The sequence below is a fragment of the Proteus sp. G4415 genome, assembly GCF_963896075.1.
Classification (GTDB): domain Bacteria; phylum Pseudomonadota; class Gammaproteobacteria; order Enterobacterales; family Enterobacteriaceae; genus Proteus; species Proteus mirabilis.
The window spans coordinates 1-57,671 of sequence record NZ_CAWQOK010000056.1; the positions used below are offsets into that span (position 1 = coordinate 1).

Here is a 57,671-nt window from a genome sequence, read left to right on the forward strand (position 1 = left end):
AATAAAATAAAGGCTTGGAACGTAAAATAACACCAAGCCTTTTATTTTTTATATTAATAAATAAGTGGGGTACTAACCATCAATCCCTTTCTTAGCCAAGAACTCATCATAAGTGCCTTGGAAATTAGTCACTTTTTCAGGCGTAATTTCAATAATGCGGTTAGCCAATGAGCTGACAAACTCACGATCGTGAGAAACAAAAATTAACGTCCCTTGATAGAGTTCTAACGCCATATTCAGTGACTCAATAGATTCCATATCTAAGTGGTTGGTAGGTTCATCCATAATCAGAACGTTTGGTTTTTGCATCATTAATTTACCAAACAGCATTCTGCCTTTTTCACCACCAGATAATACTTTGACTGATTTTTTAATATCATCTTGTGAGAAAAGAAGGCGACCCAATACACTACGCACCGACTGTTCATCATCTTCTGGCTTCATCCATAAACTCATCCAATCGAAAACGGTCATATCAACTTCAAAATCAGTGGCATGATCTTGTGCATAATAACCTATAGTGGCATTTTCAGACCATTTAACGCGTCCATTATCAGGCGTTAATTCACCCACTAATGTTTTGATCATGGTTGATTTACCCACACCATTGGTGCCTAAAATCGCCACTTTTTCGCCCACTTCCAGCATCATATTTACGTCTTTAAATAAAGGCGCATTTGCTTCATAACCTTTAGCAATATTCTCTACTTCTAAGGCATTACGGAATAATTTCTTCTCTTGCTCAAAACGAATAAAGGGATTTTGTCGGCTAGAAGCTTTGACTTCGGTTAATTGAATTTTTTCAATTTGTTTTGCACGCGAAGTAGCTTGACGAGATTTTGATGCATTAGCACTAAAGCGGCTAACAAAGGATTGTAATTCACTAATTTGTGCTTTTTTCTTTGCATTATCAGCGAGTAAACGTTCACGCGCTTGTGTTGCCGCTAACATATACTCATCATAATTACCTGGGTGAACTGTTAGTCCACCATAATCAAGATCGGCCATATGAGTACACACCATATTTAAAAAATGGCGGTCATGGGAAATGATGATCATAGTGCTATTACGTTCATTTAATGTTTGTTCTAGCCAGCGGATCGTATCAATATCTAAGTTATTCGTCGGTTCATCAAGTAATAAGATGTCAGGATCAGCGAATAGGGCTTGTGCAAGGAGCACACGTAGTTTCCATCCTGGCGCCACTTCACTCATTGGGCCATTATGTTGCTCAAGTGGAATACCAACGTTTAATAATAATTCACCGGCACGTGATTCAACGGTGTAACCGTCCATTTCACCGAATTTCACTTCAAGATCGGCAACACGTAAACCATCTTCTTCGCTCATTTCCGGTAAGCTATAAATACGTTCACGCTCTTGTTTAATTTCCCATAACTCAGCGTGCCCCATAATTACCGTATCAAGCACGGTAAACTCTTCATAAGCAAACTGATCTTGTTTTAGCTTACCCAAACGCTCATTAGGATCAAGGAATACGTTACCGCTAGTAGGCGCGAGATCACCACCGAGAATTTTCATAAAGGTGGATTTACCGCTGCCGTTAGCACCGATTAAACCATAGCGATTACCGCCACCAAACTTAACAGAAATGTTTTCAAACAGTGGCTTCGAACCAAACTGCATAGTGATATTATTACTTATTAACAAGACGAATACTCATGATTAGTGAATGATAAAGATAATGGGGCGGCATTATGCCATAAACTTACCCCATTAAGACAGTAGAGTAAGGTTAGCCGATGACTTATTTTACGATATCATGCACTTTTACGCGTTAATCACTTAACACTTAACTCAAAAAGACTATGTGATTTATCTGCTTTAAATAACGATATGAGTGGGAATGTGTTATTTTAATAGGATTAATTTTCAAAAAGAAACAATCAAAGAGAGTTACTATGCCGATATGGGTTGATGCTGATGCCTGTCCTAAAGTTATTAAAGAGATACTTTATCGGGCAGCAGATAGAGAAAAAGTGATGATCACTTTTGTGGCAAATCAGCGATTAAGTATACCCGCATCGCCTTATTTGCGCACATTGCAGGTTTCTGCAGGTTTTGATGTGGCTGATAATGAAATTGTACAACGTGCAAACCAAGATGATTTGGTGATCACTGCCGATATTCCTTTAGCGGCTGAAGTGATCGAAAAAGGGGCTATTGCACTAAATCCTCGAGGTGAACGTTATACAGAGTCAACAATCCGCGAACGATTAAATATTCGTGATTTTATGGATACGATGAGAGCAAGTGGCATTCAAACAGGAGGACCAGCAAGTTTATCACAGCGCGACCGGCAACTTTTTGCTAATGAGTTGGATAAATGGTTACTACAGCAAAAACGTAAAAAATAATAAATTATCAATAAAATAATAAACTTTTGAATATTCTTACCATCCGAGAGGTAGTTATGTCATTTACTAAATCAATGCTTGCACTCGCTGTTATGGCGGTTTCTTTTACTAGTCACGCAGCCAAACAGGCTGATTTAATGATTGTCGATGGCACAGTGTTAACAATGGACGCACAAAATCAGGTTATCGAACAAGGAACGGTTGTTGTAAAAGAAAATAAAATTATCGCCGTTGGGGGGCCTGAGTTAACACAAGAATACCAAGCCAACAAAGTGTTAGATGTGGATGGTGATATCGTGATGCCAGGATTAATTAATACCCACACACATGCATCAATGACGGTTTTTCGCTCTTTAGCCGATGACGTGCCAGACCGATTACATCGTTATATTTTCCCTTTAGAAAATAAAATGGTGTCTCGCGATATGGTTCGCGTGGGAGCAAACCTCGCCAATGTTGAAATGGTAAAAGGGGGAGTAACTACCTATGTTGATATGTATTATTTTGAAGATGAAGTCGCTAAAACGGTTGATAAGATGGGAAATAGAGCCATCTTAGGTGAATCAGTGATTAATTTTCCGGTGGCTGATGCACAAACCCCTGAAGAAGGCATTCAATATGCTGTCAATTTTATTAATGAATATAAAGATCACCCGCGCATTATTCCTGCCTTTGCACCTCATGCACCTTATACCAATACCACAGAGAACCTGCAAAAAATTGCTAAACTCTCGGTAGAGCTTGATGCCCCTGTGATGATCCATTTAGCAGAAACCGATAGAGAGAAAGAAGAAATTGCAAAACGAACCGATGGTAAAAGCCCAGTTCAATATATGGCAGATATTGGCGCTTTAAATAATAAAGTCATTGCCGCTCATGCGATTATGGTTGATGAGCAAGATATTGATTTATTAAAAAAATATGATGTAGGTGTGGCTCATAATATTAGTGCTAATACCAAATCAGCCAAAGGTGTTTCGCCCGTTGTTGCCATGCTAGAGAAAGGTGTTCGTGTTGGTTTAGGGACTGATGGGCCAATGTCGAGCAATACACTCACAACGATGAATGAGTTAAATTTAGTAGGCAAAATTCATAAATTAGAGAATAAAGATCGCGCCGCAATGCCACCATTAACCGTTGTTGAAATGGCAACAATAGGCTCAGCCAAGGCATTACATATGGAAGATAAATTAGGCTCTTTAGAATCGGGAAAACTTGCTGATATTATTGTTGTTGATACTAAAGCACCTAATATGGTGCCTATGTATAGCCCATATGCAGCATTAGTTTATGGTGCGAATGGAAGTAATGTTCGTCATACCATTGTAGATGGTAAAATTTTGATGGAAGATCGCCAACTGTTAACTGTAGATGAACAAGCGATTATCAGTGAAACTCAAAATTTCGCGAATAAAGTACGTCAAACCGTTGTTGATAGTGGTGAAGTCGTTAAATAGATTATACTAATATAGCGTTAATAAGTTTATAAAAGGTGATTTGATATCAAATCACCTTTTTTTATTATTTTAAACTATCAGATATCGGAAGTTTGTTGGTTAATACTTTTTCTTATTGTATTTCTTAGCCATATAATTTTTGTATTATGGCTATTACGCTTATGCCATAACAAAACAAAAGGTAGATGAAGCTGTTCTAAAAACACAGGGGGAAGAGGTATAGGTAATGTTACAATATCAGGAAAATGTGTTTTCACATAATAACGACAATATCCTGGTGCACAAGTAATTAATTGATGATCAGGTTGAGATACCATAAAAAGAGATTGCTCAAAAGAAGTATAAGTAATTGCTATCTGACGACTTTTGTTTATTTCTTTTAAGATATTATCTAAAGCCCAATGACTTTGTTTGTCATATTCTGTACTCACCTGAGAAAAAGATAAAAAATTATTAAGATCCCACTTCATTTTCATTAACGGATGATTTTTGTGTAGATAAACAAGTGGGATATCATCAAATAATATTTCATAATCAATCACATCAGGAAGTAGCTCTAATAACTCTTTTGAGCGTGAATAGTATTCACGTCCAACAAGCCCAATATCAACTTCTCCATCAATAATATTAGAAAGAGAATTATATTCCCAATTTTTTATCTGAAGTGTGGATTTTGGGTAATGAGATAATATTTGTTGTGGTAAAGAAGGTAACATAACCTGATGTAACGGCGTTTCTAAAACTAAATTAAATTTAAGTCCGACAGGAACTTCTGTATTACGTTTATTAGCTATATGGTGGCTAATATTAATAAAATCAGATAAAGAATCTTCAATACTTAACGATAATGGTGTTGGGATCAACCCTTGTGGACTACGGATAAAAAGAGGATCATCAAACCATATCCTTAATTTGGCTAATGCTTTACTCACAGCAGAAGGAGAAATGGATAACCACTTAGCGGCCAAGGTGACACTGCGCTCCTGTAAAAGAATTTGAAATATGACTAACAAATTCAAATCAATTCTATGTAATGGTTTGTTAGACATTATATTTAACCTTTTTTTGTTCTGTGAACCGAGGAAAGCATAGAAAAAGAGTACCTACAATACAACTGATAAATAAAATAACCACCAACATATTTATTGAGGATACTTCAATCCACCCCATTACCCAAATATAAAGTGAAGAAAAACTTAATTGTGAAATACCCAGCACAGAGCTCGCAACGCCGGCTCGTTGGCTAAATGGAGAAAGTGCTTGGCTCATAATAATCCCAAATAATAACGCAAATCCTGAGCCGCATAATGCAAAGGTAATAAAAAACCAACGCATTTCACTCTTTTTCCCTATAAAAAGGAAAATAATACCTATTCCAAAACATATAAACCCTACTGATAAAATATGCTTATAGCGGTATTTCATTAATATTTTTGGCATTAAAAAAGAAATGGTCATACTTATCATTGCTAATGATGTCATTAATATTGAATACTCTCCTGTTGAATAATTCATTTGTTGCATCACTACAATAGGGGAAATATTGACATAAGTAAGAATAACGGCCATTCCTAAGCAGGAAATAAGTAAACGACTTAAAAAATAGCGAGTGAAAAAAGAGTCTGTTGTTGGTTTTATTACAGATAGATTTACTTTTTTATTTTTAATTTCTTTTTTATGGTAAGTCTCTTTTATCCCCAAAAAACAAAAGATAAAAACCAATAGGGAATAAGCCCCCATAAGATAGAACATCATTGACCATTCGCAATATAATAAAATAATAAAGCCTAGAACGGGAGCTAATACCGGAATAATACAAGTAATACCATTTATCATAGAAAGTACTTTAGCACGTTGTTGTTCTGTTAATGTATCTCTTAATATCGCAAAAGTAACAACGTAACAAAAACCTGACCCACTACCTTGAAAAAATCGTGAAATCAAGAACTGTTTTTCCGTTATCGAAAGCCCAGCACTTAATGACGCTAAGAAAAAAATCAGAGTACCAAATAAAATAACAGGCTTACGACCTAAATTGTCACTGCACCATCCAGCAATTAACATGGATGACACCATTCCCATCAAATAAATTGAAAATGCATGGTGCAATGTCACTTCAGAAGCATTTAAATCGCTAGCAATTGCTGTTAATCCAGTTAAGTATAGATCAACACCAAGAGGATAAATCAATACTAAAAAAAAACTAAAAATAACATATTTAGTCATAAACCACCTCGTTTTAGAAAGTGGCATTCTAGTAACTAAAAAAAATAAAACCTAATGATAAAAGAGCAATCGCTTATTTCCATAATGGAAATAAGCATGCTTTTAGTTTTTATATCCTTTATTTTCTACTTATCTTTAGGGATATATACTAAAATTCGATTTATTTTTTATCCTATTTTCTTGCGTGGGAGTTAATGGTTAGCAAACCATTGTTCAACTTCTTCATAGCTACCCGTATAGATAATTTTATCTTGTTTTTTACTTAACTGGTAACGATACATAGGATCGTAATATTCTTTTAGTAAAGGCGATAACCATGAAAAATGCACTTCTGTATTCGCACTTATTTTTTGTGCGGCTAAAGCATTATCAAGTAATTGAGTTAACTCCGCGGCTCTTTGAGCACCTAATCGACGTCGAATAGCATACAATCCATGATGCAAATAATCACTGTATTCTTGCCAACCTTTTTCTTCACCATACGCTTCAATAAAGTCATGAGTCATACGATCAAAATATTCTTCTTTGAGTCTTGCCATACGCCGCTCAAATGGATCATCCACCACAACCAAATGGGCTGTTGCCATTTGTATACGCAAACTTTCCGGTAAACCATTAGCACCTATAGCACGGCCTTCGTCTTCGAGTACCCAACGCGAATGATAAGGGGATTTTTTTAACATATCGACAGCAAGGTAGTTTTCGAAAGTCGCTTGAGCAAACTGAGCCTCAACAGTGCGACCAAATGAGGAGCCTCGATGATGAGCGAATCCTTCTAAATCAATTCCCTCTGGTAAAGAGCGTACTAAGGTTGTTTTACCATTACCTGTACAACCACCAATTAAGATAATAGGGCGTTGTACTAGCTCATTGGTCATTTCGATCGTCGCTTGTCTTAACGCTTTATATCCACCTTCAATTAAAGGATAATCGATGCCTATTTCAGCTAACCATTTTTGAACAATGTGTGAACGCATACCGCCACGAGCACAGCAAATAAATCCGGAAGGAAAACGCTCGCAAGCCTCGCGCCAAGCAGCAACACGATGTGCTTTTATCTCGCCTTTAACTAATTGATGCCCCAACTCTACCGCTTTTTGAGAGCCATGTTGTTTGTAGCAAGTCCCTACAGCCGCACGCTCTTCATTATTCATTAAAGGTAGATTTATTGCGTTGGGCATCGCTCCTTGATTGAATTCTATTGGCGCACGAACATCAATAATCGGTGTTTCATTGGCAAGGAGTCGGCGTATATTTTGAGCAGAAAGCGTTGATTCCATAATAAAAACTATAATATCTAAACAGGCAGAAAGATTGTCTACTATACTCTTAAAATTACCTAATAGCACACACAGAGCACGTTTTTGTGAGTAATAAAATCAAACTCTATTTAACCAGCACTGCGGCATTATTTTGAAAAGCGTATTTAAAATAAAGAAAATTGAATTGATCATAAATAATTCAACTACAATAACCTTATGCTATTTTTAGCAAAATAATATAAGTCACTTTATTACAACTAAAAATATTATAGTATTGATAGCTATGAATGGATTTAATCATAAAATGATAGGTGCATTACCTTGAACTTAATAAAAAAACATCATCGAATTATCAGCTTAACTGTGATGACTGTATTGTTGACGGGCTGTTCACAAGGGCATTCTCCTTTTATTCCTATGCTAGGTGCTTATTTTCCCTATTGGATGTTATGTACATTTATTGGCCTATTAGGTGCTTTTTGTCTACGGGTTTTACTTATCTACTGGGGAATTGATGATAAATTGCCAGTACCTTTGTTATTTTATTTTGCGATTATGCTATCAATTTCTTTAACTATCTCCTTACTTTATTTTACTTATTAAACTATGGATAAAAAAATTAAAAAAAGCCTAGCACGCGTGATCACCATTATTGTTTTTTTGATAACGCTCATTTTATTATGGCAAAGTATTCATATATCGGCATTAAATCCTCTTAGTGAAGATGCCATCATTGATGCAAATAAAATTAATATCTCAGCCTCGGTGCCTGGACGCATTGCTGCTGTTTATGTCAAAGAAAATAGTAAAGTCAAAAAAGGCGATTTACTGTTTACACTTGATCCCACAATGTACGCACTCAGGGTAGAGCAAGCAAAAGAGCAACTACAGATTGCACAAGCGACATTAAGCAATAAGCAACGTATTATTATTGCGGAAACATCCAATTCAGAAGTGGCACAAGAGCAAATAAAACGTGCGCAGGTCAATTTATCATTAGCCACACAATCATTAAATCGATTAGAACCTTTATTAGCAAAAGGCTTTGTCACAGCACAACAAGTCGATGATGCTCGGACGTTAAAACATGATGCTGAAGTGACATTAAAACAAGCACAGAAACAGAATGTGGCATCTGAAGCACTTATTAATAATACCGATTCAGAAGAAGCATTAGTCAAATCATTAAAAACATCGCTTGCCATGGCAGAGTGGGAGTTAAGTAATACTGAGGTAAGGGCGCCAAGTAATGGATATATTGCCGGGGTCGTTTTATCTCCCGGTGAATTTATTTTATCAGGGCAATCTGTTTTTACCTTAATTGACTCTGATACTTGGTTTGCTTCGGCCTATTTTAAAGAGACGGATTTAAATAATATAAAAATTGGTAGCTGTGTGGTGATTTACTCCATGATTGATAATCAACACCCCATTAAAGGTAAAGTTGAAGGGATTAGTCGGGGAGTCATGTCGACCGACCTGATTAATATTCCAAGAGACTTACCTTATGTACCTAAATCATTAAATTGGGTACGGGTTGAGCAGCGTTTTCCTGTCAAAGTCATTATTACTGAACCACCAGAAGCACTCATGCGCATCGGTGCCACTGCTACTGTAAATATTGTACCTAACGATGATGACTGTTAAATCTTCGCTGATAGCAAAACAAGTCAAACAAGATTTATTACCTTTTGACTATCGGTTCGCCACTACGTGGCGCATAGCGTTACTGTGTGCCTTAATGGCCGTGATCGCTATGGTTTATGAAATCCCTGAATCAGCAATCAGCTGTTATTTAATTATCTATTTGATTAAAGCGGATGCAGTACAAAATATATTACTCTCCCTTGGGGTCATTATTTTATGCTCCATTGTGGTTGGTGTGGCGTTAGTACTGTTTAATCTCACTATTCAAAATATTATTTTACGCTTCTTTTTTATGGCTTTTTTCTCAGCCATTTTTATGTATTTAGCTTCAGCAAGTAGTCTTGGTGATATAGGCAATTTAGTTGCTTTGGTGATCGCCTTTTTAATGACGCTAATTGAAGATATCCCATTTGGTGATGCTGCAACCAGAGGATTGCTTTATGCGTTATTAATGGCCGTTTCGCCGATGCTATTGGTGATTATATTCAATTATTTTTTTGGTATTAGCCCACGGAAATTACTGCTTAATAAAATTTCAACGCGCTTTATGGCAGCCCATGATTTTTTCTTAGGGAAAAAAACTAACCAGATAACGCTGAGTGAAATACTAGGAACACAAGCAGAATGCCAACGTTATTTGATGGTTATGAAAATCCTTTATCTATTAGGTAAAGAAGATATCCAATGGTTAGAAAACATGGTTGATAACTCCTATGCAATATTAGTTATGTCAATAACAATGGATGACAATACCTCAACATCGTTACGTTTTATGTTAGCGAAAAGATGTAAATATATTGCGGACTGTTTTGCCAATCACTCGTTAGATAACATTAAAGATAGTGTGCAACGTCTTCAGCCAATAAATAGAATCGCTTTATTGGATAAATTTAATACTATTTTGCTAACAAAACGAACCACTAAACCCATTAAAAAAGCCACACCCTTTTTTGTAAGCGATGCATTTAGTAATCCTAATCATAAATACTTCGCTATTAAAACAACTCTTGCCGCTATTTTATGTTATTTGTTTTATGATTATTTTAAATGGCAAGGTATCCATACAGCGATGATCACTTGCTATGTGGTTGCACTTACTTCAGTGGGCGAAACGGTTCATAAACTTACACTAAGAATAATAGGGTGTCTGATTGGCGCATTAATTGGCATGATCTCACTGCTTTATATTATTCCTAATATTTCTGATATTTTTCAGTTGATGGTATTGATCTTCTTCTGTCTTTTACCTGCAGCCTGGGTTGCCGCCGGTAATGAACGTATCTCTTATGCTGGCGTACAAGTAGGGTTAGCCTTTTTGCTAACGACACTACATGGCTTTAAACCGAGTTTTGATATGGATGTGGTTTCCGACCGTATTTTGGGTATTTTATTAGGCAATATTGTTATGTATGTCATTTTTACTCGAGTCTGGCCCGCGAGTATCGTCAATACAATATACAAACAGCTCGCCACGATTTTAGATGACTATACAAAGTTAAGATGCTCTGCCAATAAAAGTGAGTGTTTAGATTTAGTCGCCTCTATTAATGAGACTATTGCACAATCTAAAGATAATATTGATTTACTGCTGTTTGAGAGAAAAGATAAAGAAAGAAACAAAGTATTCACCTTGTTTTTTAAACAGTCATTAAGCAAGATTTCTTACATTAGTCGCCATAGTTATGCTGATAGGTTTATTTTTGATGATAATGGTGAGTATTCCGATACACTGCCTTTATCTCCAGATGATTTTAAGAAAAATGTCTTAACTGAAGAAATAAAAATGTTGCCCATCAATGAAAGAGAACAAGTATTTAAACAGTTAATAAGAGAAAATAGATGATGATAAAATCGGCCATTAATCATAAAAAATATATTCTATCATCGTGGTTAAGTTTATTACTTGTTGGATGTATTGATACTAGCGATTATGGGAAATACTCAGCACAACAACCGATGCCTTATAATAATACAAACTATATGGCAGCTTCTGAGCAATACCTCGCCACACCTCAGCAAGAGCAAACCACTAAAACGAGCTATGGATTGGCCGAGCTTATCGATCTTGGTCAGCAAAATAATCCTGAAACACGGATTGCTTGGTTATTAGCGAAAAAATCAGCCACCGATATTGGTATGGTAGAAAGTACTTATTTGCCGATTATTACCGCAACGGCATTGGCAGGTTATCAAAGAGGAAAAGTAGATTTACCCGCCAATCCAATTGTTGATGATATTAAAACATCAAACAGTGCTTTTATTCCAGCGTTAACCTTTAGATGGCTTATTTTTGACTTCGGCAAACGAGGAGCTTTAGCCGATGCCGCTAAACATGCTTCTTTGGCAACAAACCTTAATTTTAATCTGATGCATCAAAAAATAATTCATGATGTTTCTGTTGCCTATTTTAGTTATGGTGCGGCCCTTAAAAAAGTCACTCTTACCCAAGAGGCACTGCAAAGAAGCAAAGATATTTTATATGCCATAGAGCAAAAACGTGCGCGGGGATTAGCAACCGTATTAGATGTTGCTTTAGCCAAACAACAAGTTGCCCAAGTAGAATTACAACATGTGTTAGCTAAAGGTCATGAAAAAGATCAATATCAGTTATTACTGTCTGCAATAGGTGTCTCTCCCTTTGAAAAGATAAAAGTGAATTATGATAATGACGCGCGCTTACCTGATGATATTTCCCCATTGACTCACGATGTGATAAAAAAAGCGTTATCACAACGCCCTGATATTTTAGCTCACTATGAATTAGAGCAAGCGGCATTAAAAACGGCACGCTCTGTTGAATCTGACTATTTTCCTAAAGTGTATCTCGCCGGTGCTCTTGCTGGTGGTTCGGGGCATTTTGATGTTCAGGGGTTACCTGAAATTAGCCAACGAACTTCATCGTCGAATATTTTAATTGGCGTGAGTATTCCCTTATATGAAGGGGGCATGCGTCAGTCGCGAATGAGCAATGCTCAATCAGATATCCAATTAGCACAAGAAAATTTGCGCAAAAGCCAAGATACGGCAATCAAAGAGATCTCTCTCAGTGAGAATGCGTTAAGATCGGCCCTTGAAGCAAACAAAGCGGCTAAAAATCTCGTTGATACCGCACAATTAAGTTATACCGCCAGTGTCGATTTTTTTAACAATGGACTAGGTACAGTAACGGAGATTAATACCGCAGAAATTGCACTATTAAATGCACAACTCTCACATATAGATGCTTATACAGGCTCATTAATTGCCGCAGTAGATTTAGCCTTTGCTTTAGGGGATATTGATCAGGGCTTACCTAATATACACCTTGATAAATAGAGATAATCACCTTATAAAAAGGGCTGCCTATCAAATAATAAAGCAATAGAGACTTTTGTGATCTTTGAAATCGCCAGAACAATAATACATTATGGTTTACATTTTTTAGCGCCAATAGCACTCGCTTATCTATTTTGGGGTAAAAACTGGCGGCTTGCTGCGCTTCTTATGATGAGTACGATGGCAATAGACATTGACCATTTGTTTGCAACGCCAATCTTTGATCCCAATCGTTGCAGTGTTGGTTTTCATCCATTGCATACTCTATGGGTTGCCATTGTCTATATCGTTTTATGGTTTATTCCTTCTTGGAAATGGAAAGCCATTGCCGTTGGGTGCTTATTTCATCTATTAACCGATTCTGTTGATTGTTATTTAGGTGGTTTAAAACCTGATATGGCTATAACAATAAGCTGTAATAAACTTTATTCGCCAGAAACGCCATTCGAATATTAAAAGACAAAACACCACAATCTGGTAGTAATTACAATAAGCTTGATGTAGAGTGCTCAGTCTTTTTTTTAACGAAGTCTAGCTGGGAGGCGATATGTTTATTGGCTTTGACTATGGAACATCAAATTGTTCTGTGGCAATAATGAAAGAGGGGAAACCAACGCTATTACCTTTAGAAGGTGAGAATGTTTATATTCCATCTACTCTTTGTGCGCCAACCCGTGAATCTGTTTCCGAACATTTATTTCGCCACTTAAATATTAAACCTACCAACTCTATTGGCGAACAACTATTAAGAAAATCAATCGCGTTTAATCGTGATGAAGATATTGAATTAGTGCCTGAGGATATTGTTTTCGGTCAGGCGGCATTAAGTTTGTATCTAAAAGATCCCCGTGATGTTTATTACGTCAAATCGCCTAAATCTTTTCTTGGTGCCTCAGGCTTACATGAGATACAAATCAGCTTTTTTGAAGATTTAGTGTGCGCCATGATGGCCAATATAAAACAACAAGCGGAACAAAGCACCCAAGAAACCATTACTGATGCCATGATTGGTAAACCTATTAACTTTAATGGGTTAGGGGGAGAGGCTGCCAATAAGCAAGCCGAGCGTATTTTAATTAATGCAGCTAAACGAGCCGGCTTTAAACAGGTTTTATTTGAATTTGAACCGGTAGCCGCTGGTTTAGAATATGAATCCACATTAACCAAAGACCAAACAGTCTTGGTAGTTGATATTGGTGGTGGTACAACGGACTGCTCATTGATTCAAATGGGCCCTAGCTATCGGGGTAAAACCGATCGTGCCAGTACACTATTAGCGCATAGTGGACAACGTGTTGGTGGTAATGATCTTGATATTTATCTAGCTTTTAAACAGCTAATGCCTTTATTTGGCATGACAGGGCTAACTTCATCGGGCATAAAATTACCGTTAAAACAATTTTGGGATCCTATTGCCATCAATAATGTTGAAGCACAAAAAGATTTTTATTCTCAACAAAACTTAGCGGCATTAAATCAACTACGTCGTGATGCTCAAGAGCCAGAAAAGATAAAACGCTTAATTGAAGTCTATAATGAAACACTAGGATATGGCATTGTCCGCAAAGCGGAAGAGGCGAAAATGGCATTATCAGATTGCCATACCTATTTAGCCAGCATCGCGTTATTAAGTGAAACATTAGAAACCAATATCACTCGCCAGCAAATGGTTGAAGCCATTGGATCCCCTAAAGATAAAATGATTGATTTGGTCAATGATGCCGTACAACAAGGGGGCGTGGTACCTGATGTGGTGTTTATGACGGGAGGCTCTGCGCGTTCACCGATTTTATGTCAAGCTATCGAGCAACAGTTACCTAATGTGCCTATTGTAAAAGGTAATGATTTCGGCTCAGTAACCGCAGGATTAGCCCGTTGGGGTGAAGTTTGTTTTAAATAGGCGGTTTTAAATCGCTCTATTTTTAAATATATTAGACTCAGCATGTGGTGTTTATTTGATAATTTGTCAATTAAAGGCCATATGCTTTTCTTTTATCTATAATAGACAGACCAAACACAACATAAATAGGAGTACACGTGTACCGCTTCCAAAATGATTATAATGAAATTGCACATCCTGCGGTCATGAAGGCAATTACAGATACAGTAGGTCAACGTTATGATGGTTATGGTATGGATACCCTTTGTCATCAAGCTAAAGAATTAATCAAACAGCGAATTAAACAACCCGAAGCGCAGATCCATTTTTTTAATGGTGGCACCATCACTAATTTAACCGCTATTTCTCACTTTTTACGCCCACATCAAGCAGTAATTTCTGTCAGTACCGGGCATATTGCGACTCATGAGACGGGAGCAATTGAGGCAACAGGCCATAAAGTGATCACCACTTTTTCTGCTGATGGTAAATTGACCCCAGATTTATTGAAGCCGATCCTCGCTGAACATAACGATGAACATTGGGTGCAACCTAAACTTGTTTATATAACCAATGCCACTGAAATTGGTACGGTATATCGTAAAGCCGAATTACAAGCGTTACGCGAATTTTGTGATGCACATAATTTATGGTTATATCTTGATGGTGCACGTTTAGCGACAGGGTTGATGTCTGATAATAGCGATCTGACGATTGAAGATATCGCACACTTAACAGATGCTTTCTATATTGGCGGCACGAAAATTGGTGCTATGTCAGCAGAAGCATTAGTGATTTGTCATCCTGCATTAAATTCTGATTTTCGCTTTAGCTTAAAACAAAAGGGCGGATTACAGGCAAAAGGTTGGTTATTAGGGGCACAATTTGCGGCGTTATTTAGCGACGACCTCTACTTTAAATTAGGTAAACATCTCAATGAGATGGCCTCACAATTAGCCGCATTCTTTATTGAGCATGGTTTTGATTTTTTAGCACCACCAGAATCTAACCAAGTGTTTGTCATTTTACCTAATGATATTGCAGAAAAGCTAACGCAGCAGTTTGTTTTTCATCGCATATTACTTGACGATCCACAGCTAAGCTGTTTGCGCCTTTGTACTTCTTGGGCAACAACACAACAAGATATTGATGATTTTAAAGTTAAATTTCTTAAACTTATTTAATCGGTCTATCTGTTAGTTTAATCCTTCACTCACTTTATGATATTACGCGTGTAATAAGCGCGTAATATCTATCTCGATCGCGTTTTACTATCAAAAAAGGCAATTGATTGATTGTGAGTCGTTGAAATGATGTTATATTAAAGACTCCTTTCTCAATACAGGGTGTGATTGTATGAAAAAGCTGACTCTTCAAGAGATGACAGATGCCCAACAGATGCGCGTTAGAACCAGAATCGGTCAAGAGAGAAAGAAATTGGGGCGTGAATTAACTAACGCCGAAATGAATAAAGTGAAAGATGCTATTATTACCGAAATCTCCCTCGAAGTAGAAAAAGCCAGCAAAAAAGCCCTTTCCCAGAAGAAAAAACAGAAATTAGTCTCTAGTGATGAAACCTATAGCTGGTCTGCCCAAAACCATCGTCGCGGGTATCGTTAGCAATAACTATTATATTAGCCCTAATATATCAATATATTTATTAGGGCTAATAGTTATATTTTCTTGAAAGGTATCAGAATAATATATTTGTAGGGCAGGTTATATCTTCTAGTAATAAGTCACCTTCAATTACCTTATTATATAATATCGTTATTTTAACTTATCATACCGTAGAAAATTCCATATAATAGAATAAAAGCTGAAACTTATCCATATGGATAGACAAATTCCTAAAATAATGAATTTCTCTAGCGCTAAGTATTACCATTCCTATAAAATTAAGCACTAGTTGGTAAATAAAAAAAGAAAAGGCAATTTAATATCTCCTTATTCATTATTTATTGATTAGAATTTTATATATGACTTTCGACATTTTTTTATCATTAGCCATATTTTCATTTGTTACATCAATTACACCAGGCCCGAATAATATTATGCTTCTAGCATCAGGCATTAACTTTGGATTAAAACGTACAATGCCTCATGCTATCGGTGTGTCTCTCGGTTTTTTTGTGATGTTATTGGCTGTGGGGATAGGCATAGGAGCACTTATTAAATCATCGCCCATTATTTACAATATATTAAAATATCTCGGAGCACTGTATTTATTGTGGTTAGCTTGGAAAACGGCAATTAGTCATTCTGTTGAGCAAAATAGTAATAGACAAGGCTCACCGTTAACCTTGTTAGAGGCTGCATTATTTCAATGGATTAATCCTAAATCATGGATGATGGCGATTTCAGGGATAACATTATATACCTCACCACAATATCCTTATATTTCAATGTTGTTAGTTGCTATTATTTTCACATTAATTAATTTTCCTTGTGTTGCTATATGGGCCACTTTTGGTCATAGCTTACGAGAGCGATTAAAAAATCCCAAAATATTAAAACTATTTAATTTTATTATGGGTGGTTTATTAGCATTAAGTGCTATTTCTGTATTATTCCAATAAATAGAAAAGGGCAAGTATCATCTCGCCCTTTGTATAATCCTGATGTTAACGCAATATTGTTTTATATTTTCATTGTTTCAATAAGTGTGTAGAGCTTTTTAAAGGCATTATATTTATCTTGATATGCCTTATGTTTTTCTAAGTTGGGAACATGACGTGTTTCAAGTTTTGGCTGAGAAAGAATAATTTGTGATAAATGAGCCGGATTTATCGCTAATTGCGCCAGTCTAGCAGCTCCCAGCGCGGGACCAACATCACCACCTTGACGATAATCCAAGGTTTTTCCTGTAATATCAGCTAGTAATTGTCGCCAATATTCACTTCTTGCCCCTCCACCAATTAACGTTATATTGTCTGCATGTTGTCCAGCCTTATCCGCTACTTCAATTCCTTGCCTCAACGCAAAACTAACACCTTCTAACACCGCTCGACATAAATCCGCACGCTGATGTTGGTGAGTTAACCCCCAAAATACGCCTTTGGCATCCGCATTGTTATAAGGTGTCCGTTCACCAGAAAGATAAGGCAAAAAGAGTAGGGAACTATCAGAATGTGCATGCTGTTCTATTTCTTTAAACATTGCACCAACATCACTGATCCCCGTTAATTGGCATACCCAATCTAGACAAGAAGCCGCACTTAATATTACCGACATTAAGTGCCAAGTTTGTGGCAATGCATGGCAAAAACTATGTACCGCATTGTCACTGTTTTGGAGAAACTTTTCACTGACAACAAAATAGACACCGGATGTGCCCAAAGAGAGCATTCCTTGACCCGGTTGATATACTCCTACACCAATTGCACCCGCTGCATTATCACCACCACCCGCTATAATCGGCACTTGTTTCATTTGCCATTTTTTAGCAATTTCTGGCAGTAAGTAACCCGTTATCTGGTTACCTTCAAATAAGGTCGGCATTTGACATCGAGAAAGCCCCGTTGCCGCTAATAATTCATCACTCCAATCGCGTTTTTGCATATCCAACCACAGTGTACCCGCCGCATCCGACATATCACTGGCAAAATTACCACTCATTTTCCAACGTAGAAAATCTTTTGGTAATAGCACATGAGCAATCTGACAAAAGATCTCCGCTTCGTTTTCTGCGACCCATTGCAATTTAGGCGCTGTAAACCCAGGCATAACTAAATTGCCCGTAATTTCTTTAAATTGAGGGTACTGCTTTGCCAGTCGTAAACACTGTTTAACACTGCGGCCGTCGTTCCATAAAATAGCAGGGCGTAATATATTTTGCTGCGCATCAAGTAATACCGCGCCATGCATTTGACCACTGAGACCAATGGCTTGGATCTGTTCCATAGGTTGAGTACGACTCAGTTGTTTTATCGCTTCATCAGTTGCCTGCCACCATGCTTGTGGATCTTGCTCTGACCATTGAGGATGAGGGCGTGAGAGGGTTAAAGGTATAGAATGACTGGCAACGACATCACCTTGCTCATTCATGATGATCGCTTTAACACTTGATGTGCCTAAGTCTAGCCCTAAATACATGACGTTTTACCCCATGATCTTATGTTAATTAAATCAATAAACACAGCGCTACTCTGCTGTGTTTATCTTTTTATACCCTTAACCAAAAATATAACGATTCACTAAACTCTCTAGCATCTCTTGACGTCCGCTTTGTAAGCGGGGCGCTAAGGTATTGCTTTGTGCATATTTTGCCACTTCTTCAAGACTTAATTTGCCTTGTAGGATATTTTGGCCAAGTTCAGCACTCCATCCCGCATAACGTTGAGCAATAAATTTATCAAGTCCACCGTCTTGGATCATTCTTGCTGCAATACGTAATGCCATTGCCATGGTGTCCATTCCGGATATATGCCCATAGAAAAGATCGTATTTATCATTACTTTGACGACGTACTTTGGCATCAAAGTTTAATCCACCAGTCGTAAAACCACCGGATTTGAGAATTTCATACATAACTAATGCATTTTCTTCTACACTATTGGGGAATTGGTCTGTGTCCCAACCTAATTGTGGATCACCTCGGTTAGCATCGACTGAGCCTAAAATACCTAATGCAATAGCTGTGGCGATTTCATGATGGAAACTGTGACCCGCTAAAGTTGCATGGTTAGCTTCTATGTTCACTTTAACTTCTTTTTCTAAGCCAAATTGTTTTAAGAAACCATAAACTGTCGCAGTATCATAATCATATTGATGCTTAGTTGGCTCTTGTGGCTTCGGCTCGATGAGCAGTGTACCTTGGAATCCAATTTTATGTTTATGCTCAACAACCATCTGCATAAAACGACCAATTTGTTCCCGCTCTTGGCGTAAATCTGTATTTAATAATGTTTCGTAACCTTCGCGGCCTCCCCATAACACATAGTTTTCGCCTCCCAGCGTTTTTGTTGCTTTCATCGCTTCACAAACTTGAGTTGCCGCCCAAGCAAATACTTCTGGATCAGGATTTGTTGCAGCACCAGCTCCGTAACGAGGATGAGTAAAACAATTTGCAGTTCCCCATAATAATTTAACGCCCGTTTCTTGCTGTTTTTGCGCTAATACCTCAGTTATTGCTGCCATATTGGTGATATATTCATTAATGCTATTTCCTTCAGAGATAACATCAACATCATGAAAACAGTAAAAAGGTACATTGAGTTTATGGAAAAATTCAAAAGCAACATCCGCTTTACGCTTTGCTTGTTCTAGTGCTTCTCCCGGTGTCTGCCAAGGTCTATCAAACGTACCAATACCAAACATATCCGAACCATTCCAGCAGAAGTTATGCCAATAGCAGGCAGCAAATCGCAGATGATCTTCCATTCTTTTCCCTAAAATAATTTCATCTGGATTATAGTAGCGAAAAGCGAGAGGGTTATCGCTGGTGGTACCTTCATATTGAATTTGTTCAATTTTATCAAAGTAAGACATGGAACCGTCCTTATTTAGTATCAAGTTGTAATTCTGAATGTGATCCAAGCTCAGCAGTCATTTCTTCCTGCTCTTCTGGTGTTAATTTAGCAATGCCAAAACCGGTGAAACCCCATAACATGGCAAAGAAGATGCCACTCCAGCACAATACAGCCCAAGGCAAATAACTTAGGGTTGCAACACCTAATGTACCCGCCATATAAGCGCCGGCAGCAGTCCAAGGTAAGATAGGCTCAAAAATAGTGGCGGAATCTTCAACAGTACGAGCAAGGTTTTTAGGGTGTAAACCGCGTTCAATATACGCACCACGTAACATTTCGATAGGAATAAGAATAGAGATTTGTCCATTGCAAGTAACACCAATCATGGTCAGTCCACAGGCAATAGTCGCTAAGATCATCGATCCCGTTGAATGCACCATTTTTAGCAGTGCATGAACTATCACTTCTAATGCACCGCTTAAAGATAGAGTCCCCGCAAAGGAGAGTGCGCAGAAACAGATAAGTAGGGTGCTCATCATGGAGTTCATACCACCACGATTTAACAAATTACCTAATAATTCAGGTACTTCTTTACCTTGGATCATGGAGACATTAAAGCCATCAACGGCACTTTTTACGATATCATGTAAGCCAAATCCTTGAATAAGATAAGCATTCAACATCGCAATAGCGGCAGAGGCCAGCATAACTGGAATAGTCGGTTTTTTCGTGACCGAACCATATAAAATGACTAATACAGGAATAAGCAGGATCAAGTTAAAGTGATAAATATTCTCCAACCCATTGGTAATTAAGGTGACTTTTTCAGGCACTCCTTGTCCTGCTAAATCGCCATTCATACCATAGACAGTCATGATAATCGCTGTGAGGATCAAGGAAGGTAATGTGGTATAAAGCAGGTGACAGATATGTTGATAAAGATCTATTCTGGCCGCCATTGCAGCGAGGTTAGTATCCCCTGATAGCGGTGAGAGTTTGTCACCAAAGTAAGCACCAGCAACAACGGCACCCGCAGTTGCTGCAAGATTAGCCTCCATACCGACAGCAACGCCCATAAAAGCGACGCCAATAGTGCCCGCCGAGCCCCATGAAGTACCAGTACAAACTGATACTAATGATGTCACTAGCAGTGCTGTAACATATAGCATTTCAGGACTGATCATCTTTAATCCATAGTAGATCATCAGTGGAATGGTTCCTCCCACCATCCATGTCCCGATTAATAAACCAACGCTAATTAAGATCAGCAAAGCCGGCATCGTTTTGGCGATTTTTTGTGAGATAGCCGTTAAGATTTCGTCGTAACGATAGCCTAATCGTTTAACTAATAATGCCGCGACGACGGTTGATAACACCATTAGTGGTTCGGGAGGTAAATCAAAAGCGGCGTAACCTCCGCCTAATAGCACCACCATTGTAAATATAGGAAACAGTGACTCGAGAAGTGTAGGGGTTCTCGGATTATTTATCGTTTGCGTTTTCATTGTAATTTATTCCAAACTGGCGTGAGGTGAGGTACGAATAAGCCGAGTAAAAACGGTTTCTAATATTGAACGAGGTGTAGCAATATTAATGCGGAAAAAACCATCCCCAGCCGCACCAAAACTGCTTCCCCAACTCATTTCTACTTCGGCTAATGAAACAAACCAATGCTTTAATTGTTGTTCGGTTAACTGCATTTTTTGATAATTGATCCATAGCATGTAGGTGCCATGGCTTTGAGTGATAACCCAATCAGGAAAATAACGTGCACATTGCTCTTTTACCCACTGCCTGTTTTCAGCAAGGTAATGTTTAAGCTCTTTGATCCATTGTTGACCTTGTAAGGTATAAGCTTGTAAGAAAGCAGGGACAGAGAAGTAACCAGGATTATGAATACCTGCGGCAATTAAGCATTGTTTAAATTTCTCACGATATTCTGGATTAGCAATCACAATATTGGCTATTTCAAGCCCCGCTAAATTGAAGGTTTTAGCCGGTGATGTGCAAATAAAAGAGTGTTGCTCTACATAGCTACTTAAAGTTGATATAGGACGATAAATGGCATTATCAAAAACAAAATCAGCATGAACGTCATCAGAAATAATAAAAACTTTATATTTTTCAGCAAGTTTAGCAATTTTTAATAAATCAGCTTGTTGCCATACTGTTCCGGTTGGATTATGGGGAGAGAGCAATATAAAACAGACAGATTGTTTAAATTTATCTTCTAAATCGTCAAAATCTATTTCATAGTATCCATTATGATAAATTAATGGGCTTTCTAGTAGATGGCGATGATTTACACAAACTGTATTGCTAATAGGATGATAAGCAGGTGACAAGGTTGTCACTTTATCGCCAATTTGAGTAAAATTTTGAATATAGAGAGAGACGGCTTGGATAATACGAGGGCAAAACACCACAGATTCAGGTGTAACATGCCAAGCATATTGAGATTTAAACCAATTTACCGCAACATTATTCCAATCAGAGCTAAGATCGGTATAGCCATAAATACCGGTTAAATTAAACTGACTGAGTTTGTTAATAATAAAATCTGGTGCAGAAATATCCATATCGGCAACCGATAATGGAATAACATTGGCGTTACTGTTGCACCATTTAGCACTGTAGGTATTTTGCCTAGAAATTAATTTATTAAAGTTATTCTGATTCATGAAAATCCCCTCGGCAATGTGGTTTAACAACAAAATACTCGTTGTACTTACTCTTGGTTATTCCTATTTTTTACTTTGCTATTACGAAATCTGACTTGTGTGATAGTAATCACATAGCCACGAAGGAGAATGCTGGCAAATACAAAGCTGTGGTTTAATGGCCAACATGGAAGAGTGGGTGATCTAATATGAAAAAAGATAAATATTTTCGTATCGTGCTGTTATTCAACGCTAATAAAGTCTATGACCGACAAGTTGTTGAAGGGGTAGGTGAATACTTGCAGGCGTCACAGTGCCATTGGGATGTATTTATTGAAGAAGATTTCCGCACTCGCCTTGATAATATTAATCATTGGGTTTGTGACGGCATTATTGCAGACTTTGACGATCCCATTATTACTCAACATTTAAGCCAATCACCCTTATCTGTTATTGGTGTCGGTGGCTCTTATCATCAAGCAAAAGATTATCCTTCTGTGCCGTATATTGCTACTGATAATTACCAATTGATTCATCAAGCTTTTTTACATTTAAAGCAAAAAGGGCTTAAACATTTTGCTTTTTATGGATTACCGGCAAAAAACTACCCGCATTGGTCTAATGAGAGAGAATATGCATTCCGGCAATTAGTTACTCGCGAAAAATACCCTGGCATCATTTATAACGGTATGGATATCACACAAGAGAATTGGCAACATGCACAGAATCGTTTATCTGACTGGATACAAACGTTGCCACCACAAACTGGTATTATTGCCGTCACCGATGCCAGAGCGCGTCATTTACTGCAAGTCTGTGATAACTTAAATATTAATGTGCCTGAAGAAATCAGTATTATAGGCATTGATGATGAAGATATGACACGTTATTTATCACGTATAGCGCTATCTTCTGTAGTACAAGGTTCACGACAAATGGGATATTTAGCCGCGAAGCTTCTGCATCAAATATTAGAAGGGCATCTAACTGAACAACTACCAAGAATATTAGTTCCTCCAGTAAAAATCATTGAACGTCGCTCAACAGACTTTCATTCATTTAGTGATCCTACCGTTGTACAAGCAATGCACTATATTTATTACAATGCTTGTAAAGGAATAAAAACTGAGCAAGTGTTAGACGCTGTAAATATGTCGCGTTCTAATTTAGAACAGCGTTTTAAGAAAGAAGTAGGGAAGACTATCCATGCTGTGATTTATGAAGAGAAGCTGAAAAGGGCGAAAAACTTATTAGCCACAACAACATTATCAATACAAGAGATTTCTTTGATGTGTGGCTATCCGTCGTTACAATATTTTTACTCTATTTTTAAAAAAGAGTTTGGCATGACACCAAAGGATTTTAGAGATGAGAATTGATAAAAATAACAATTATTTTTTATAGCGACTATTTGCCCAAGGATCACTTTCAGAATAATTGATTGTATCATCAAGGTTTTCTTCAACAAGATTTAGATATAGTGCTTCTACCTCAGAGCGCGCCCAAGGAGTTCTGCGCAAAAATTTCAAACTCGACTTTACACTTGGCTCGTTTCTAAAACAGTTAATTTTGATTAGTTGGCTTAATTTAACCCAACCATATTTAGCCACTAACGCATTAACTTGCATTTCAAGCGTGATACCGTGTAGTGGATCTTTAGAACGAGCTTCTGTCATGGTTTACTCAAATAGGTTGATAATAAAGCGTAGCAGAGTACAAGAAAGTAACACAAGAGACAACCAAAGTATAAAGCCATCTATATCCTTATTATGGTTAAAAATCATAAATTACAATCCATATTATAGGGAGAGAAATCCGGATTTTTATTTTTTATCCAATCGATAATAAGTGGTAACGAACCTTCAGTGTAAGCTTTACGGCCAGCCCACAGAAATTGTAGTTGACGGTATATTGGCCAATCACTTTCTAATTGGTAATTAAATTCTGGCACACGGAGTAATCCATGACTAGCATGAGGGAAAACAACAATATCAGCTTGATGATGAGTATTTAATATTGCACGATAGCGACAAGCATTAAGCTGAGCATTAACGTTTAAGTCATTATTTCCCCATACCGCTAATATACGACCATTCATTTTTCTTAAATAACTTGATGAATCACTTAAGTAATTTTTAACAACAAAATTAAATCGATCTTCACTCATATCATTGCGACGAGTGCGATCTTTTGTACCATGTAGTCCAAAAATATCATCATTTTCTTTTTGTTCTTTTGCCAGCAATTGTATAATTTCATCCGGTGTTTTTCCTTGCTGTTCATAACGCAATTTTTGATAATATTGTCCTTGTTCTCGCCAATTGACAGCACCACCAATAATCACAGAAAAAGCTGGTTGTGATTGACTAGCGGCGATAGGAATAACCCATCCGGCTTGAGAAAACCCTAAAAAACCTACTTGAACTTTGGGATAACGAAGTTGCATTAATTTTAATGCAGCTACCGCTTCTTCAGCGCGAGCTTCCATTGATTGATGTAGCCAGTTTCCTTGACTATCACCAATGCCTGCTTTATCCCACGAGAATATCGCGATATTTGCATCCAAAAATGTATTGAACAGAGGGTTGTAGCCACCATTTGAATAACGATCTTGAGGCCCATCACCATGAATAACAACGATAACCGCTGACGGAGTCTTATGTTGAGGAGTAAGAAGAGTTCCTGATAGCCGGTTTCCTTGAGATAGAAAACTTAATTCTTCTTGATCTTTGTTTTCATAGTCAAAGTCTTGAATATGGCTTGTAAAAAATAATAGGGTGGTGATAACAAGCAGTAATAGAATAAATATAGCAATTATATATTTACCTACAGCATAATGAACTTTCATTATTTTTCTCTTACGTTATGTTTTTGCACATAAAAATCTGATAATACTACATTTTTTGTTATAAATATAACAAGTAACAAGTGCTTTTAAAGATATCATTGCTTAATAAAGATACTAACTTCATTTCTACTCTACATTCAGTACAGAGTAACATTTCAATAGGTATCGAAACGTTTATTATTTTCCTTGTTATCCTGCTTATTCTTAACAAGGAGAATAAAATGATCGCTGTTATCTTTGAAGTTCAAATAGCCACAAGTAAGCAGGGGCAATATTTATCTTTAGCATCTCAACTAAGACCATTACTAAACAACATTGATGGATTTATATCTATCGAGCGCTTTCAAAGCCTAGCGACGGAAGGAAAGCTATTATCGCTTTCTTGGTGGAAAAATGAAGATGCTATACTGCAATGGAAAAATAATATTTTGCACAGCAAAGCACAGCAGGAAGGTAAAAAGAGCATTTTTGATTTTTATAAAATAAGTATAGTTAAACTAGAACGTTGTTATGAGTTTACAAGTACTCACACGTAATTGCACCGTACTGGACAATAGAGCCGTTATAAGATGAATAATTACAAAACAAAAACGGAATATGAGCATACTTTGGAGTCAGCAATAGCCGCGGTTGGAGCCGCTATTGCGGATATTTCCAGAGTAAAAATACTCTGTGCTTTGATGGATGGAAGGGCATGGACAGCCACCGAGTTGAGCATTGTTGCGGATATCTCCGCATCTACCACAAGTAGCCATTTATCAAAATTACTCAGTAGCGGCCTTATTTCTGTGATCTCTCGTGGTAAATATCGCTATTTTCGATTAGCTAGTATCACAAGCAAAAATTACCACCCCAGAACATTTAAGAAAAGCACGTACATGCTATAACCATTTAGCCGGTGAAATTGCCGTTAAAATTTATCAGGTACTTTGCCAAGAAGAATGGATAACAAAAGATGGAACAGAAATAACTGAATTCGGAGATAAACGCTTTAAATTGATGGGACTTAATTTCCAAGCAAAACATTCGCGCAATATTTGTTGTCCTTGTTTAGATTGGAGTGAAAGGCGTTTTCATCTAGGTGGACAAATTGGCAGTGCATTACTTAATCATGCACAGACACAAGGTTGGATAAAACGCCACCAAGGATATAGAGAAGTGACGATTAATGAAAAGGGCAATAAAGCTTTTGCCCAATATTTTAATATAACAATATGATCTAGATGTGGAGGATATCGTGCACAGATTAGAGCTAGGAATGAAGTTATTGGTTATTATATGTAATTTAACATAATATACATTATGCGAACCAAGGTAGGTAAATATGGATAGTCGCTGAAATCTCTGTTTTTGGCTGATTGATTATGTTGGTTGGACCCAATGTTTTTTTGTCTTTTTATCAGATACTACTTTAGAAAGGATTTTAATAAAGCCTTTTTAGATGTTTATACCGTCAGTTAAATTGATGCCCATGACGCTATCATAAGAATCAAAGACATCTATCCAATAATAATCCTTAATATTTTTATTTATTATTTCAAACTTCTACCGTTGATATTGCTATTGCTCTTTGCTGTAACTATAAATCTAACCGTAAAATCGCCAATATATTTGTGATCGTTTATCACCTCAATACTGCATAAATCCCCCGCCACAAATAATTTTCTGTAGAGGTAATCAGTTACCGCACCCTTTCAGATATCACACTAAAAGCTTTTTGTATTGTTATATTGATAGTTATCACAGATACTGTCTAAGCAACCTTTTCTTTTTATTATATTTTTTTACTTATACCAATGTTCAAAAATTAGAAACACGATATCTGACGCTATTAAATACATAAGAATATGTTATATTAAGTTTAACAAAGATTTTTGATGCAAATGATTAATTGGTTATTGCTAACCGACCTTCTTTGGCGTAATCGTTTGGTTTCAAAAGAAAAAATAACACCTAAGATTTGGGGTAATACAACGAGAAAGCATTTTTCCAAAAATGAAGAGGAATAGATTATGAGTACTAATGTAGCTATAAGTTTATGTGTTTATAGTAATCCAACACAAACAAAATATGATATAGATACAGGGTTGAATGCAGTAACAGAGTATTCAAAACTGAAATCTGCATATATAGTTGGAATTAGAAATATTAATGGGAAAATTTTAGCTGCTAGTGTTTTTGTATCCGATATCGATAATAAAAACGACCCAAAATTAGCTGATGTTTCACTAGAAATATTCAAACTTCATAGCCCAACAAAAAACCTCGTATCACAAATACACTCTATGCCTATTAGTAAATTGAAATTTAATTTAGAAAAGGGCTCAATAAAAGACGCTTTTTCAGAAAAAGAAATTGATGTTCTTTATGCTGATTTTTATATGAAAAATAGCATTGATGGTAGAAGCTAAACCTAAAATCTCTGATTTGCACAATGCACTCTATGTGTAAAGACGAACCTTCCCGATTGCGGTAAACATCAAAACCATTCTACCGCAATCGCTCAGAACCCTTTTGTAACATAGAGTCACACATTATGCGAACTATGGTAGGTAAATACGGATAGTCGCTGAAATCTCTGTTTTTGGCTGATTGATTATTCAATTGGACTTGGTCACTACTTTAGTATTTCCAACCGACTTTCTTTAATTTATATGCTGATGCTACATTGCTAGCCGAGGTTTGTTATAGGAAATGACGATATGTTCATAATATATAACACATCTCATATATAAGAGTGATTTTTGTATATTTCCTTGTTCGTCTTATTTCTATATTTAATACATCAGAATAGATAAAATTAAAACTCCATTATAGTTAAAGTAAATTATTCCTATAGAGATACTCGCATAAAGATAATCATATTGGAATATAAATATTTTTATGAATATTCCTTTTTTATATGCTAGGCTAATTTAATAAAAATCTTGTCTCTTAATAAGAAATAATTTTTAGTAAATTCCTAGGAACATTTATGAAAATGAAATACTCACCATTTTTTATATTACTCATGACAATAGGTACAACATTAAGCTATGCTACTGATGGAGAAATTAAAATAATGGCAGGGAAAACTGGCTATGTAGGCGAAGTTGTTCCAGTGACAAAATTAGCTGAAACCTTTCCTAAAAGTTTCACTGCCCCTTCGAGCGCTAATTATTATGCTAGGCTTGGTTTTCTGAGCCTTACCAACCAGACGGGTTATTGTGGTAGTACCGATGGGCTACAAAAAATACCTGAAATTAATGAATGGGGATTTAAACTAATAAATAAAAACTATCCTACCTCTGGCTATTTACTATTGGCGATAAATGGAAACATTGGAGGACAATATAAAACTAATAATTCAGGTATCCAAAATATAAAAGGAGTATTAACTCGATCTAAGTTGACTCGTTCAAGTTTATATAATGTAAGCAAAAATGGTTCTTTTTGCTGGGGACCTTCGGCTTATGATCAAGAAAATTTTTATGATCCTTCTTTTCGATCTTATGTCTCTATCAGTATAAATAGTTATTCAGTTTATGCATATGGCGATATAAAACCTGGTATTTTTTCATTAGAAACTAGTTTTAAGTTGTCAAGAAATACAGCTAATAGCGTTGATGATAGTACTGCTTATTTTATCCGCCCTGGAGAAATTAAAGTTACGGCCTTAAGAAGGTGTAACGTGACAAGTAGTACTGAGACTAATATTAAATTTAAAGATCAATTTACATCAACATTTACTTCACCAACATTATTAGATACTTCACCAGTAAATTCCGTTAATGTTACATGTACTCAAGGTGGAAAAAACTATATTACAATAAAAGCTTATAATAGTCTTGTTAGTGGAAATATGTCTGGAATGCTTTTAAATGGAACAAAATCAAACAATCAATCAGAAGTTTATGTTGTTGCATCATTAAAAAATTTAACAAATCAAACATGTCAAGCGAATGATACAAGTGCCATTAGATTCTTTGATGGTCACTATATACCCAATATGGATAATATAAAATCCTTTAATCAAACTTTTCTATTTGGTCTATGTGCTAATGGCAAAGTTATAGCAGATAAATATTCAGGAGCTGTCGATGTTTCATTTATCGTTGAGTAATTTATCAATAAAAACATGACAGAAAATTAAAAATTTCTGGCAGAACGTAAATCCAATATTAACTAAGTATTTTTTTATTATTTTTCCTAAAAACGTTGCTTATATTCAACTATCAAACTTAATCGCTATTATGAGATCTTAGGCTTATCAGAGCGGTAGCGCTCTTTCTTGCTTCTCAATAAGTATTTCTGTTTAACAAACGGTTATCCTTAAACATATCGCATGTTTACTTCTATACCTAACGGCATAAAAAATAACTCACCCGTCAATAGCTAACGAATAAGAATTGATGATTGGCTCGCACAATGCACTCTATGTTAAAGGCTCAAGAACCCTTTTGTAACATAGCGTTATACATTTATACGAACAAAGGCACAACCACCACTGGACTTCGTAATCTTTGGCAGCTCATGCGTTTCGTGATACTACTAATTTGCATACAACCCATACAGCAAGGATAATGGCAGACACTTCTCCACTATTTGCACGTTGCTCACAGACATCGAATTATTGACCATTACAATTATTTTTTATCGCTGAATGAAATTAAGTTCTTCTCTAATAAATCAACAGATTCACCATTAATTAATGCTGTTGCAGACAGAATTTTTGTTTTAGCCTTGTGAGTTTTACAACCTTTTTCATCATAGATTGGTACTAATTTAGAATTCTCATAACCTCTTCCACCATTTTCCTCTTTATTTAAACTATTAAATCCAAAAGGAGGAAAGGCAACTATATGCTCTAGTATAAAAGGCTCATCATTCGAGTTATTCTCCGCAGTCATTTGAATTTTCACTCGCAAATTTTCAACAGGAATAATTTTATTACTAAAAATACCAAACGATAATTCACACTGAGTTAACGCGCCCTTATCACCGCTAAATGTAGAAATATGCTTCATAACAATACTCGGTAACTCATTTTTAACTTCATTACGCATTTTTCTATCGGATTGACAGAGCTCTATATATTTATCCCGAGGGATCTTTTCATTATATCTGCCGATTGATTTCTCATAATAATCTGCTGCTTTATTACAGTCCGATATAACTGACTGACCATTATAATAAATTTGACTTAAATACTTTGCAGATTCACCAATGTTATAATCTTTAGCACTTTCAAATAAAGATAATGCTTTACTATAATCAACCTTTGTATCTACACCTTTATAATATATTTTAGCTAAATTCATAGTAGCATTACTGTCACCGGATTCCACGGCTTTTTGATACCATTCAATTGCTTTTTTGGGGTCTTGTTTTATTCCCCAATCACCATTTTCATATAAATAAGCTATAATATTTTGAGAGTTTGGCTCTCCTAATTCAGCTGCTTTTTGAAACCATTTCAAAGCTTCGAGATCTTTTCTTTCACTATCTAGTTCTGAGTATCGAAAATTATATAAATGACCTATTTGAAAGTTAAGTTTTGCATCATTTTCATACTCATTTGCCCATACTTTCGCTAAATGTAATGTATCTTGCTTGCTTAATCCCATCCTAGTAAACATTAATTGTGTTACTTCATCTCCAGCTGTCAACCATTGTGATAAGCTTTCAATAAAATCAGAACGAATATCAGGGTTCGCTTCTGCTACTACTTTTGCATCATAAAATTCAAGACTTAATTTGTTCGCTATCTCTAATGGAATATCATTTTTATTTATTTTATTAGCAAACTGAGTCGCTTTTTTGCTATTTTGTTCAACACCTATACCATACTTATAAAAATACCAGGCATTACCACAACCATAGTCTCCACCAAGTTCACAAGCTTGCTGATAATAATCTATCGCTTTTAACACATCCTTAGGTGTATTAACCCCATGTTCATAAATAAAACCTAGAGTACTCAATGCATGTGGGTTTTGTTGCTTCGCAAGTAAATTAAGTTCGGCTATTGCATTAGAAGAACCACTTTCCTGCTCTGTCAATAAAAATTCTACTGTCTTATTTGAAGCCCCAATTGCCATTCCTGATGATAAGAGTATTATCATTGATAATTGAAGTTTTAATATACTACTCCGCTTACTTTTCATTTCTCGTTCCTTTAATTAATGACTGTCCACACATTACCTCGAAGTTAATTAATGACTGTCCACACATTACCTCGAAGTATTAATATTTTTGTATTTTCTGCTTGAGGCTTTAAATCTTGCTGTAATTGCGGAAATGTTTCTTTAATGATCTTGTTGTTAACCCAAGGAGAAATATTTATAGCTTTATAGGTATAAGTAACTTCAACCTTCTTAAACGCTTCTTCAATCGGCGGATTTATTTTAACAATGCTTGTAACCTCATAATTACCAGCACAAAAATAACGACTTTTATCATTCTCTAAATATTTTTTACCTTCAGCTGTTGGACTATAGCGATAACCTATTATCTCTTCTTGGCTGTTTTTTATTACTTCTTTATCTAACAAATTAATGGATTCAAATGCATTAAAGTATTTTATATCATTCTTGAATTTTATTTCCATTTCATCTTCTGAAATAAATAATCCTGGTAATTCTTTTTTTACCTCAGCTGGAAAGGATTTTACACTATTGCTTGGAACAGGGTGAGGCACAATACAAAAAATTTGATAATACTTGTTAATTGCGGTCGTCAGATTTTTTAGTGTAAGTTCACTGCTTTCTTCATTGCAACCAGCTATTAATATTACATTAATAGCTAATAATTTAATATATCCTAGTTTTTTCATATTAATTGACCCAGTAGATAATTCTGCGGATTTGTCTTTCATTTAGTGGCCATCTAGGCGATCACTAAATGAAATAATAGAACGACTCATTACCTATTTCCAGTTGTAAATTTACACATTCCATTTTTTAGAAAAAAATTTAATCGCTAAGTAAATTTTTTTACACAAAAATCATCTGTAGGAAATTATCCAAGAGTAGTTGAAAAAAGCCGCAACGAATTAGCACCTCTAGCAGCTATTTTTACACCTATTTATACTATTTACACCATTTGTTACACCACTTGTGAATTATACAACTTCCCCATTTAATTCTAATATATTTACATTCCAATTTTGACTACCTAATTCACACACCATACCACCGTCATATATAAATTCTTTCTTCTCATTATTCTCAATAAAACGGGTGAGATTTTTCATCGGAATATATCCAGAGGAGAGATAATAAGCATGAGAAACAGCAAATAAAATAGAAAAATTAACAGAATATTCTTTCAGTATAGCATGAGCCATTTTTATTAATGATGCCGCAACGCCCTTTCCTCGGTATTTGTGAGCCACCACTACACAGCTCAATATACCAATGGTTTCAGGAAATGAATCTAGGTAAACATCTCGTAAATAAACAGCTACATGCCCGATAACCTGATTATCATCAATTGCCAGTACCAACTTGTAAGGTATATCAACCTGATAAAAATTACCCTTCATATCCTCAAAAGCTGAATTCTGTAAGGCTATTGCTTGCTCCAGAATTTGTTCACTAACATCTGACCAACTATAACATTCAATTCTCATTTGATTTCTCGCTCTTATAAAACCCTTTATTTATTAATGGAATAATGTTAAATAATATTAATTATTTATTCTATTGGTGACCTATTGTTTTTCATTTATACTCCCCTCCATTATAAACATATTTTTATAAAACACCTGTACAAATAGAGGACCAATGGAATATTTAAATACAAAAATTATTATCGGTAGTTCAATCATCGCTTTAGCAACACTGTATTTTGCTATTTATTTAATACTATATCTTATTAAATGCGTTAGGACTCAAACGCCTTTTACTTTAAGAAAAATATGGAAACAATGGTTATTGAGTAGTGTTATTGGTCTAATTGGTGCTTATATTGTACAACTTGGTGATAATCAAAGAAGAAGCGAATTTACCAAAGAAGAGGTTAGCTTTATGAATGAAAATAAAGCATATAGCCAATTTACCTCGGCAGACAAAGATCTCGCGTCAAAAATAACCCATAAATGTACTTACAATTCAGATGCTGTATTTGAACAATGTTTACCAAAAATACTGACTTGGGAAGCAAAAATTTATCAATCATATAATGCACATCGTAAAATTTCTGATAGTGAAGCGATAAAATATACAGAAGAAGAATTACGCGATAAGCATAATTACTGGATCAACAAAAAACGCTAACTACCCGTCTGATCCGTTAGATTTAATAGGCTTAGAATCTGTAAGTTATTTTAAGCCTATTCTTAATATCTCTCATTTTGTAATACAATGCTCATTTTATTAACTAACTTAATCAGATAGTTAGTTATTATTACTTTTTTAATGCTTTTTAATACGCATTTTAGGAGTATTGCACCCTATTCTTCCCGAATATTCTGATGCCAGTACGATTATGATAGCAGTAACTTTATAATGTTCTTTATACTGGAGCTTATAAAAATGAATATCACGTTTAAGAAAATTGGAACAATGTGTGTCGCTTCTGTTCTGCTTTTTTCACTTGCGGGTTGTTCAAGCATGACAAAACGCGATCGTAATACAGCAATTGGTGCCGGTGCTGGTGCTATAGGTGGTGCAATTTTAACAGATGGTAGTCCATTAGGAACCATTGGCGGCGGTGTATTAGGTGGTGTTATTGGCCATCAAGTTGGCAAAAAATAACTATTACCGTTATTTACTATGCTAAACTGAGCTTATAAATTTTTATAAGCTCAGATTCGAGCAATGACCTATATAGTAATCATAGTTACGAGTAAATGATGGTAAGAACGGCTCTATTGAAAATTAAAAATTTGATTATTTGGCTTTATCATCAGTTTAGCGATCTGCTCCATATCGCGGTGACTTTTGTACTCTGTTATTTTTGCTTTCTTTTATCTCCCACAGTTACCATTGCCGTTATAGGCGTCGTGATTATTGTTGTAACCATGTTTTTATTAAGCCTATTTGTTTTGCCCTAGCTTTTTTATGACACCTCTGTATTAAACCTTCTCTACTGTGACACGAAATAAAAACCCCCTTTCAACCCACTTTGATCAGTAGTGAAAAACGTATAACTCAGTGATGATTAAAGTTAAAAATCTTTTACATTGGCAAAGAACCTTATCTTTCCCCTGATTTATCTCAAAGCTGCATTTTTCAACTTGACTCTTGTTAACGTTCGCTTTTTACTTTCAAAGATTAAAACAATGAGGATAAGTAAATGATTATATTTATCACCGGTGCTTCAGCAGGTTTTGGAGAAGCTATTGCTCGTCACTTTATTAACCATGGACACAAAGTTATTGGTACCGCGAGACGTCTTGATAAACTGCAAGCTCTTCATCAAGAACTGGGCGATCTATTCTATCCTTTACAATTAGATGTCACCGATAAAAAAGCAGTCAGTGAAATTTATCATCAATTGCCAGAACAATGGCGCTCAATTGATGTATTAGTCAATAATGCAGGACTCGCTTTAGGGTTAAGTACCGCTGATAAAGCCAATCTTGATGATTGGGATACTATGATCGAAACTAATAATAAAGGTTTAGTGCATGTCACTCGTGCATTACTACCCTCAATGGTTGAACGCAATGTCGGGCATATTATTAATATCAGCTCAACAGCGGCTTCTTGGCCTTATATGGGGGGAAATGTGTATGGTGCAACCAAAGCCTTTGTTAAGCAATTTAGCCTAGGCTTACGTGCCGATCTTCAAGGTAAAAAAATACGTGTTACTGATATTGAACCCGGTCTTGTGGGTGGAACAGAGTTCTCATTAGTACGCTTTAAAGGTGATACCGATAAAGTAGAACAAACTTATGCAGGAGCAGATGCGCTTACTCCTGAAGATGTTGCACAGGCGGTTTTTTGGACGGCAACATTGCCTGCACATGTTAATATTAATACGCTTGAGATGATGCCCGTCAGTCAATCTTTTGCCGGATTAAGTGTGCACCGACAAAATTAAACGCACTGAAAACTCATTTTTTGTTAAGGGATCATATATACTTGTTGATATAAAATAGTCATTGTTCAGTGCTACATAATTTTAGAGGATAGCCATTATGATAAATACGTTAACTAAGAAACAAGCAACAAGGACTCTGCTATTTTCACTATTTCTTGGTTTATCCGTGTCTTCTTTTTCTTCTGTTGCAGCTTCAACAAATGTAACCATTAATGGCAATGGCTATGATAATGTTTTAGATAAAGAGCAAGCTCGACAAATGAAAGAAGATTGGGATCAAAAACGCGATCTCCGTAATAAAATCAACCAACGCGAAAAAACTGAGTTTAATAAAATAGATAAAGCTATTGATGAGCGTGATGCTTGTTTAAAAAGCGCCAATATCTATGCTTACTGGGAGCCAGAAACACGTCGCTGTTTAGACAGTAATACTGGTCGCCCAATTAACCCTTAATATAAATAAAACAATGATGTTTTAAAAATCAAGCAAGGAGAGAAATGTTATGAAAAAATATCTATTTGCAGTACTGGCTACATTGTTCGCATTTGCACCTTTAGCCGCAAATGCTGGATGTGATGAAGTCGTTCAAGATATTCAACAAAAAATTGAAAATAATGGTGTTCCTGCAGCTAACTTTACCCTAACAGTGGTTGAAAATGATCAAGTTGCACAGACTGAAGGTAAAGTTGTAGGTACTTGTGAAAATGATTCTAAAAAAATCATTTATACTCGCCATTAATCATTGATTTAATAGAATTAATAGCTAAAAAGGGTACTTTGTGTGCCCTTTTCTTTTTTAACCTAAATAGCGATTAGGCTATTAATATTTAGTATTCATTGTTAAATAAAAAAACACCCAATGAGTTAACCCATTAGGCGTTGATAAGTAATAAGTAAAACTAAATATTAATAGAAAATAAGTTATTGAATAGAAATAACTTATTGTTATTCTCTTTGATTGACCTTAACTAAGCGGGTTGAGCGATTTCTAACTGACTTAAGTCAAGATAACAAGAGAGATCACGTTCTTCAGGGCGTAATAAATACGGGATTTCACCAATCAATGGGGCTGGAATATGTTGAGATAACCTTTCTACAATTTTTGCATAGTGCGGTAACCCAGGATTAATTCTATTAGCCACCCAACCAACTAATTCTAAACCATCATTAATAATAGATTGCGCGGTTAGAATTGAGTGATTGACACAACCAGGTTGGATCCCAACCACTAGAACAACAGGAATTTTTTCTTTAGCCACCCAGTCTGAATAAAAAGTATTATCATCAAGTAAATAGCGCCAACCACCATTTCCCTCGATAACAACGCATTCAGCTTTTTGGCCCAAATTATTTAGTTCACTTGAAATTTGATGGAAGTCTATTGCATTTTCACTTACATAACAATTTTCTAGCAAAATAGGGTTAATTTCGTCGTAGCGAGCGTCAATAGGTGAGGAATTATGAATAATCTGAGCATCACGATTACGATTACCCTCAACCGTTTCATGTAATTCGGTTGCGATAGGCTTAAAGCCCACTGCTGTTGTCCCGCCACGATTTATTGACTGAAGAAGTGCTCGGGTGACAACAGTTTTACCTATGTTGGTATCTGTCCCCGTAACAAACAAGCGTGTTAACATATAATTTACTTCCGTTATGACAGATAAATCAGGTTTACGAAAAATGACAGAGATTAGAGTTTAGGGTAACACTGTTTATGGTGGCTTGAGTTAGCTCAATTTTTTAGTTAATTGAGTAAAAATAGGGTAATGTAAGTGATCAATTGGCCTACTTCTCTATGCATAATACTTTAATTATACTTTATTGTATTATTATTAGCCTTGCATTAACTCAAGTAATAATGAGCCATTATATAAGGCTTCTTTTACTAGTGATGCCGCTGGCAATGTGCCTTTATTGCGCAATTCTGTTTCTTCAATAACCAAGTTATGGGCATATCTAGGTAATACATGGTGTTGGATACTACTAAGGATCAGGGGGAAAAGTGCAGATTTTGCTCTACACAGAGGTGAACCTATTAATATTTTTTGAGGATTAAAAATATTGACCATCACGGCTAAAATAAAACCAAGTCGTTGCGCCACTAAATTAATGATGTCTAATGCTTGTTTATCACCAATTAATACAGCATCACATAGCGTTTCTACCGTAATCGGATATTGATTAAGTATTGAGGTGGGATTTTCTTGCGCCAAGTGCTGTGCTTTTTTAATTAACTGAGGGATCGATATTTCCGTTTCTAAACACCCTTTTGCACCACAATAACATTGCGTCTGTGAATCAATAACTTTTGTATGCCCTATTTCGACGGCACTATGGCTGTTTGAATGTAATGTCTTTCCATTAGTCACAACCCCTGCACCGACAATATCATCAATAACAATTTGCAGAATATCGGTGTTATTTTTGGCTGCACCATAGAGTGATTCAGCCATCGTCCAAGCCGTTACACTGTGTTGTAAGAAAACAGCAACACCTGTTTTTTCCTGAATTTTATCAGCCAGCGGGATATCTTGGATAGCATAGTAAGGAGAGCTATAAATAACGCCACTAATCGGATCAACAATTGCATTCATGGTAATACTAATTGCAGTAAGGCGCTCTACTCTTGATTGATAACGTTGAAAGAATGTATCTATTGCAGCAAGGAAATGATGCAAAAAAGCATCACTATTTTGTTTAGGAAAGTCGAAGGTATCTTCAACAACTAATTGATTATCAAGCTCTCTTAAACTAAAAAGTAGGCTACCATTATTTACTCGAATACATAAAAATTGCCACCCTTTGCTCTCTAACTTTAAACCAACAGCCGGCCGTCCTCGAAATCCTAACCCAGGAAATTCTGTTTCATGAATAAGGTGTGCTTCAACTAATTCTCGCGTAATTTTAGTAATACTGGCAGGCGCAAGTGTTGCTTTTTTAGATAATGAGATACGAGAAATAGGACCATGTTCATCAATTAATCGAAAAACAGTGCCAAGATTAAATTGTTTTACATGATCAATATGGCTAGGCGGGATCCCCATTTCATCTTATCCTTAATAAAAAAGCCGTAATTAATTCGAAGCTCTAAATAATTATTTTTCGATTATGTCGTCAGTTTGTGATAATTGTACAATAATTACATAAAAATCGTGATGGAAAGCACATATAAATCAAGATTTTTGATCTTCTAAGATATTTTTTAGCAATAATTGAGTCAACCTATTGGCCGCAGCGGGGATCGTTCGTTTGTTATGAGAAACTAACCATACTTCAGAGAAAGCATTCGAATTAGCAAAATGCAGATAATGCACACCATCAACTTTCATGCGGGTAAATGATTTTGTCACAATAGAAATCCCTAATCCGGCAGCAACAAGCCCCAAGATGGTCATCGCCTCTCCGGCTTCCTGTGCTATCGTTGGTGTAATTCCCGCAAGGCTAAGCAATTGAATAATTTCATCATAAAGCGCCGTTCCTACATCTCGCTCAAAAAATACAAAAGGATATTGCCCAATATCTTGAATATTTACGCCTGTTTCTTTGTATTCAAGTAAAGGATGCCCTTCATAAACTGCCAAAATAAAAGGTTCACGAAATAGGAGCTGGTGGTGCAAATTATCAGGTAACACCGTATTACGCATAATTCCCAAATCGATGTGGCCAGTTAATAATGGTGATATTTGCTGTTTAGTATTCATTTGATGCATATGAATACCGACTTCAGGATAATTTTCCCTAAATTGACGCAAACTTAACGTAACCAAATGCATAAAAGGTGTTGTTGAGGTAAAACCAATTGAAATTTCACCTAATTCTCCTTTTTCCATTCTTGATGCTCGTGTCGCTACCGCCTTAACTTGTGCCATAATTTGATAGGATCCTTTTAAAAACATTTGTCCTGCCGGGGTTAACGAAACAGAACGATTGGTTCTTTCGAGTAAACGAGCCCCTATCTCACTTTCTAAGGCTTGTATTTGCTGACTTAAAGGAGGTTGGGAAATATTTAATCTCTCAGCTGCCTTACCAAAATGTAATTCTTCAGCAACAGCAATAAAATAACGTAAATGGCGAAGTTCTATATTCATAATTTGTATTATTCGTTGATGTAAATGCCTATTGATACTTTAAAAGTCTTATTGCTAATTATTAATATATTAGACAAAAAAATCAAATGTTTCTAACATTGATATAAATCAAATTTAAGTATTGGATAGCCACTTTTTATGGACACTCATGAAATAAGCAGTAAAAACATGGCCCTAAAAGAAGATGTTTCTATCAACACCACTTCTAAACCAAACAGTCCGAAACACTATATCCAGCGTGATGACGCGCTTTATATAAAAGTGACAGTGTCATTTTTTATGGTTGGTTTAGCCACTTTTGCATTACTCTACTTTGTGCAACCTATCTTACCTATCCTATCAAAAGAATTTTCAGTCACCCCAGCAACCAGTAGTCTTGCTTTATCGCTTTCTACAGGTCTTATGGCTTGTGGTCTATTGATTACAGGGCCTCTTTCTGATGCGTTTGGTCGAAAAAATGTGATGGTTATTGCGCTATTTTGTGCGGCTTTTTTCACACTATTAAGTGCCATGATGAATAGCTGGACGGGGATTTTAATTACACGAGCACTCGTAGGACTATCACTTAGTGGTGTTGCAGCCGTTGCGATGACCTACCTTAGCGAAGAGATCCATCCTGCTTATCTAGCCTTATCGATGGGGCTTTATATTAGCGGTAACTCTATTGGTGGTATGAGTGGCCGTGTTATTACTGGTGTTTTGAGTGATTATTACTCTTGGCGTGTGTCTGTGATTATTTTAGGTATTTTTGCCCTTGTTGCTGCTATCATTTTTTGGCGAATATTGCCGACATCACAACATTTTAGGCCAGCAACCTTAAAACCACGTAATCTTCTTATCACAACTAAATTGCATTTTAGAGATAAAGGACTCCCTCTTCTTTTTATTGAAGGTGGCTTGTTAATGGGAGGATTTGTAACCTTATTTAATTATATTGGTTATCGCCTATTAGATGCACCTTATTCATTAACTCAAACAACCGTTGGTTTAATTTCAATTGTTTATTTGAGTGGAACTTATAGTGCATCGAAAGCAGGCTTATTAACCAATAAATATGGATTAGGTAAAGTGTTTATTGCCGGTGTTTCTATGATGCTAGCGGGTATATTAATTACACTATTTGACTCTCTAGCAATTATTTTTATAGGTATGCTTATTTTAACTACGGGTTTTTTTGCTGCCCATGCGGTAGCAAGTAGTTGGGTTGGACGTCGAGCTAAACGAGGACGTGCGCAGGCCTCTTCTCTTTATCTATTTACCTATTATGCAGGCTCGAGTATTGCGGGAACACTAGGTGGGATCTTCTGGGTCAATTTTGGTTGGCTTGGTGTTGGTTTGTTTATTGCTTTTTTAATGTTAACCGCACTATTAATCGCACTGCGCCTTAATCGAATAGCACAATAAAAAGTCATAATTTTCTGTCTGTTAATTTATAAAAACCTATTGATAATAAAGAAAATTGTGACTTTACTTTGCTTTTTTTAGTATGGAGTCTCTATTTTGAAAAGGACAACAACCATGACTTTAATAAAATTACCAATAATACTAGCAACACTATTATTTGCATCTATATCTGTTGCCACAGTAGACAACTGTCCACCGACTAAGCCAGATTGTGTAGACGAATATACAGCTTTTCATTACCCTCCTGAAGAAGATTAAAAATAAAACCAAGCTAGCTTAAAAAAACCGCATATAACGATATTTAAGAAAAATATCATCAACAAAGTGCCCTTTTATCGCTATACTGTATAAATAAACAGTATAGCGTGATTTTTTAATTTTCACCCTACTAGACGATATACATTCCACTGAAGTTTATGTATTGTTTTTAATAACGGCTAATTGTATGTTGTAACTAAATAAGGTTATAGAGATGAGCAAATATGATGCAATACAGCGATTTAATCTCTGTTTTCAACAACTTGAAACAGAAATCAATGCTCTTACCGATTTTCTTCGTCAGTTAAAGCAACTTCCTTCTGCGGTTTTTGAATTACCTGAGGTAAGTAAAGAAGATGAACATGATGAGATAACAAATGTTACAGTGTCACCTAGTTATGATCTTGATGCTTTAGAACTCTCTTTAAAATTAATGACCAATCTCTTTATCTATGATAATGCCCCACATGTCAGTAGCAAGCGTGCGATACGTTTACCGGGGGTACTCTGTTTTAGTGTCAGCAATCCTGTATTTAAGAATGTAAAAACACAAGTAGAGAGCATTAATTCATTAAAAAAACAGCTTTCAGATATTGTGACGAAAGAGTCTGGTATTTCGAAAGAAGAACGTTTTGATTTTGTCCATAATCAGCTAAAAGGCTTAATTACACTTAATGCTTATCGCACCCTCACCCTACTTTCTGATCCTGATACAGTACGTTTTGGCTGGGCCAATAAAAACATTATAAAAAACTTAACTCGTAATGATGTGTTAGCTCAGCTAGAAAAAAGTCGAGAAGCCAATCGCGCCGTACCTCCTTATACTAGTGAACAATGGGCTGAACGTATCGATAAAGAGATAATGACCCTTTCACAACTCCCGGAAAATGCCAAATTAAAAATTAAGCGTCCAGTGAAAGTCCAACCTATTGCCAGAGTTTGGTATTCGGAGCAACAAAAACAGGTACAATATGCTTGTCCCCTACCATTATTAGCTTTCTATATTGATAAAGAGTCAGACTTTAAGCCCATAATAGGTGAATTAGCTGATTATGATGTGAATAATATTCAAATTCGCCATCGCCCTAAAGCCAAAAAGTTACAATTAATTATTCCACGCTTACATTTATATCTTGAAAAATAAGCAATAGAAAAAAATCCCGCTATCTGGGATAGCGGGATCCAATATTGTACTAGATAAAATAAGCGTATAATTGCTTATTTTTTCATACTACCAACCATATCTTCTGGACGTACCCAGCTATCAAATTCTTCTGCTGTCAGGTAGTTCAGTTTCAGTGCAGATTCTTTCAGCGTTAAGCCCTCTTTATGAGCTTTCTTCGCGATCTCTGCAGCTTTGTCATAACCGATATGGGTATTTAATGCCGTAACCAGCATTAAAGACTCATGTAATAATTTATTAATACGCTCACGGTTTGGTTCAATACCAATAGCACAATGCTCGTTAAAGCTACGCATACCATCAGCCAATAAACGCACTGATTGTAGGAAGTTATCAATAATCATTGGGCGATATACGTTCAGTTCAAAGTTACCTGAAGCACCACCGATATTGATAGCAACATCATTACCCATAACTTGAGCGCACAGCATGGTTAACGCTTCACACTGAGTTGGGTTCACTTTACCTGGCATAATGGAGCTACCTGGCTCATTTTCTGGAATAGAAATTTCGCCAATACCGCAACGAGGGCCAGATGCTAACCAACGTACATCATTAGCTATTTTCATTAATGAGGCAGCTAAACCTTTTAACGCACCATGAGAATGAACCAGTGCATCACAGGTTGCTAATGCTTCAAATTTGTTAGGAGCCGTGACAAATGGCTGACCTGATAATTCAGCGATACGTTTAGCAACGCGAACTGCGTACTCAGGATGTGTATTTAATCCTGTACCAACCGCCGTTCCTCCCAACGCAAGCTCACACACATGAGGAACTGAATCTTCGATATGTTTGATATTATGCTCAAGCATCGCCGCCCAACCGGAGATTTCTTGACCTAATGTAAGTGGTGTCGCATCTTGCAGGTGAGTACGACCAATCTTGACGATATCATGGAAAGCTTCTGCTTTCTCTTTAAATACTTTCAGTAATGATTTTAATTCCGGCAGTAAATCCTGACGTAATGCGATAACAGCAGCGACATGCATGGCCGTTGGGAACACATCATTTGAACTTTGACTTTTGTTAACATCATCATTCGGATGAATTTTGCGTTCCATGCCACGGATACCACCTAGTATCTCACTACCACGGTTAGCTAACACTTCATTCATATTCATATTTGATTGAGTGCCAGAACCGGTCTGCCAGATTGCTAATGGGAATTCAGTTGGGTGTTTACCTGCCAGCACTTCATCAGCAGCAGCAATAATTGCATCTGCACGTTCTTTAGGTAATAACCCGAGATCCATATTGACACCGGCGGCGGCTTTTTTGGTTAAAGCAAGCGCGTGGATCAGTGCAACAGGCATTTTTTCTACTGAAATACGGAAGTGTTCTAGAGAACGCTGCGTTTGAGCTCCCCATAACTGGTCAGCTGGTACTTCGATTTGTCCCATTGAGTCTTTTTCAATGCGAGTGGCTGCCATTTCAATCTCCTTAAGTACACAGAATAATTGATTAGTTCCGAATTACTTTCTAGTAAATAACTCGGATACAGCTATCATGCCATAAATAGAATAATAAATATGAGAGCTAAAGCGAGCTTATGAAATTTATAACAGAATGAAATTGGTTGATTTTTCTGATTAAATGAGGTTGGCTCACGATAATATTGGTGTTTTTGCTCTCTATTTATAACCATATTAATTACAAGCTTTTATTCTGTATCATAAATACAAATATGGCTTAAATAAATATACTTTTAATCCAAAAAAGACCAAAAAACGACATTTTTATCTTTAATTGCCTTATTTAAGTTATCTATAATTATTTCTCTTTAAACTCATTGTGTTAGCTTATAACTAAGTAAGTTCTGATTGCGTTCTTATTTCACTAAATCTATATTTACAGAGAATATAGATAGCAATTAATATACGCTAATTATCTATATTCATATTCAGAGTATTGATAACCAAAACCAATTTGTTGGATTGTTTAAGGGTAGCAAAACAATCTTAAGAACGTATGCTACGAAGCATACACAGAGGATGGACTAGAATTATGAAGAAATCGCTTGTCGCTGTTGGTGTTATTGTTGCACTAGGTGTTGTTTGGACCGGTGCATCATGGTACATGGGCAGTAAAATTGAAAGCCGCTTACAGGAAGAAACCAAACGCACTAACGTTCAATTAGCGCAACTCGCTAAAGAAAGCCAATTAGGTGCGGATATTAAACTTGAAATTCGTGACTATAAGAAAGGCGTCTTTACTTCTACTGCTGATCTTGCGGTTGTGATTTCAGAGCATGCCAAATCAGATGAAGATAAAAAAGTAGAAGAAGTGCTCTTTAAGACGGATATTGACCATGGGCCATTCCCTCTTTCTGATATTGCTCAATTTAATCTAGCTCCTAAGTTAGCAGCAATGAATAATACTTTAGTGAATAATGAGACCACTAAAGATCTATTTAAGTTGACCAAAGAGCCATCATTTATTGATATGCACTCTTCTTTATCGTTTGATGGCAGTGTATCAGGTAAAGTTAACATAAATCCTATTAATTACAGCAAAGAAGGTAGCCAGTTAACAACATCTGCGTTTCAGATTGATTTTTCTTCCGATAAAAATGCAACAAACATCTCAACAGCCGTAAAAGGTGATGAAGTCATTGTTAAGAAAGGTAATGATGAAACCTTTACGCTGAAAAATATTGCAGGCTCTGTCGAAGGAACTAAAGTTAAAGACGATCAATATCTATTTGATACACAAACACTGAACTTTGGCGATATTACCTTTACGAGCCAAGATAAGTCATCTAATTTCACTTTAAAAGATACTTCTCTTGCTACTAAGAGCCAAATTAAAGATAAATTATTCTTTATCACTCAAGATTATAGTTTTAAATCTCTTAATGTTGGTGGTTTTGATTTTGGTGCGGGTAAATTTGCTTACTCAATTGATAAAGCAGACCCAGATGCGATGTTGCTATTAACAAAAGTTTATAACAGCACCTTCTTACCTTGGAATCAAAATAAATACGATAATTCAGCGATGATTGAGCAAGCTGTACGTGATGTTTTGGAAAAAGGTTTAGTATTCCGTATTGATGAAGCATCGCTTACCAATAGCAGTGGCGCAAGCAAGCTAAACTTTAAGTTAGATTTAAATGCGTTCAATGCTGATGCACTGAAAAAAGAAGACAAGGCGCCGTCAGTTCTGTTTAATGAATTGTTCAATAATATCGATTTTAATATCGATCTTTCTGTACCAATGCTAACGGAGTTCCGTAGTACCACACAATACCTTGATGTTATGCGTTATTCTGAAAAAGGCTTAACAGACGAAGATAAAGCTGAAATTCAGAAAACAACCGCTAACGACATGGCACAGTTAAAAACTGAATTACAGCAAAATATCAATCAAATTTCTCAAGACGAGAAAGATGCTCTGCCATTGATGCTGTTATCACAAGACGGTAATAAACTGTCTTTAAACCTGAACTATGCTGCTGATAAATTTACTATGAACGGTAAAACTTACAGCTTTGATGAGTTTATGGAAGTAACACAAGCCCCTCAAATGTTAGGTTTAGCGGCGATGTTATTCGGTGCGGGTACTTCTTCTTATGATTATGATGACTCTGATTATCCTGAATATTCAGAAGAGCCAGATCAAAATGATGCAATAGAAGAGCCACAAATTGAGATCCCAGCAGCACCTGCTGAAAACAATTAATTTTAGTCACTGATAACATACAGTCACTAATCAATAAAGCCCCCTATCACCATTCTTATGATAAGGGGCTTTTTATTGTTATTAACAATCACAATGAGGCTTAAACACTTCGCGTGTGCCCCAATCTTCTTTACAACATGAATCAATCGCTTTATGCATTATTTCTGCAAGGGTATTAACTGTTGATATAATAGTAGAGAGCTCTTCACAAACATGACGACACGTTGAATTATCTTTATTCAGATCAGGAAGTTTAGGTAATGTTAAACTGTCACATAGAATTTCTTGCAGAACTAAAGAAAAATTAGCGATACCTGTTGTGTATATATAAGAGCGTCCTCCCGTCATCTGCGCTAAGCGCACATACTCTTTCGTGATGTTATCTCTATCAGCAATAGTAGGAAAGCGATCCACATTAGAGGGATCATCATTAGGCGTTCCCTGATAAGTATATACTTTTACTTTTTCGCTTCTAGCAACCACTATTGCCTCATTGTTTTTAAGCACAGCGGCTTGTGTTAATACACCTCCGCCACCTTCCATACCTTCATCACCTAAGACAAAAATTGCACGACGAGCGCCATCTCGCCAATCGAAATATTTACACACATCAATGACGGCTCGGCATAAATCTTCTTTATTTCCAGCATGATCTCGTCCATCAGCCTCTTTAAATGGCGCTCTTGCTTGTAATTTGTGAGCAGATACACCTTGTGTCATTAAATAGTCAGTCACTGAGCGATCGAACTTAGTATTATCCCACGTACCTTCTATTCCTAAAAAAGTGACTCTTAAACTTGATGGGCAACGTCCTAATGCCTTTTGAACAGCATCATCTATTTGTTGACTTAAATCAGAAGATTCATCAGCCATTGAGCCACTTGTATCTATTACCACAACTAAATCTAAAGCAACATTGCCATCTCCTGTCTCCATTTGTGAACTTAAAGTAGGGTTAGCAGATGGTGGCGGAATTATTGGTTTAGCTATTTGTTTATTACTATCATTATTTATTAAACTATTATTTGATTTTCCATTCATATTCTCGCTCCAATATATGCAATATTAAAAATAAAGTGATTAGCCTTTTTCTAGCAAGAATATATTATGATTTTATTTTGTTTATTCACTTCCTTATTAAATATAATAGATTTGTTATTTTTTAATATCCCAATATTATTAACAATAATTAATAAAACAATCACTTTATTTATAATTAGATAATCAGCCATTTCGCTAATAGACATTCTTAATTCTTACTAACACCTATCAGTATATCTGATAGCTTATATCAAAAACTATGATATGTTTGTTTTTAAAGGAAAAATTACATTTTCAGCCAAGTTGATAAGAAGCATCAACTATACTGAAAAATAAAGATAATAAATGTACAGCATTAATTTAAAAATAATTTTTATCGTCGGAAAATACAAAAAAAATGCCTCTTTATGTATTAAAAATAAACAACTTTAGTTTAATTTATAGTGAATCAATTGAAAATCATTCATAATAATAGGCAATTTATTACTTTATTCCCCTTAAAAGAAAGTCACCATAACAAGTGGATTTTCATTATTATTATTAAAAAGGAAAATAACACGTGATTGACACACAGTTGCCTTTAACCGATTTGCACCGCCATTTAGATGGAAATATCCGTCCGGAAACAATTTTAGATTTAGCACAACAACATAATATTGCCCTACCTGCCTATGAGCTAGAAACATTGCGCCCACATGTGCAGATAACTAAAAATGAGCCTAGCTTAGTGAGCTTCTTACAAAAGTTAGATTGGGGCGTTGCTGTACTCGCCGATTTAGACGCTTGTCGCCGTGTTGCTTATGAGAACGTCGTCGATGTTGCTAATGCAGGTATTGATTACGCAGAATTACGCTTTTCACCTTACTATATGGCCATGAAGCATCAATTACCGATTGAAGGTGTTGTTGAAGCAATTATTGATGGTGTACAAAGTGTCTTACACACTTATGATGTTGAGATCCGTTTAATCGGCATCTTAAGCCGTACTTTTGGTGAAAATGCCTGCCAGCAAGAATTAAATGGTCTATTAAAACATCAAGATAAAATCACCGCACTTGATTTAGCTGGCGATGAATTAGGTTTCCCTGGGCATTTATTCCAGCCTCACTTTAATCGTGCTCGTGATACAGGCTGGAAGATCACCGTTCATGCAGGTGAAGCAGCTGGTGCTGAAAGTATTTGGCACGCGATTAAAGAATTAGGGGCAAGTCGTATTGGTCACGGTGTTAAAGCCATTGAAGATCCCCGTTTGATGGATTATCTCGCAGAGCACCAAATTGGTATTGAATCTTGCTTAACCTCAAATATTCAAACCAGTACTATTGCCTCTTTAGCACAACATCCTCTTAAGAAGTTCTTAGAGCACGGTATTATCGCCTCGCTCAATACTGACGATCCGGCCGTGGAAGGTATTGAGTTAAAACATGAGTATACTGTTGCTGCTCCAGCGGCGGGTTTAACTGCAGCACAAATTCGCCAAGCACAAATTAATGGTCTTACTATGGCTTTTATTAGCCAAGCTGAACGTGATGCATTAATTAAAAAAGTGAGTTTAGGTTAATATTAACGAAAAAATACCGCCTTATTGCTAAGGCGGTATTTTTATCTTTTGCTCTATTTTTACAGTGACTACTGATGGTGTTTTTTAGCTTGATTGGCATAACGCTGAGCTAATATGGCACAAACCATTAATTGAATTTGATGAAATAGCATCAGCGGTAATAGCATGATCCCCACCGTTGCTGCGGGAAATAGTACATTTGCCATGGGAACCCCATTCGCCAAGCTCTTTTTCGAGCCACAAAATACAATCGTGATTTCATCAGCTTTATTAAAGCCAAGCCATCTTGCACTATAAATATTAATAACAAGTACAATAGCCAGTAATACACAACTGACAATGGTGATAGTCAATAACGACCAACCGTCAATTTTATGCCAAATACCTTCAACGACGGCTTCACTAAATGCAACATAAACCACCAGCAAAATAGAAGAGCGATCGGTTCTATTCACTAACATCTTATGATTATCAACCCAACGGCCAATTAATGGACGAGATAAATGACCGATAATAAAAGGCACCATCAGTTGTAATAAAATAGATTGTATCGCCCCCGCAGTATCAAAATGCTCAGCAGAGCCTTGTGTTTCCATTAAAAAACCCACCAGCACAGGGGATAAAAATACCCCTAAAATGCTTGATGCTGATGCACTACAGATTGCCGCTGCTACATTACCACCGGCAACAGAAGTAAAGGCAATAGCGGATTGTACTGTCGCAGGTAAAGCACAAAGATATAAAAATCCCATATAAACGGTAGGTGACATCCAGTCAGGTACCATAAACTGTAGTCCCAACCCTAGTAATGGGAATAAAACAAAAGTACTGGCAAAAACCACTAAATGTAAGCGCCAATGACCAAGTCCTGACAATATCGCTTCTCTAGAAAGCTTTGCCCCATGCAAAAAAAACAATAAGGCGATCGCTGCCGTAGTGAGATGTTGAAAGATGACTTTTATCTCACCTTGCGCAGGTAATAATGTTGCGAGTATGACCACCAAGATCATAATCATTAAAAAAGAGTCAATTTTTAGCTTTTGCCACCAAGACATGGTTTTCGTCACTCCCTAATGTTTACAGCTTAATTGTGGTTTTTGATTGATTTGAAAGGCTCCCGGCTTCAATTAAACGCATAACATTAATGGCCTGTGACACAGTAACAGGACTCTCTTCACCAAATGCAATCGCACGATAAATTTGCTGATAATAAGCGGGATAATTACCTGATAGAGTCGGTAACTTTGTTGTTACTAATTCACCACTCTCTGTCGATAATGTTAATTCACCCTCTTGAGGATCAGCCCCCCAGTTATACATTTCAGTCGGAAGATAACCCGTTTTTAATGCATCTTCTTGGGTATCTAAACCATATTTTACATAACTGCCTTTGGTCCCATGAATAGCAAAAATAGGCGTAGGTGAGGCAACCAACATAGAGGCATGTAAAATAACTTTCAGATGACCATAGTCTAATAGTGTATGAAAGTAGTCAGCATTTTTAGCATTAGGGCGCAACTGAGCAATATCAGCAGTGATTGCATAAGGTTGACCAAAAAGACATACCGCTTGGTCTAGTAAATGAGGGGCCAGATCGTACCAAAGTCCTCCACCAAGTCCGGCATCTTCACGCCAACGTTGGCGCACAGCGGGTCTAAAACGATCGAAATGCGCTTCATAGGCACTGACTTCACCTAATGTTTTATCGGCGAGTAATTTTTGAACGGTAAGAAAACCGGCATCCCAACGACGATTATGAAAAACTGAGAGTAATCTCTTAGCTTCTTTCGCTTGTTGTGCCAATTTTTCTGCTTCATCGAGTGTCAAAGTAAAAGGTTTATCGACAACAACATGTTTACCGTTTTTTAAGGCTTGTGAGGCGTAGGTATAGTGAGTGTTATTAGGTGTTGGAATAACAATTAAATCGATGTCTGGATCATCAATCAGTCGTTGTGGGTTGGCATACACCGTAATATTAGGAAAATCAGCGATAACTTTACTTTCATCAGAGCTTGAAATGGCTGATAGTGTTAACCCCTCAGTGGTACTGATCAGGGGAGCATGAAAGGTTTTACTTGCATAACCATAGCCTATAATCCCCACGTTTAAATTTTTTGTCATAACCCTATCCCGCTTTTATCTTTTTATTCTATAAATGAAAAATGACTTTCACTTCTACAGCTAAATAAATAATAACAAAGTTTGTGATAATATCTCGTTTAGAACTTAGTATAATAGTAGGATCTTTGATTAATGAAATTAAAACCTCAGACAAACGTTTTGCCCGAGCAATCCCCTAAAGCCCCTATTACGGGTTGGTTACTTGCCCCTTTGGCTTATTTGCTGTTGTCGATAGTGGGCTTAGGTTTAATGTCTGTTTTATATTTAATACGATATTTTTCAGATTTTTCGATTATCCACCAGCTACCTTTTCATGTGGTATCAAGCTGGTATCTTTCCGTGTTAACAACATGGGCGATGTTTGCATTTACCGCTTATTTATTAAGACAGTTCTTTTACCGCGCTAAAAATTTTCCTCGTTTATTTATTATTTGGTTATTAATTAACTTATTGTTGGCGATAAAAAGTTTCGGTTTTGCCCCTGTTGATGATCAAACCGCGGTTAAGTCACTATTATGGGCCGTTATGGCAACTGTCTGCTTTGTGCCTTATATCAAATATGCTAAGCGTGTCCGTGAAACTTTCACACAAGATCGATAACTTCATACATTTCAGCTTGATATTATACTCGCCCGTTTAGCCTCTTTATTTTATGAGGCTTTTTCTCCATTTTTTAACAATTTTGGCATAGCAATGACTGATTACTTGCTTTTATTCGTTGGTACCGTCTTGGTGAATAACTTTGTACTCGTCAAATTCCTCGGTTTATGCCCATTTATGGGTGTATCAAAAAAATTAGAAACCGCGATAGGAATGGGGTTTGCGACAACGTTTGTCATGACGATTGCCTCTATTAGCTCTTGGCTAATGGATACCTTTATTTTAGTTCCCTTAGACTTACTCTATTTACGTACACTCAGCTTTATTTTAGTGATTGCTGTTGTGGTGCAATTTACAGAAATGGTCGTAAGAAAGACGAGTCCAACGTTATATCGTCTATTGGGGATTTTCTTACCTTTAATTACCACCAACTGTGCCGTATTAGGGGTCGCATTACTGAATATCAATCAATCACATACCTTTATGCAATCAGCAGTATATGGTTTTGGTGCTGCGGTAGGATTCTCCTTAGTTATGGTGTTATTTGCAGCCATTAGAGAAAGACTGGCTGTCGCCAATATTCCTGCTCCTTTCAAAGGCTCTTCTATTGGCTTAATTACTGCGGGTTTAATGTCTCTTGCCTTTATGGGTTTTAGTGGTTTGGTGAAACTGTAATGAATTCTTTATGGATAGCAATTGGTGTACTGGGTGTACTAGGGCTTCTATTCGGCCTGATTTTAGGTTATTCCGCTCGTCGCTTTAAAGTAGAAGAAGATCCTATTGTGGAAAAAATTGATGCCATATTACCACAGAGTCAGTGTGGTCAGTGTGGTCATCCTGGTTGCCGCCCTTATGCAGAAGCGGTAGCTAATAATGGAGAAATGATTAACCGTTGTGCACCGGGTGGTGAACAGGTTATGTTAAAAATTGCCGAACTGATGGGGGTTGATCCACAACCACTTGACGGTGATGAAGAAGCATTAAATCCGGTGAGAAAAGTGGCTTTAATTGATGAAGACAACTGCATCGGGTGCACAAAATGTATTCAAGCATGCCCAGTGGATGCCATCGTCGGCGCTACTCGTGCAATGCACACCATAATAGAAGATCTCTGCACAGGGTGTGATTTATGTGTTCCACCTTGTCCAACAGACTGTATTACTTTAGTTCCTGTGAAAATGACGACCTCTAATTGGAAATGGGATTTAAATACTATCCCTGTAAGAAATATTCCTGCAGAGCCAGAAGAAACACCCGAAGATGAACCGTCATTAAAGACGGAGGATAACGCTCATGTTTAATCTCTTTTCGTTATTTAAAAAAGATAAAATTTGGGATTTTAAAGGCGGCATTCATCCTCCCGAAATGAAATTACAATCAAGTCGCACGCCTATGCGTATAGCCCAGTTACCGGATGAGGTTACCATCCCTATTCATCAACACTTAGGTACTCCTGGGCAACTTTGCGTTAAAGTGGGTGATCATGTTTTAAAAGGCCAAGCCTTAACTCGTGGTGTAGGAAGAACATTACCTGTTCATGCTTCTATATCAGGTACGGTCACGGCAATAGAGCCATTTCCAAGCACTCACCCTTCTGGTCTGCCTGAAATTGCAGTGAAAATTGTCTCTGATGGTAAAGACGAATGGCGAGAAAAATCACCACTAGTTGACTATCAATCACAAAGTAAAGAGGTATTGCTTACCCGTATTCATGAAGCAGGCATTGCTGGATTAGGGGGAGCGGGTTTTCCAACAGCCACAAAATTAAAAGGTGGTGGTGATTTAGTTAAAACGCTCATCATAAATGCCGCTGAATGTGAGCCTTATATCACAGCTGATGACAGACTTATGCAAGAGCACGCAGATGAAGTTATTGCGGGTTGTCAGATATTAATGCATATACTGTCACCGGATGAAGTGCTGATTGGTATTGAAGATAACAAACCTGAAGCTATTGCCGCCTTAAAACAAGCATTAGCAGCACTCACAAATGAAAAACGTATTTTTATTCGGGTGATCCCTACCAAATATCCATCTGGAGGCGCTAAACAGTTAACAAAAATATTAACGGGCAAAGAAGTTCCTTCTGGCGGTCGCTCCTCTGATATTGGCGTATTAATGCAAAATGTGGGGACGGTAGTGGCAATTAAACGTGCCATTATCGATGATGAACCTTTAATTGAACGTGTCGTTACCGTAACTGGACAAGGGGCTAAAACCCCAGGTAACTTTTGGGCACGTTTAGGTACTCCTATTTATGCACTTATAAAACAAGCAGGCTTTGTTGCTGGCTCTGAGCAGATGGTCATTATGGGGGGGCCTTTAATGGGCTTCACCTTACCTGACTTAAATGCCCCCGTTATAAAAATTACTAACTGCTTATTAATTCCCTCTCCAGAAGAGATGGATACAGATAATATTGAAGAAGCCTGTATCCGTTGTGGTCAATGTGTTGACGCCTGCCCTAGTGGTTTACTACCACAACAACTTTACTGGTTTAGTAAAGGGAAAGAGCATGAGAAAGCGCAACAACATAATTTATTTGACTGCATTGAGTGCGGGGCTTGTGCTTTTGTCTGCCCTAGTAATATTCCATTAGTGCAATATTACCGCCAAGAAAAAGCAGAAATACGAGAAATTGATGCGGAAGCTAAGCGAGCGGCTGAAGCTAAGGCTCGCTTTGAAGCGAAAAAAATCCGTATGGAACGAGAAAAGCTTGAACGTGAGGCAAGACATCAACGTGCTGCAGTTAAGCTTGATGATCACCAACAAAATGAAGTGCAATCTGCACTTTCTCGTGTAAAAGAAAAACATAGCATTGGCAAAATTATTGCTGTTAAAGCAGGAGAACAACCTGACAACGCAGCGGCTATTGCTGCACGCAAAAAACGTAAAGAAGAAGCCCGAGCAAAACAAGCTGCTAAATTGGCACAACAGGTACCACAAAATACCCATACCACCGCCGATGCAGAAAGTGATCCGCGCAAAGCCGCTGTAGCGGCAGCATTAGCTCGTGTAAAAGCTAAGAAAGCTCAACAAGCGCAAGCAACTGCAAAAGTAGACACTCCTGCTGAAACTCCGGCAGAGGTGGAAACCGATCCGCGCAAAGCTGCTGTAGCCGCAGCATTGGCTCGGGTAAAAGCTAAGAAGGCTCAACAAGCACAGGCAACTGCAAAAGTAGACACACCGGCTGAAACTCCGGCAGAGGTGGAAACCGATCCACGTAAAGCAGCTGTGGCTGCTGCTATTGCTCGGGTAAAAGCTAAAAAATCTCAACAAGCACAGGCAACTGCAAAAGTAGACATACCTGCTGAAACTCAGGCTGAGGTGGAAACCGATCCACGTAAAGCGGCTGTCGCCGCTGCCATTGCCCGTGTAAAAGCTAAGAAAGCTCAACAAGCGCAAGCAACTACAGAAATAGACATACCGGCTGAAACTCAGGCTGAGGTGGAAACCGATCCGCGCAAAGCCGCTGTGGCTGCTGCTATTGCTCGGGTCAAAGCTAAAAAAGCTCAACAAGCGCAAGCAACTGCAGAAATAGACACACTGGCTGAAACTCCAGCAGAGGTGGAAACCGATCCGCGCAAAGCTGCTGTCGCCGCTGCTATTGCCCGCGTAAAAGCTAAAAAAGCTCAACAAGCGCAAGCAACTGCAGAAATAGACACACCTGCTGAAACTCCGGCTGATGCTGAGGTGGAAACCGATCCACGTAAAGCTGCTGTCGCCGCTGCTATTGCTCGGGTAAAAGCTAAAAAAGCCCAACAAGCGCAAGCAACTGCAAAAGTAGACACACCGGCTGAAACTCAGGCTGAAGTGGAAACCGATCCGCGCAAAGCCGCTGTCGCTGCTGCTATTGCTCGGGTAAAAGCTAAAAAAGAAGCACAGCAACGCCATGCTAAAGAAGAAGTGACATTGGATTAATACAAATGAAATTTAGACCAATACAAAATAACAATAGCAAATTGAAAATCGCCAGCTCTCCATTTACTCATAATCAACAATCCACCAGTCAAGTGATGTTGTGGGTAATATTGGCCGCTATTCCAGGTATTCTATGCCAACTCTACTTCTTTGGTTTAGGGACGCTATATCAAATCATCTTGGCAATCATTGTCGCGCTATTGGCGGAGACTATTTGTGTCAAACTCAGAAAAGAAGATCCACTTCTATACCTAAAAGATAATTCCGCTTTACTAACAGGTATCTTACTAGCAATTAGTATTCCTCCTTTAGCGCCTTGGTGGATAATTGTTTTAGGGACATTTTTTGCGGTTGTTATTGCCAAACATATTTATGGCGGATTAGGTCAAAACCCATTTAATCCCGCGATGGTCGGTTATGTGGTGCTATTGATCTCCTTTCCTGTACAAATGACATCATGGATGCCCCCCATTGAATTACAAGCAGTGTCTTATAACTTTATAGATAGCTTAAGCATTTTCTTTACCGGACATACACCCTCAGGACTCACCCTTGAAGATTTAAGACGCTCTGTAGATGGCATTACCCAAGCCACACCACTTGATAGTTTTAAAACCGGATTATTAACCCACTCTATTGATGAAGTATTAGCAACGCCAATCTTACAAGGTGGATTTGCGGGAATGGGTTGGCAATGGGTGAATGTTGCCTATCTGGTTGGGGGCGTTATCTTGTTATATAAACGAATTATTAGCTGGCAAATTCCTGTTGCCATGTTAACGCTGCTTGGTGTTTGTTCGCTGATCAGTTGGGGGATCGATGCTACTCGTTACTCTCAGCCACTATTACAGCTTTTCTCAGGTGCGACGATGTTAGGTGCTTTCTTTATTGCCACCGATCCTGTTAGCGCCTCCACCACACCAAAAGGGCGATTAATCTATGGTGCAATCATTGGCCTATTAGTGTGGATTATTCGTGTCTATGGTGGCTATCCTGATGCCGTGGCCTTCTCAGTCCTATTAGCTAATATTGCTGTACCGCTTATTGATAGTTATACCCGTCCTCGGGTTTATGGACATTAATGGAGATAATGATGATCGAGATACTAAAACGTCATGGGTTAACATTAGCTATCTTTGCGGCCTGTACCACAGGGTTAACGGCTGTCGTCTATCACTTGACGGCGAATACTATCGCAGAGCAAGCGGCTTTAGAAAAACAGAAATTATTAGACCAAGTGATCCCAACCTCTCTCTACAATAACCATCTCGCGCAAGATTGTTATATTTTGACAGATAAAGCATTAGGTAATGAAAAACCACATAAACTTTATGTTGCTCGTTTTAATGGTAAACCTGTCGCCGCCGCATTAGAATCAACGGCACCGGACGGTTATTCAGGGGCGATTGAATTATTGGTTGGTGCTGATTTTAGTGGCAAAGTACTCGGTGTTCGCGTGACAACACATAATGAAACACCGGGGCTAGGTGATAAAATAGAAACGCGTATTTCAGATTGGATTTACTCATTAAGTAACAAGTTTATTACCAGTGCTCATGACTCACATTGGGCGGTAAAAAAAGATGGTGGTGATTTTGACCAATTCACCGGAGCAACTATCACACCAAGAGCCGTCGTTAATGCATCAAAACGCACTGCATGGTTAATACAATCTTTACCTGAAAAATTAGATACCCTTTCAGCTTGTGAGGCGAATTAAAATGAGTATGATCAAAGAACTGTTTTCACAAGGATTATGGAAGAATAACTCTGCTTTAGTTCAATTATTAGGGCTGTGCCCATTACTGGCAGTGTCTTCTACCGCGACCAATGCTTTAGGCTTAGGTCTAGCCACAACATTAGTATTAGTTTGTACCAATGTGGCAGTGTCGAGTTTACGTCGTTGGGTTCCCTCTGAAATTCGTATTCCAATTTATGTTATGATTATCGCATCCGTTGTTAGTGCGGTACAATTGCTTATCAATGCCTATGCTTATGGTTTATACCAATCGTTAGGAATATTTATTCCTCTTATTGTCACTAACTGTATTGTGATTGGTCGTGCAGAGGCGTTTGCAGCTAAAAATGAAGTTTTCCCTTCAGCAATTGATGGCTTTGCTATGGGATTAGGTGCAACAGCGGCACTTTTTGTTTTAGGGGCAATGCGTGAAATATTAGGTAATGGCACTTTATTTGATGGTGCTGATTTATTATTAGGTGAATGGGCGCAAGTATTAAGGGTTGAGATAGTACATTTAGACTCACCTTTCTTACTGGCTATTTTACCACCCGGTGCCTTTATTGGTTTAGGTTTTATGCTGGCCATAAAATACCTGATTGATGAAAAACAGAAAAAACGCGTTCCATCCACGACCAAAACCTATGAAAAAGAACAAGGTTGTGGCAGTCATATTGTTAAAAACTAATTTGTGAGCATAATGAATCAAGCTAAACGTATAGAAATTTTAACTAGGTTGCGGGATAACAATCCGCATCCTACTACTGAGTTAAGATTTAACTCCCCGTTTGAATTATTGATCTCCGTGTTACTCTCTGCACAAGCCACCGATGTTAGTGTTAATAAGGCAACAGCAAAACTTTACCCTGTTGCCAATACACCTCAAGCAATGCTGGAAT

At 37.0% G+C, this 57,671-nt stretch carries 52 protein-coding genes and 1 pseudogene (1 of these 53 running past the window's edge); 33 read left to right on the plus strand and 20 right to left on the minus strand.

What is annotated here, in order from left to right; translation table 11 throughout:
* Nucleotides 1-72: 72 nt before the first annotated feature.
* Nucleotides 73-1,671, minus strand: a complete 1,599-nt coding sequence (locus tag AACU95_RS06040) for an ABC-F family ATPase (RefSeq protein ID WP_012367927.1) — start codon at nt 1,669-1,671, stop codon at nt 73-75.
* Nucleotides 1,672-1,922: 251 nt separating this feature from the next.
* Here AACU95_RS06040 and AACU95_RS06045 point away from each other — a divergent pair, with 251 nt between their 5' ends.
* Together AACU95_RS06045 and AACU95_RS06050 are read left to right on the plus strand one after the other, a co-directional pair.
* Complete coding sequence (locus AACU95_RS06045) at nt 1,923-2,378, plus strand: YaiI/YqxD family protein (protein WP_004242949.1); 456 nt, start codon at nt 1,923-1,925, stop codon at nt 2,376-2,378.
* Between the two features lie 56 nt (nt 2,379-2,434).
* Entirely contained in the window at nt 2,435-3,835 is a 1,401-nt protein-coding gene (locus AACU95_RS06050) for an amidohydrolase (RefSeq protein ID WP_087740777.1), read from the plus strand.
* Nucleotides 3,836-3,912: 77 nt separating this feature from the next.
* Here the strand turns inward: AACU95_RS06050 and yidZ are convergent, their stop codons facing one another.
* The 3 genes from yidZ to mnmH all read right to left on the minus strand — a co-directional run bounded on the left by yidZ (nt 3,913) and on the right by mnmH (nt 7,341).
* Nucleotides 3,913-4,884, minus strand: a complete 972-nt coding sequence (gene yidZ / locus AACU95_RS06055; protein WP_049201928.1) for an HTH-type transcriptional regulator YidZ — start codon at nt 4,882-4,884, stop codon at nt 3,913-3,915.
* Complete coding sequence (locus AACU95_RS06060; protein WP_049236803.1) at nt 4,877-6,061, minus strand: MFS transporter; 1,185 nt, start codon at nt 6,059-6,061, stop codon at nt 4,877-4,879. The genes yidZ and AACU95_RS06060 overlap by 8 nt, the downstream gene beginning before the upstream one ends.
* Nucleotides 6,062-6,252: 191 nt before the next feature.
* Nucleotides 6,253-7,341 carry a tRNA 2-selenouridine(34) synthase MnmH gene (gene mnmH / locus AACU95_RS06065; RefSeq protein ID WP_017628112.1) on the minus strand — a complete coding sequence of 363 codons (1,089 nt, stop codon included), beginning with the start codon at nt 7,339-7,341 and terminating at the stop codon, nt 6,253-6,255.
* A 303-nt stretch (nt 7,342-7,644) separates the two neighbouring features.
* On the opposite strand from mnmH, the gene AACU95_RS06070 reads away from it, so the two are divergent.
* The 9 genes from AACU95_RS06070 (at nt 7,645) to AACU95_RS06110 (ending at nt 16,743) form a co-directional block, all read left to right on the plus strand.
* Nucleotides 7,645-7,926, plus strand: a complete 282-nt coding sequence (locus AACU95_RS06070; protein WP_004242955.1) for a YtcA family lipoprotein — start codon at nt 7,645-7,647, stop codon at nt 7,924-7,926.
* A gap of 3 nt (nt 7,927-7,929) precedes the next feature.
* The gene (gene mdtN / locus AACU95_RS06075) at nt 7,930-8,970 is read left to right on the plus strand and encodes a multidrug transporter subunit MdtN (RefSeq protein WP_004242957.1); all 1,041 of its coding nucleotides are present in this window, start codon (nt 7,930-7,932) and stop codon (nt 8,968-8,970) included.
* Entirely contained in the window at nt 8,957-10,813 is a 1,857-nt protein-coding gene (locus AACU95_RS06080) for an FUSC family protein (protein WP_036908021.1), read from the plus strand. Before mdtN ends, AACU95_RS06080 begins: the two co-directional genes overlap by 14 nt.
* On the plus strand, nt 10,810-12,285 hold the full coding sequence (locus AACU95_RS06085; protein ID WP_004242959.1) for a TolC family protein: 1,476 nt from the start codon (nt 10,810-10,812) through the stop codon (nt 12,283-12,285). The genes AACU95_RS06080 and AACU95_RS06085 overlap by 4 nt, the downstream gene beginning before the upstream one ends.
* Before the next feature lie 57 nt (nt 12,286-12,342).
* Nucleotides 12,343-12,741 carry a DUF6122 family protein gene (locus tag AACU95_RS06090; protein ID WP_017628110.1) on the plus strand — a complete coding sequence of 133 codons (399 nt, stop codon included), beginning with the start codon at nt 12,343-12,345 and terminating at the stop codon, nt 12,739-12,741.
* A gap of 91 nt (nt 12,742-12,832) precedes the next feature.
* Nucleotides 12,833-14,185, plus strand: a complete 1,353-nt coding sequence (yegD, locus tag AACU95_RS06095; protein WP_004242963.1) for a molecular chaperone — start codon at nt 12,833-12,835, stop codon at nt 14,183-14,185.
* A 137-nt stretch (nt 14,186-14,322) separates the two neighbouring features.
* Nucleotides 14,323-15,348, plus strand: a complete 1,026-nt coding sequence (locus AACU95_RS06100) for a threonine aldolase family protein (RefSeq protein WP_017827709.1) — start codon at nt 14,323-14,325, stop codon at nt 15,346-15,348.
* 172 nt (nt 15,349-15,520) lie between these two features.
* Nucleotides 15,521-15,784 carry a DUF3811 domain-containing protein gene (locus AACU95_RS06105; RefSeq protein WP_004242966.1) on the plus strand — a complete coding sequence of 88 codons (264 nt, stop codon included), beginning with the start codon at nt 15,521-15,523 and terminating at the stop codon, nt 15,782-15,784.
* A 359-nt stretch (nt 15,785-16,143) separates the two neighbouring features.
* Complete coding sequence (locus AACU95_RS06110) at nt 16,144-16,743, plus strand: LysE family translocator (RefSeq protein ID WP_004242968.1); 600 nt, start codon at nt 16,144-16,146, stop codon at nt 16,741-16,743.
* 61 nt (nt 16,744-16,804) lie between these two features.
* On the opposite strand, the gene xylB is transcribed toward AACU95_RS06110, so the two are convergent.
* The 4 genes from xylB to AACU95_RS06130 form a co-directional block, all read right to left on the minus strand.
* Nucleotides 16,805-18,259, minus strand: coding sequence for a xylulokinase (gene xylB / locus AACU95_RS06115; RefSeq protein ID WP_004248082.1), 1,455 nt, complete (start codon nt 18,257-18,259; stop codon nt 16,805-16,807).
* A gap of 78 nt (nt 18,260-18,337) precedes the next feature.
* The gene (xylA, locus tag AACU95_RS06120; RefSeq protein WP_012367934.1) at nt 18,338-19,654 is read right to left on the minus strand and encodes a xylose isomerase; all 1,317 of its coding nucleotides are present in this window, start codon (nt 19,652-19,654) and stop codon (nt 18,338-18,340) included.
* A gap of 10 nt (nt 19,655-19,664) precedes the next feature.
* Nucleotides 19,665-21,140 carry a Na+/H+ antiporter NhaC gene (gene nhaC / locus AACU95_RS06125; protein WP_004242972.1) on the minus strand — a complete coding sequence of 492 codons (1,476 nt, stop codon included), beginning with the start codon at nt 21,138-21,140 and terminating at the stop codon, nt 19,665-19,667.
* A gap of 6 nt (nt 21,141-21,146) precedes the next feature.
* Nucleotides 21,147-22,316 (minus strand): MalY/PatB family protein, encoded by a 1,170-nt coding sequence (locus AACU95_RS06130; protein WP_017628107.1) that lies wholly within the window; start codon nt 22,314-22,316, stop codon nt 21,147-21,149.
* A gap of 188 nt (nt 22,317-22,504) precedes the next feature.
* On the opposite strand from AACU95_RS06130, the gene AACU95_RS06135 reads away from it, so the two are divergent.
* Complete coding sequence (locus tag AACU95_RS06135; protein WP_017628106.1) at nt 22,505-23,674, plus strand: XylR family transcriptional regulator; 1,170 nt, start codon at nt 22,505-22,507, stop codon at nt 23,672-23,674.
* Nucleotides 23,675-23,686: 12 nt separating this feature from the next.
* On the opposite strand, the gene AACU95_RS06140 is transcribed toward AACU95_RS06135, so the two are convergent.
* Both AACU95_RS06140 and AACU95_RS06145 read right to left on the minus strand, forming a co-directional pair.
* A complete protein-coding gene (locus AACU95_RS06140; protein WP_004242975.1) occupies nt 23,687-23,971 on the minus strand; it encodes a VF530 family protein in 285 nt (94 codons plus the stop codon).
* Nucleotides 23,972-24,075: 104 nt separating this feature from the next.
* A complete protein-coding gene (locus AACU95_RS06145) occupies nt 24,076-25,143 on the minus strand; it encodes an alpha/beta hydrolase family protein (protein ID WP_141192114.1) in 1,068 nt (355 codons plus the stop codon).
* 221 nt (nt 25,144-25,364) lie between these two features.
* Here AACU95_RS06145 and AACU95_RS06150 point away from each other — a divergent pair, with 221 nt between their 5' ends.
* The 4 genes and pseudogenes from AACU95_RS06150 to AACU95_RS06165 all read left to right on the plus strand — a co-directional run bounded on the left by AACU95_RS06150 (nt 25,365) and on the right by AACU95_RS06165 (nt 29,245).
* Nucleotides 25,365-25,679 carry an antibiotic biosynthesis monooxygenase family protein gene (locus AACU95_RS06150; protein WP_004248086.1) on the plus strand — a complete coding sequence of 105 codons (315 nt, stop codon included), beginning with the start codon at nt 25,365-25,367 and terminating at the stop codon, nt 25,677-25,679.
* 33 nt (nt 25,680-25,712) lie between these two features.
* A pseudogene (locus tag AACU95_RS06155) lies at nt 25,713-26,361 on the plus strand (ArsR family transcriptional regulator).
* Nucleotides 26,362-27,155: 794 nt separating this feature from the next.
* Nucleotides 27,156-27,554: a negative control protein of sporulation gene (locus AACU95_RS06160; protein WP_087726558.1), complete on the plus strand. Its 399-nt coding sequence runs from the start codon at nt 27,156-27,158 to the stop codon at nt 27,552-27,554.
* Between the two features lie 563 nt (nt 27,555-28,117).
* Nucleotides 28,118-29,245, plus strand: coding sequence for a hypothetical protein (locus AACU95_RS06165; protein WP_141192115.1), 1,128 nt, complete (start codon nt 28,118-28,120; stop codon nt 29,243-29,245).
* A 523-nt stretch (nt 29,246-29,768) separates the two neighbouring features.
* Here AACU95_RS06165 and AACU95_RS06170 read toward each other — a convergent pair.
* The 3 genes from AACU95_RS06170 to AACU95_RS06180 form a co-directional block, all read right to left on the minus strand.
* Nucleotides 29,769-31,289 (minus strand): sel1 repeat family protein, encoded by a 1,521-nt coding sequence (locus tag AACU95_RS06170; RefSeq protein WP_141192116.1) that lies wholly within the window; start codon nt 31,287-31,289, stop codon nt 29,769-29,771.
* Between the two features lie 44 nt (nt 31,290-31,333).
* The gene (locus AACU95_RS06175) at nt 31,334-31,999 is read right to left on the minus strand and encodes a hypothetical protein (protein WP_141192117.1); all 666 of its coding nucleotides are present in this window, start codon (nt 31,997-31,999) and stop codon (nt 31,334-31,336) included.
* A 246-nt stretch (nt 32,000-32,245) separates the two neighbouring features.
* Nucleotides 32,246-32,755 carry a GNAT family N-acetyltransferase gene (locus AACU95_RS06180; RefSeq protein WP_141192118.1) on the minus strand — a complete coding sequence of 170 codons (510 nt, stop codon included), beginning with the start codon at nt 32,753-32,755 and terminating at the stop codon, nt 32,246-32,248.
* A 154-nt stretch (nt 32,756-32,909) separates the two neighbouring features.
* Between AACU95_RS06180 and AACU95_RS06185 the strand changes: the two genes are divergently transcribed.
* The 5 genes from AACU95_RS06185 to AACU95_RS06205 all read left to right on the plus strand — a co-directional run bounded on the left by AACU95_RS06185 (nt 32,910) and on the right by AACU95_RS06205 (nt 35,912).
* On the plus strand, nt 32,910-33,401 hold the full coding sequence (locus AACU95_RS06185; protein ID WP_004242988.1) for a hypothetical protein: 492 nt from the start codon (nt 32,910-32,912) through the stop codon (nt 33,399-33,401).
* A gap of 258 nt (nt 33,402-33,659) precedes the next feature.
* A complete protein-coding gene (gene osmB / locus AACU95_RS06190) occupies nt 33,660-33,881 on the plus strand; it encodes an osmotically-inducible lipoprotein OsmB (RefSeq protein ID WP_004248092.1) in 222 nt (73 codons plus the stop codon).
* Nucleotides 33,882-34,422: 541 nt separating this feature from the next.
* On the plus strand, nt 34,423-35,172 hold the full coding sequence (ydfG, locus tag AACU95_RS06195) for a bifunctional NADP-dependent 3-hydroxy acid dehydrogenase/3-hydroxypropionate dehydrogenase YdfG (protein ID WP_004242991.1): 750 nt from the start codon (nt 34,423-34,425) through the stop codon (nt 35,170-35,172).
* A 97-nt stretch (nt 35,173-35,269) separates the two neighbouring features.
* Nucleotides 35,270-35,626 (plus strand): DUF1283 family protein, encoded by a 357-nt coding sequence (locus tag AACU95_RS06200; protein WP_004242992.1) that lies wholly within the window; start codon nt 35,270-35,272, stop codon nt 35,624-35,626.
* 49 nt (nt 35,627-35,675) lie between these two features.
* A complete protein-coding gene (locus AACU95_RS06205) occupies nt 35,676-35,912 on the plus strand; it encodes a DUF1161 domain-containing protein (RefSeq protein ID WP_004242993.1) in 237 nt (78 codons plus the stop codon).
* Nucleotides 35,913-36,141: 229 nt separating this feature from the next.
* Here AACU95_RS06205 and bioD read toward each other — a convergent pair whose 3' ends face one another.
* From bioD to AACU95_RS06220, 3 genes are all read right to left on the minus strand, one after another.
* Nucleotides 36,142-36,813 (minus strand): dethiobiotin synthase, encoded by a 672-nt coding sequence (gene bioD, locus AACU95_RS06210; protein ID WP_004242994.1) that lies wholly within the window; start codon nt 36,811-36,813, stop codon nt 36,142-36,144.
* A 195-nt stretch (nt 36,814-37,008) separates the two neighbouring features.
* Nucleotides 37,009-38,220 carry a sugar metabolism global transcriptional regulator Mlc gene (mlc, locus tag AACU95_RS06215; protein ID WP_004242997.1) on the minus strand — a complete coding sequence of 404 codons (1,212 nt, stop codon included), beginning with the start codon at nt 38,218-38,220 and terminating at the stop codon, nt 37,009-37,011.
* A 129-nt stretch (nt 38,221-38,349) separates the two neighbouring features.
* Entirely contained in the window at nt 38,350-39,264 is a 915-nt protein-coding gene (locus AACU95_RS06220) for a LysR family transcriptional regulator (protein WP_004242999.1), read from the minus strand.
* 138 nt (nt 39,265-39,402) lie between these two features.
* Between AACU95_RS06220 and AACU95_RS06225 the strand changes: the two genes are divergently transcribed.
* Entirely contained in the window at nt 39,403-40,668 is a 1,266-nt protein-coding gene (locus AACU95_RS06225) for an MFS transporter (protein ID WP_004243000.1), read from the plus strand.
* Between the two features lie 472 nt (nt 40,669-41,140).
* Nucleotides 41,141-42,070: a DNA replication terminus site-binding protein gene (tus, locus tag AACU95_RS06230; protein ID WP_017628102.1), complete on the plus strand. Its 930-nt coding sequence runs from the start codon at nt 41,141-41,143 to the stop codon at nt 42,068-42,070.
* Between the two features lie 74 nt (nt 42,071-42,144).
* On the opposite strand, the gene fumC is transcribed toward tus, so the two are convergent.
* Nucleotides 42,145-43,542 carry a class II fumarate hydratase gene (gene fumC, locus AACU95_RS06235; RefSeq protein ID WP_004243002.1) on the minus strand — a complete coding sequence of 466 codons (1,398 nt, stop codon included), beginning with the start codon at nt 43,540-43,542 and terminating at the stop codon, nt 42,145-42,147.
* Nucleotides 43,543-44,116: 574 nt separating this feature from the next.
* On the opposite strand from fumC, the gene AACU95_RS06240 reads away from it, so the two are divergent.
* Complete coding sequence (locus tag AACU95_RS06240) at nt 44,117-45,790, plus strand: YdgA family protein (protein ID WP_161737198.1); 1,674 nt, start codon at nt 44,117-44,119, stop codon at nt 45,788-45,790.
* 81 nt (nt 45,791-45,871) lie between these two features.
* Here AACU95_RS06240 and AACU95_RS06245 read toward each other — a convergent pair whose 3' ends face one another.
* Nucleotides 45,872-46,831, minus strand: a complete 960-nt coding sequence (locus tag AACU95_RS06245) for a hypothetical protein (protein ID WP_012367949.1) — start codon at nt 46,829-46,831, stop codon at nt 45,872-45,874.
* Nucleotides 46,832-47,390: 559 nt separating this feature from the next.
* On the opposite strand from AACU95_RS06245, the gene add reads away from it, so the two are divergent.
* Nucleotides 47,391-48,392, plus strand: coding sequence for an adenosine deaminase (gene add, locus AACU95_RS06250; RefSeq protein WP_161737199.1), 1,002 nt, complete (start codon nt 47,391-47,393; stop codon nt 48,390-48,392).
* Between the two features lie 68 nt (nt 48,393-48,460).
* Here the strand turns inward: add and AACU95_RS06255 are convergent, their stop codons facing one another.
* Together AACU95_RS06255 and AACU95_RS06260 are read right to left on the minus strand one after the other, a co-directional pair.
* Nucleotides 48,461-49,447, minus strand: coding sequence for a bile acid:sodium symporter family protein (locus tag AACU95_RS06255; protein WP_004243014.1), 987 nt, complete (start codon nt 49,445-49,447; stop codon nt 48,461-48,463).
* A gap of 22 nt (nt 49,448-49,469) precedes the next feature.
* Nucleotides 49,470-50,513, minus strand: coding sequence for an oxidoreductase (locus AACU95_RS06260; protein ID WP_141192360.1), 1,044 nt, complete (start codon nt 50,511-50,513; stop codon nt 49,470-49,472).
* Between the two features lie 132 nt (nt 50,514-50,645).
* Here AACU95_RS06260 and AACU95_RS06265 point away from each other — a divergent pair, with 132 nt between their 5' ends.
* The 8 genes from AACU95_RS06265 to nth form a co-directional block, all read left to right on the plus strand.
* Complete coding sequence (locus AACU95_RS06265; RefSeq protein WP_004243016.1) at nt 50,646-51,113, plus strand: DUF2569 family protein; 468 nt, start codon at nt 50,646-50,648, stop codon at nt 51,111-51,113.
* 93 nt (nt 51,114-51,206) lie between these two features.
* Nucleotides 51,207-51,788 (plus strand): electron transport complex subunit RsxA, encoded by a 582-nt coding sequence (gene rsxA / locus AACU95_RS06270; RefSeq protein ID WP_004243017.1) that lies wholly within the window; start codon nt 51,207-51,209, stop codon nt 51,786-51,788.
* Nucleotides 51,788-52,414 (plus strand): electron transport complex subunit RsxB, encoded by a 627-nt coding sequence (rsxB, locus tag AACU95_RS06275; protein ID WP_004243020.1) that lies wholly within the window; start codon nt 51,788-51,790, stop codon nt 52,412-52,414. Before rsxA ends, rsxB begins: the two co-directional genes overlap by 1 nt.
* A complete protein-coding gene (gene rsxC, locus AACU95_RS06280) occupies nt 52,407-55,034 on the plus strand; it encodes an electron transport complex subunit RsxC (RefSeq protein ID WP_161737200.1) in 2,628 nt (875 codons plus the stop codon). The genes rsxB and rsxC overlap by 8 nt, the downstream gene beginning before the upstream one ends.
* A 5-nt stretch (nt 55,035-55,039) precedes the next feature.
* Nucleotides 55,040-56,116: an electron transport complex subunit RsxD gene (gene rsxD / locus AACU95_RS06285; RefSeq protein ID WP_004243022.1), complete on the plus strand. Its 1,077-nt coding sequence runs from the start codon at nt 55,040-55,042 to the stop codon at nt 56,114-56,116.
* An 11-nt stretch (nt 56,117-56,127) separates the two neighbouring features.
* The gene (gene rsxG / locus AACU95_RS06290; RefSeq protein WP_004248104.1) at nt 56,128-56,754 is read left to right on the plus strand and encodes an electron transport complex subunit RsxG; all 627 of its coding nucleotides are present in this window, start codon (nt 56,128-56,130) and stop codon (nt 56,752-56,754) included.
* Nucleotide 56,755: 1 nt separating this feature from the next.
* Nucleotides 56,756-57,460, plus strand: a complete 705-nt coding sequence (locus tag AACU95_RS06295) for an electron transport complex subunit E (RefSeq protein ID WP_004243024.1) — start codon at nt 56,756-56,758, stop codon at nt 57,458-57,460.
* A 12-nt stretch (nt 57,461-57,472) separates the two neighbouring features.
* Nucleotides 57,473-57,671 carry the beginning of an endonuclease III gene (gene nth / locus AACU95_RS06300; protein ID WP_004243025.1) on the plus strand. 440 nt of this gene lie beyond the right edge of the window, so only the first 199 of its 639 coding nucleotides appear in the window; its start codon is at nt 57,473-57,475; its stop codon lies off the right edge, out of view.

What these genes read in the sequence shown, in the direction of transcription:
- AACU95_RS06045 (WP_004242949.1), top strand. Translation starts at nt 1,923, where the DNA reads ATGCCGATATGGGTTGATGCTGATGCCTGTCCTAAAGTTATTAAAGAG.
- AACU95_RS06050 (WP_087740777.1), top strand. Translation starts at nt 2,435, where the DNA reads ATGTCATTTACTAAATCAATGCTTGCACTCGCTGTTATGGCGGTTTCT.
- yidZ (WP_049201928.1), bottom strand. Translation starts at nt 4,884, where the DNA reads ATGTCTAACAAACCATTACATAGAATTGATTTGAATTTGTTAGTCATA.
- AACU95_RS06060 (WP_049236803.1), bottom strand. Translation starts at nt 6,061, where the DNA reads ATGACTAAATATGTTATTTTTAGTTTTTTTTTAGTATTGATTTATCCT.
- mnmH (WP_017628112.1), bottom strand. Translation starts at nt 7,341, where the DNA reads ATGGAATCAACGCTTTCTGCTCAAAATATACGCCGACTCCTTGCCAAT.
- mdtN (WP_004242957.1), top strand. Translation starts at nt 7,930, where the DNA reads ATGGATAAAAAAATTAAAAAAAGCCTAGCACGCGTGATCACCATTATT.
- AACU95_RS06080 (WP_036908021.1), top strand. Translation starts at nt 8,957, where the DNA reads ATGATGACTGTTAAATCTTCGCTGATAGCAAAACAAGTCAAACAAGAT.
- AACU95_RS06085 (WP_004242959.1), top strand. Translation starts at nt 10,810, where the DNA reads ATGATGATAAAATCGGCCATTAATCATAAAAAATATATTCTATCATCG.
- yegD (WP_004242963.1), top strand. Translation starts at nt 12,833, where the DNA reads ATGTTTATTGGCTTTGACTATGGAACATCAAATTGTTCTGTGGCAATA.
- AACU95_RS06105 (WP_004242966.1), top strand. Translation starts at nt 15,521, where the DNA reads ATGAAAAAGCTGACTCTTCAAGAGATGACAGATGCCCAACAGATGCGC.
- AACU95_RS06110 (WP_004242968.1), top strand. Translation starts at nt 16,144, where the DNA reads ATGACTTTCGACATTTTTTTATCATTAGCCATATTTTCATTTGTTACA.
- xylB (WP_004248082.1), bottom strand. Translation starts at nt 18,259, where the DNA reads ATGTATTTAGGGCTAGACTTAGGCACATCAAGTGTTAAAGCGATCATC.
- xylA (WP_012367934.1), bottom strand. Translation starts at nt 19,654, where the DNA reads ATGTCTTACTTTGATAAAATTGAACAAATTCAATATGAAGGTACCACC.
- nhaC (WP_004242972.1), bottom strand. Translation starts at nt 21,140, where the DNA reads ATGAAAACGCAAACGATAAATAATCCGAGAACCCCTACACTTCTCGAG.
- AACU95_RS06130 (WP_017628107.1), bottom strand. Translation starts at nt 22,316, where the DNA reads ATGAATCAGAATAACTTTAATAAATTAATTTCTAGGCAAAATACCTAC.
- AACU95_RS06135 (WP_017628106.1), top strand. Translation starts at nt 22,505, where the DNA reads ATGAAAAAAGATAAATATTTTCGTATCGTGCTGTTATTCAACGCTAAT.
- AACU95_RS06140 (WP_004242975.1), bottom strand. Translation starts at nt 23,971, where the DNA reads ATGACAGAAGCTCGTTCTAAAGATCCACTACACGGTATCACGCTTGAA.
- AACU95_RS06145 (WP_141192114.1), bottom strand. Translation starts at nt 25,143, where the DNA reads ATGAAAGTTCATTATGCTGTAGGTAAATATATAATTGCTATATTTATT.
- AACU95_RS06150 (WP_004248086.1), top strand. Translation starts at nt 25,365, where the DNA reads ATGATCGCTGTTATCTTTGAAGTTCAAATAGCCACAAGTAAGCAGGGG.
- AACU95_RS06160 (WP_087726558.1), top strand. Translation starts at nt 27,156, where the DNA reads ATGAGTACTAATGTAGCTATAAGTTTATGTGTTTATAGTAATCCAACA.
- AACU95_RS06165 (WP_141192115.1), top strand. Translation starts at nt 28,118, where the DNA reads ATGAAAATGAAATACTCACCATTTTTTATATTACTCATGACAATAGGT.
- AACU95_RS06170 (WP_141192116.1), bottom strand. Translation starts at nt 31,289, where the DNA reads ATGAAAAGTAAGCGGAGTAGTATATTAAAACTTCAATTATCAATGATA.
- AACU95_RS06175 (WP_141192117.1), bottom strand. Translation starts at nt 31,999, where the DNA reads ATGAAAGACAAATCCGCAGAATTATCTACTGGGTCAATTAATATGAAA.
- AACU95_RS06180 (WP_141192118.1), bottom strand. Translation starts at nt 32,755, where the DNA reads ATGAGAATTGAATGTTATAGTTGGTCAGATGTTAGTGAACAAATTCTG.
- AACU95_RS06185 (WP_004242988.1), top strand. Translation starts at nt 32,910, where the DNA reads ATGGAATATTTAAATACAAAAATTATTATCGGTAGTTCAATCATCGCT.
- osmB (WP_004248092.1), top strand. Translation starts at nt 33,660, where the DNA reads ATGAATATCACGTTTAAGAAAATTGGAACAATGTGTGTCGCTTCTGTT.
- ydfG (WP_004242991.1), top strand. Translation starts at nt 34,423, where the DNA reads ATGATTATATTTATCACCGGTGCTTCAGCAGGTTTTGGAGAAGCTATT.
- AACU95_RS06200 (WP_004242992.1), top strand. Translation starts at nt 35,270, where the DNA reads ATGATAAATACGTTAACTAAGAAACAAGCAACAAGGACTCTGCTATTT.
- AACU95_RS06205 (WP_004242993.1), top strand. Translation starts at nt 35,676, where the DNA reads ATGAAAAAATATCTATTTGCAGTACTGGCTACATTGTTCGCATTTGCA.
- bioD (WP_004242994.1), bottom strand. Translation starts at nt 36,813, where the DNA reads ATGTTAACACGCTTGTTTGTTACGGGGACAGATACCAACATAGGTAAA.
- mlc (WP_004242997.1), bottom strand. Translation starts at nt 38,220, where the DNA reads ATGGGGATCCCGCCTAGCCATATTGATCATGTAAAACAATTTAATCTT.
- AACU95_RS06220 (WP_004242999.1), bottom strand. Translation starts at nt 39,264, where the DNA reads ATGAATATAGAACTTCGCCATTTACGTTATTTTATTGCTGTTGCTGAA.
- AACU95_RS06225 (WP_004243000.1), top strand. Translation starts at nt 39,403, where the DNA reads ATGGACACTCATGAAATAAGCAGTAAAAACATGGCCCTAAAAGAAGAT.
- tus (WP_017628102.1), top strand. Translation starts at nt 41,141, where the DNA reads ATGAGCAAATATGATGCAATACAGCGATTTAATCTCTGTTTTCAACAA.
- fumC (WP_004243002.1), bottom strand. Translation starts at nt 43,542, where the DNA reads ATGGCAGCCACTCGCATTGAAAAAGACTCAATGGGACAAATCGAAGTA.
- AACU95_RS06240 (WP_161737198.1), top strand. Translation starts at nt 44,117, where the DNA reads ATGAAGAAATCGCTTGTCGCTGTTGGTGTTATTGTTGCACTAGGTGTT.
- AACU95_RS06245 (WP_012367949.1), bottom strand. Translation starts at nt 46,831, where the DNA reads ATGAATGGAAAATCAAATAATAGTTTAATAAATAATGATAGTAATAAA.
- AACU95_RS06255 (WP_004243014.1), bottom strand. Translation starts at nt 49,447, where the DNA reads ATGTCTTGGTGGCAAAAGCTAAAAATTGACTCTTTTTTAATGATTATG.
- AACU95_RS06260 (WP_141192360.1), bottom strand. Translation starts at nt 50,513, where the DNA reads ATGACAAAAAATTTAAACGTGGGGATTATAGGCTATGGTTATGCAAGT.
- AACU95_RS06265 (WP_004243016.1), top strand. Translation starts at nt 50,646, where the DNA reads ATGAAATTAAAACCTCAGACAAACGTTTTGCCCGAGCAATCCCCTAAA.
- rsxA (WP_004243017.1), top strand. Translation starts at nt 51,207, where the DNA reads ATGACTGATTACTTGCTTTTATTCGTTGGTACCGTCTTGGTGAATAAC.
- rsxB (WP_004243020.1), top strand. Translation starts at nt 51,788, where the DNA reads ATGAATTCTTTATGGATAGCAATTGGTGTACTGGGTGTACTAGGGCTT.
- rsxC (WP_161737200.1), top strand. Translation starts at nt 52,407, where the DNA reads ATGTTTAATCTCTTTTCGTTATTTAAAAAAGATAAAATTTGGGATTTT.
- rsxD (WP_004243022.1), top strand. Translation starts at nt 55,040, where the DNA reads ATGAAATTTAGACCAATACAAAATAACAATAGCAAATTGAAAATCGCC.
- rsxG (WP_004248104.1), top strand. Translation starts at nt 56,128, where the DNA reads ATGATCGAGATACTAAAACGTCATGGGTTAACATTAGCTATCTTTGCG.
- AACU95_RS06295 (WP_004243024.1), top strand. Translation starts at nt 56,756, where the DNA reads ATGAGTATGATCAAAGAACTGTTTTCACAAGGATTATGGAAGAATAAC.